The following is a 42,667-nucleotide window of genomic DNA, read 5'->3' as shown; positions in this document are numbered from 1 at the left end:
ACCGACTCCGACCTCGTTGCCGTCGGGGTCGCGGAACACCGCCTTCCCGGACGCCGTTGTCATAGGTCTCTTGTGAGTCCGGTTCGACGCCCCGTTCGGCCGTCGACGCCAGGAAGTCACCCAGATCGTCGACGAACAGCGTGACGTGCCCGTGCCCGGCATCGTCCGGCGCCACCACGACGTAGACGTGGCCGTGATCGGTCAGCGTCCACACCCGCTCGACAGCGTTGGGTTCGAACGACGCGACGTCACCGAGCAGCCGCTCGAACCACGCGACGGACTGCGGCAGATCTCGCACCGGTACCCCGGCGAACACGTCCATTTCTCATCGCCTCCTCACGAGTACGACCGGATCGTCGACGAAGAGTCATCGGGATGTCCGGCGACACCCTGACCCGGGATGGGCGAACCGGCGGTGCGCGGACGGTTTCCCTTCGTAACCTGGGAGGCGAAATGACACCCGACGCGGGGGCGGGTTGTCCAACCGGCACGCCTGTCCCCGCGGCGAGAACACCAACCCACCAGGAGGTGGCGAGATGGTCCGCGGACCCATCCGCATCGCGAACTTTTCCGGATATCTCGGCGATCGACGCTCCGGCATCGACGAGGCGATGGCCGGAGACCCGATCGACGTGCTGATCGGTGACTACCTCGCCGAGATCACCCTGGCGTCGCTCTCTGCGGCCTATCAGCGCGACCCCGGCCGCGGCTACGTCGAATACTTCGTCGACCAGATCCGGCCGCACCTGCCCGCGATCGCCGAACGCGGTATCAAGGTGGTCACCAACGCCGGCGGCTTTCATCCCGCGCAGCTTGCCGCGGTGCTGCGCACGGAGGCCGCCGCGGTCGGGGTCGAGTTGAGCGTCGCCCATATCGATGGCGACAACATCGTCGCCGACCTGCCGAGGCTGCGGGAGCAGGGGCACCGACTCGACAACCTCGACGGCGGGGCGCCGATGTCGGACTGGCGCGCGACCCCGTTCGCGGCCAACGCCTATCTCGGTGGTTGGGGCGTCGCCGCGGCGCTGGGCGGGGGCGCCGACATCGTGGTCTGCGGCCGGGTCACCGACGCGTCGCTGACCGCGGGACCGGCCGCCTGGTGGCACCAGTGGGCGCCCGACGACTGGGACGCGATCGCCGGCGGCGTGGTTGCCGGACACATCATCGAATGCGGGGCCCACGCGGTCGGCGGCAACTTCTCCGGATTCCTCGACATCCCACACATGACCGTGCCCGGCTTCCCCATCGCGGAGATCGCCGCCGACGGCACCTGTGTCATCACCAAACACACCCGCGACGGCGGCGCGGTCACCGTCGACACCGTCACCGCACAGCTCGTCTACGAGATTCAGGGCCCGCTCTACCTCAACCCCGACGTCAGCGTGCACCTCGACGACGTCCGCCTCGAGGACGTCGGGCCCGACCGGGTCCGGGTGGCCGGCACGACCGGATCCCCGCCGCCGCCGACGACCAAGGTCGCGCTGTTCGGCCCCGTCGGCTACACCCTGGTCAACACCGTCTACGTCACCGCCCCGCACGTGCCGGAGAAGGTTGCGCTGATCCGCGAACAACTCGAGCGGGAACTCCCCGACGAGGTCGAACTCGACCTGACCCCGCTCGGTGTCGCCGCCGAGGACCCGGAATCACAGTGGGCGGCCACGGTGCCGCTGCGCGTGATGGTGACCGCACCGACCGCCGCCGCGCTGGCCGAGGCCGATATCGGACGACGACTGGGCAGCCTGTACCTGCAGAGCATCCCCGGCTTCTTCCACGACGTCGCCGCCGGGCTCACCTCGAAACCGCGTCCACGCGTGGACTACTGGCCGGGCCTGCTGCCCATGACCGCCCTCGACCACCGCGCCGTCCTCGACGACGGGCGCACCGTCACGGTGCCCGCCCCGCAACACACCGAGATCCTCACCCAGCCGACCCACCCCGAACCCGAGGAGGCGCCGCTGTCCGACCGGGTCCGCCGGGTCCCGCTCGGCACCGTGACCCACGCCCGCAGCGGCGACAAGGGCGGCAACAGCAACGTCGGCATCTGGACCCCCGACCCGAAGGTGTGGCCGTGGCTGCGCCGGTTCCTGACCACCGACGAGATCCGCCGGCTGGTGCCCGACGCCAAGGACCTCGACATCGTCCGCCACGAGTTCCCCGAACTGCGCGCCGTGCACTTCGTGCTGCGCGGGCTGCTCGGCACCGGCGGATCGTCCAACACCCGGGTCGACCAGGTCGGCAAGGCGATCGGCGAGTACATCCGCGCCCGGCAGGTGCTGATCCCCGACGAGTTGCTCGCCGACGGCCCCGCGTTCGCCGACGACGGGGAGTTCGCCGAACTGAGCCGGGCCACGACGAGCCACATCCATCAAGCCACCGAGCACGACCACACCACGAGGGAGACCCGGTGACCACACTGACCGAGCGACTCACCGCCGCCATCACCACGCCGGCGACCGACGATGCCTTCGACCCGGCCGCCGAACTCGATGACGTCCTCGGCGGCATCGGGATGAGTGCCGCCGACACCGGCGGCACGATCTCCTTCCGTGGGGCCGATCCGGTGGTCAACAGCGCCCTTCGTCTCGGTGGTGCCTCGGCGATCGCGCTGGCCGCGAAATCGGCTGCGCTGGCGAAGCTCTGGCAGATGCGCGGTGGTTCCGGCCAGGATATCGACGTCGACCTGCGCAGTGCACCGCACCGCCTGTGCCCGTTCTACGACCGAAAGTGGGAGCTGCTCAACGGCTATCCCGCCGGCACGCCGTCGAATCCGTCCAACGCGTTGGGCTTTCGCTTCTATCAGACCGCCGACGATCGGTGGATGATGCCGCTCAACCCGTATCCGAAGATCAAGGTCGGCGCCCAGAAACTGCTCGGCGTCCCCGACGATGAGGATGCCGTGGCCGCAGCAGTGGCCACCTGGAAAGGTGTCGAACTCGAGGCCGCCGGCGCCGATGCCGGTGTGGTGATGCCGATGTTGCGGACCGTCTCCGAGGTGCTCACCGAACCGCACTACCGCGACGTGTTCGCCGACATGCCGCTGATCGAGATCACCAAGCTCTCCGACGGCGATCCCGTGCCGTTGCCGACCGATGGTGACCAACCCCTCGACGGTATCCGCGCACTCGGGATGGGGCATGTGATCGCCGGTGCCGGCGTCGGACGCGCGCTCGCCCTGCACGGCGCCGACGTCCTGAATATCTGGCGCCCCAACGAACTCGAACACGACGCGACGTACGTCAGCGGCAACGTCGGGGTGCGGTCGGCGACCATCAGCCCCTATCGCGCCGAGGGTGCCGAACGTATCCGGCAACTCCTCGCCGGCGCCGACGTGTTCTACGCCAACCGCCGTCCCGGCTACCTCGCCAAGATCGGGTTGTCGCCGCAGGAGGCGGCGCAGACCCGGCCGGGCATCGTCTACGCGACCGCCTCACTCAACGGCGAGACCGGGCCGTGGTCGCAGTGGGTCGGTTTCGACCAGACCGCCGGCAGCCTCGCCGGGATGATGCTGCTCGAGGGCGGCGGGGAGGTTCCCGCGTTGCCACCGATCATGGTGGTCAACGACTACATCGTCTCCTGGCTGATGACCGCGGGCATCGTCGAGGCGTTGGCACGTCGTGCCGTCGACGGCGGCAGCTATCGGGTGCATGTCTCGCTCACCCGCGCGGCGCTGTGGATCATCGGGATGGGCGTGTTCGACAAGGGCTATGCCGCCGAGGTCGCCGGACAGACGCACGGCGACCACCATTACCTGGACCCGGAGACCTTCACCGCCGACACCCCGCTCGGCACGTATCAGGGTGTGACCGACCAGATTCGGATGAGTGTCACGCCCGGCCGCTACCGCACCATCCTGGTCCCGAAGGGCTCATCCCGTCCGGAATGGCAGACCGACGTGTCTTGATGATGTTCGGATCACCCCGGGGGGAATTCCTACTTGAAGTCGGTACACGGCGTCCGCGACCACACGGTCACGGTGCGGGAAGGCTTGTCGCCCTTGACGTAGAGAGCCACCTCGAATCCGCGGTCGTCTTCGGCGGCACGGTCGTAGGTGCTGTTCGGTGCGGCCAGCTCCTTCTCGTGGTAGCCGCGCTCGGCCAGCGTGGCGAAGCGATCCGCCATGGCCTGCAGTTCGGCGTCGTCGGCGTCGGGGGAGGTCCGGATCTCGAGATGCCACGGAGGCCCCTGCGGCATCAACGTGTCGGGGTTGGTGGCACAGCCGGTGTAGCCGTTGCCGCCCGTGGGGCCCGGCGGGGGAGCGGGTGCCGGTTCGGCCTGCCAGTCCGGGAGGATGGTGGCGATGTTGTTGTTGAGGATGTTCCACGCTTCGGCGTGGCTCATGGTGAGCGCGGCGGGTTCGTCGGTGCTCGTCGAGCATCCCGTCGCCGCCAGCAGAACGCCGACCGCGGCCACGATGGGGACAATCCGACGCGCACGGCGGTGACGGTTCATGATCCCGATTCCTACCATGGCCATCGCAGCGGGATGTCCGGAAGGATGTCGTTCGGTGGGCCGACACCAACCTCTTGTATACATACTTGCATGCAAGAGATACCATCGTCCGCATGACGAAGCAGACGGCGAACGCGGCCGATGAGGCCTATCGCGCCACGCGGGCGCGGATCATCTCCGGCGAGCTGTCCGGTGGCGTCCTCCTCAGCGAGGTCGAGGTCGGCCAGGAGCTCGGCGTCAGCCGCACACCGGTGCACGAGGCGTTCCTGCGCCTCGCGTCCGAACAGCTGTTGACCCTCATCCCGCGCCGGGGTGCGGTCGTCAATCCCGTCGCCGTGTCGGAGTCGGCGGATGTCCTCGCGATGCGTCACGCCATCGAAACCGCGGCGGCGCGCCAGGTGTTCGCGGCCGCCGGGCCGGGCGCCGAGGTCCGTGCGCAGATCGAGGACAACCTGGCCCGGCAGGGTGAACTCGTCGCGCAGGCCGATGTTTCCGGCTTCGTCGACGCCGACGACGACTTCCACGCTCTCGTCGTCGCCGCGTCGAAGAACCCGATCGCCGTCCACTTCTATGAGATGCTCCGGGGTCGCCAGCAACGCCTGCGCAACGTCCTGCTCAGGATCGATCCGGCAACGCTGGGTGCGGCATACGGCGATCATCGACATCTCGCCGAATGCCTGTTCAGCGGAGACGAGGACGGCTACCAGCGCACGCTGGCCACGCACTTCGACCGCTATCAGGGGGCGATATGAGTCTGCGCGCGCAACCCACGACGACGCTGAACCGGCCGTCGTCCCCAACCACGCGCCCATGGCTGCTCGTCTTCGGGGCCCTGTTCGTCTGCGCCTGGTCGGGCAATCAGTTCAGTCCACTGTTGCTGATGTACCGCGACGTCGAGCACTACTCGTCGGCGACGGTCACCCTGTTTCTCGGTGTCTACGTGGCGGGGCTCGCGCCCGCGCTGATCATCGCCGGTGCGGTGTCGGATCACCTCGGCCGGAAACTGCCGATGATCGCGGCGGTCGCGTTCGGCGTACTGGGCAGCGTGCTGCTCGCGTTCGACCAGTTCGGTGAGGTGCCGATCATCATCGGGCGGCTGTTCGCCGGTATGTCGGTGGGAACCGCGATGTCGGTGGGCACCAGCTGGCTCAAGGAGTTGTCGTGGCCACCGCACGACCTGACCGCCGATGCGGGCGCGGGCGCCCGCCGCGCATCGTTGGCGTTCACCCTCGGCTCTGCACTCGGCGCGCTCGTCGCAGGCTGCATCGCCCAGTGGGGTCCGTCGCCCCAGATCCTGCCCTTCCTCATCCACATCGCGGTGACGGTTCCGTTCCTCTGGATCATCGCCAAGGCCCCGGAGACGGTCCAACCCGGGCCGCCCGCACCGATCACCACCCGGCTCCGGGTCACCTCGGCGCGACACCGCCGTTTCGTCCGCGTCGTCCTGATCTGCGGCCCATGGCTTTTCGTCGCCTGCGGCTTGTCTTACGGGTATCAGCCGGTGCTGCTCGCCGACTCCGCCGGCGGGCTCGGACTGGCGTACGCCACGCTGCTCAGCGTGATCGCCCTGGGTGCCGGTGCTGCGGTGCAGCCGTTGGCCCGCCGCATCGATTCACACTCGAGCGCCCGCGGACTCATCGTCGCCCTGATCACCCTGATCGCCGGCCTGATGGTCATGATCGCCTCGGTCGCCACAAAAGATCTGCTGATCGGTGTCGCGGCGAGCATCGTGCTGGGCTGCGGATTCGGCATCGGACTGGTCTCGGGTCTGATGGAGGTTCAGCGCATCGCCCCGGCGCACGAACTGGCCAAGCTGACGGGAGTGTTCTATGCGGTGGCCTACATCGGCTTCGCGGCGCCGACCCTCCTCGCGGCCTTGACCCCGCCGTTCACGACCGTGGAACTCCTGGTCATCCTGGCCGGGCTGCTGGCGGTGTCGGTGGCCGTGGTCATGAGCGGATCGCGCAAGCACCTGCCCGGCCGGTGATGCGCGCTCACGAGATCTTCTTGCGCAGCGCAAGACGCCAGATGATGTTGACGATGATCATCACCGCGACGTAGGCGAGCTGAAACGGCAGTCGCGTGACCCTGCCCCCGAATGTCGCGGTCAGAATCGCCAGCAATCCGAGCGCCAGCGCGACGTACAGCAACTGCAGCACCCACACAAGTACCGGCACACCGAGCAGTCTTCGCGCGAGCACCGGATACACCCACCGATGTTAGTCCGCCATAGCCATAGAGGACGGCGACGACGCCGGAGCGGCTAAGCGACCAGGGTGTCGGCAGCCGCCATCATGTGTGCGGTGACCGTGGCTGCGGCCCGGTCGGCGTCACCGGTGGCGATGGCATCGACGATGTCCAGGTGTCGGCGCGCATCCATGTTGCGGATGCCGCGGTCGACGCCGGCGAACATGATCGACATGCGGATGCTGCCTTCCAACGATGTCCAGGAGTGCACGAGGGTCTCGTTGCCGGTGAGCTGACACATCCTGCGGTGGAAGTTCAGGTCGGCCTCGATCCGGTCCTCGATGCTGGCCGTCTCGCGTCGCTCCATTTCTCGCACCGCGTCGCGAAGGACCTCGACCGCGTCCTCGCGGTCCTCGCGGTCCGAGAGTTCGCGGACGGCAAGCGATTCCAGTGCGGCCCGGACTGAGAAGATGTCCCGGATCTCCTTGGCGTCGAGGTGTCGGACCGTCATGCGGCCGCGGGCACCGGCGGAGATGAGCCCCTCCTGCTGCAGTTGCCGCATGGCCTCGCGCAGGGTGCCGCGGCTGATCTGCATGGCGTCTGACAGTTCGGTTTCCACGAGGTGGGTCCCGGGCCGGATCTGCCCGGAGGTGATGGCACGACGCAGGGAGCTGAGCGCCTGCTCGCGCAGACTGGTCTTCTCCAGCCGCAACAGCGACATCGGGTCGGCGGACATGGCGGGTCTCCTCGGACGATCAACTGTCAACAGGGGTGCTGTTGACAGTTGATCGTACGCGCCGGTTGCGGTGAAGCGCGGGTTGTCGGGCACGATCGTCATCCGAGCAGCTCGAGGACCCGGTCGCGGACCCGGTCGGTGGACAGGCCGTACCGGTCGTGCAGGGTCGGCAGCGCCCCGGCATCGAGGAAGGCGTCGGGCAACGCAATCGGAGTGATCTGCCTGCCGAGGCCGGCGCGCACCACGGCCGCGGCGGTGGCCTCGAACAGACCGCCGGTGACCGAGTGATTCTCCAAGGTCACCGCGAGCCGGTCGGTGTCGAGTTCGCGCAGCACCGTTTCCGCGTCGAACGGTTTGATGGTGGGTGAGTGCACCACGGCGACGCTGACGTTGTCGGCGGCCAGCGCCTCGGCGGCGAGCAATGCCCTCATTGTCATCAGGCCACTGGAGACGAACACGACGTCGGTGCCGTCGCGAAGCACCTTGGCCTTGCCCAGCTCGAAGGTGTAGTCGTACTCGTCGAGGACGGTCGGCACCTGCCCGCGCAGCAGCCGCAGGTAGGTCGGGCCCGGGTGATCGGCGAGCTGCGGCACCGCCGCCGCGATGTCCACCGAATCACACGGGTCGACGATGGTCAGATTCGGCATGCCGCGGAAGATGGCCATGTCCTCGGTGGCCTGGTGCGACGGTCCGTAACCGGTGGTGAGGCCGGGCAGGCCGCCGACGATGTTGACGTTCAGTTCGGGCTCGGCGATGTCGAGGCAGATGAAGTCGTAGGCGCGGCGCGCGGCGAACACCGAGTACGTCGACGCGAACGGGATGAGCCCGGTTTCGGCCATGCCGGCAGCGGCCCCGAACAGGAGCTGTTCGGCCATGCCGACCTGCACGAAACGCTCCGGGAATTCCTGGGCGAAGATGTGCATGTCGGTGTACTTGCCGAGGTCGGCGGTCAGGCCGACGATCTTCTCGTTCTCGCGGGCGGCGGCGACGAGCGCATGTCCGAACGGCGCGGGCGTGGTCTTCTGTCCAGGGTCGGCGAACGACGCGATCATCGCCGAGGTGCGCAGCTTCGGCTTGCCGGTCCCCGAAGCACCGGCCGGACGGGTGGTGGTGGCGGTCACTGGTCTTGTCCTTCGAGGTAGCCGACGGTCAGCTGGTCGCGGCAGATCTGCCATTCGTGGGCTTCGATACGCATGAAGTGCGCCTTCTCGCGTTGTTCGAGAAGGGGCACCCCACAGCCGACGGTGGTGTCGCACAGGATCACCGACGGTGCGGCGACGGCTTCGGCGGCCGCGGTCGCCGCGTCGAAGGCGGCGATGAGGGCATCGATGTCGTTGCCGTCGATCCGCTGGACGAACCATCCGCAGGCCGTCCACTTGTCGGCGACCGGCTCGGTGCGCAGCACGCCGGCGGTCGGGCCGTCGGCCTGCAGGGCGTTGATGTCGACGATGGCGATGAGGCGGCCGAGCTGGTGGTGGGACGCACCCATGGCCGCCTCCCAGGTGGAGCCCTCGTCGAGCTCGCCGTCGGAGAGGAAGTTGATGACCTTGGCATCGTTGCCTTGCATCCGCAGGCCCAGCGCCATCCCGACGGCGACGGTCAGCCCGTGTCCCAAGGAGCCGCCCGAGATCTCCATTCCCGGTGTGTACGTGGACATTCCGGACATGGGGAGCCGTGAGTCGTCGGACCCGTAGGTGTCGAGTTCCTCGATGGGGATCACGCCCGCCTCGGCGAGTGCCGAGTAGAAGCCGATCGCGTAGTGGCCCGCGGAGAGCAGGAACCGGTCGCGCTCCGTCCATTCAGGGTCGTCGCCGCGGTAGTTCATCACGTCGGTGTAGAGGGTGGCCAGGATGTCGGCGCAGCCGAGGGCCTGCCCGACGTATCCCTGGCCCTGGGCCTCGCCCATGTTCAGGACGTGGTGGCGCATCCGTTGCGCGGCGGCGGCGATGCGTTCACGCCGTCGGGCGGTCGGCGCCGTCGTCTGAGGAAGTGTGGAAGTCACGGTGAATCCTTGGAAGTGTCAGGTGTTTCCGGATGGTGCGGAAGTGGCCGGGGCGCGTCACGCGGCGAGCGTGACGCCCTCTCGGTGTGCGTGCTGCGACGCCTCCTCCGCGGCCCGGCGCTCACGCGGACCCCAGGTCTCGCGGGTGTAGATGGCGGCCCACAGGCCGATCGCGCCGTAAATGCTGAACAGCACCGCCGGACCCATCCAGCCGAACTCGACGAACAGCAGGGTGGTGATGAACGGGGTGAACCCGGAGACCATCGCCGAGATCTGGTAGGCCAGCGAGGCACCCGAGGCGCGGGTCTTGGCCTCGAACAGTTCCGGGAACCAGGCACCCTGTGCGCCGGCGAGCGAGTTCTGGCAGATCGCGTAGGAGATCACGATGGTGATGGCGATCAGGAAGAAGCTTCCGGTGTTGACCAGCAGGAACATCGGGATGCCGAAGAAGACGGCGAAGGCGGTCGAGTACAGGTAGACGGTGCGGCGGCCGATCTTGTCGGTCAGTCGTCCCCACGCCGGGGTGGCGACGATGCCGATGGCGGCGCCGATGCACAGGGCGGTCAGGGTCTGGCTCTTGGTGGCCAGGTGCTCGCTGTGCAGGTAGGAGATCATGTACGTGATGGACACCGCGTAGCCGGCGGTCTCGGCGATGCGCAAACCGATGCCGCGCAGGATGTTTCGCCAATCGGTCCGGAGCACCTCAACGATGGGCGACTTCACGATGTCGCCGGAGTCCTTGACGTCTTCGAAGACCGGTGACTCGGGCACCTTGGCCCGGATGATCAGACCGACGATGACCAGGAAGATGCTCGCCAGGAACGGTACGCGCCAGGCCCAGTCGTTGCCGAGGTGGACGCTACCGAGGAACACCAGGTTGGCCAACAGCAGTCCGACGGGGAAACCGGCCTGCACGATGCCGGTGTAGCGGCCCTTTTCTCGCCACGGCGCGTGTTCGTAGCTCATCAGGATTGCGCCACCCCATTCGGCGCCGAAGGCCAGTCCCTGGATGATGCGCACGGTCACGAGCAGGATCGGGGCGACGACGCCGACCGCCGCGTAGGTCGGGAGGAGGCCGATCGCGAAGGTGGCCAGACCCATGAGGATCAGCGACGCGACGAGCACCGGCTTGCGTCCGACTTTGTCGCCGAGATGACCGCCGATGATGCCGCCCAAGGGGCGGGCGGCGAAGCCGACGCCGAGCGTCGCGAACGCGGCCAGCGTGCCGGCGACCGGGGAGGCGCCGGGGAAGAAGGCGGTGCCGAAATAGAGCGCCGCCGCGGTGCCGAATCCGATGAAGTCGTAGGTCTCGATGACCGCGCCGACCGCGGATCCCACGGCCACACGCTTCGCGTCCGGCGTGCCGTTCACCGGCCCCCGCATGGTGAGAGTGTCCTCGCTCATGGCTGATGTCCTTTCAGTATTCGAGCGTAACCCCAGGTCGTCGGCCCGAGCCGGCGATTGGTGAAGCCAGTGTGACCCGACGCACAGCCATTGTCAACAGTCAACATAAATCACATGTCACCGGTTGACTGTTAACAGTCGGCAGAGGTATTGTGCTCGGCATCACAGTTCACGACGCGCAGAAGGACGGACCACGCGATGCTTTTCGACCACAGGCTGGGGTGCTCGACGATCAGCTTCCGACACCTCGAGCTCCCGGCGGCGCTCGCGACGATCGCCGATCTGGGATTCCGTGAGATCGACCTCGGCGCACTGCCCGGGGTCTGCGATCACGTGCCCTACGTGCTCGACGACGACGCGGTGCGGACGGTAGCCGACACGGTCGTCGCGTCCGGGCTGACCGTGCGCTCCATCAACGGAGACATCGGCGATCTCAACACGCCGCTCGACGCTGCGGGCCGCCGCGGGCGCGACGCACATCTCTCGTCGTTGATCGACCTCGCCGTCGCCACCAGGGCCGGCGCCGTCGTCCTCCCGTGCGGCGCCCAGAGCCACGACCCCGTTCGGTCCCTCGACGAGGACCTCGATCTCGTCGCCGACGAACTCGTCCGCGCCGCCGAGACCGCGAACACGCGCGGTGTCGACATCTGGGTCGAGTCCCTGCACTTCTTCCGGTTGTGCTGGAACGTCGATCGCGCCCAGCAACTCGCCGACCGACTGGCCGACACGTCGGTGGGCATCGTCATGGACTTCAGCCACATCGTCGCCTCCGGTGGCGATCCGGTCGACTTCATCGCCCGATTCCACCCGCGGGTCACGCACGTGCACATCCGGGATGCCGTCCCCGGCGACATCCACCGCAGCGTGGGCGCGGGCGCCGCGGATTTTGCCGCCGGGTTCACCGCCCTCGCCGCGGCCGGGTACTCCGGACACTTCGCGCTCGAACTCGAGACCCGCGACATCACCAACGACCAACGTGCCAGCGGAGCGGTCAACGCCGGCACCTTCGTCTCCCGACTTCTCTGACCGCGATCGACTCCGGCCCTGCCCGACCAGAAGACCCGCCCGACCAATAGACCTCAGTAATAACAAGGAGCACATCATGGCAACCATCCAGCGCACCGCGATCATCACCGGCGCCACTTCACCGCGCGGCATCGGGCGCGAGGTAGCCCGCCGCTACGCCGAAGAGGGGTGGGCGATCGTCATCCTCGACCTCGACGGGGAGCTCTCGGCCAAGGTCGCCGCCGAGATCGGCAACCAGTACACCGTCCCGTCCTTCGGCGCCGAGATCGACGTCACCGACGAGGCCTCGGTCGCCGCGGCACAGTCCGCGGTCGCCGCCGAGGTCGCGGGCGGTAACCTGCCGGTCGTCGGTGCGCTGGCCAACATCGCCGGCATCACCTCCCCGGTGCCGTTCCTCGAGACCACCCTCGAACTCTGGAACAAGGTGATGGCCGTCAACGCGACGGGCACCTACCTCGTCACCAAGGCATTCCTGCCCGACATGATCGAGGCCGGCTTCGGCCGCATCGTCAACATGTCGTCGGTGTCGGCGCAACGCGGCGGCGGTGTCTTCGGCAAGGTGCCCTACTCGTCGGCCAAGGCCGCGATCCTCGGGTTCACCAAGTCGCTGGCCCGCGAGCTCGGTACCACCGGGGTGACCGTGAACGCCGTGACCCCCGGCGCCGTCGACACCGACATCCGCGTCGGTTCGACCGACGAACAGGAGGCGGCCCTGGCCGCGTCGATTCCGGTCGGCCGCACCGCCACCACCACCGAGGTCGCCGCGGCGATCACCTTCCTGTCCAGCGAGGACGCCGCCTATCTCACCGGCACCACCCTCGACATCAACGGCGGCAGCCACATGCACTGACGGCAGTGATGTCGTCGCCAGCGGTAAGGACCAGAAATGACTCGACTCTTCAATGACCCGGCCTCGTTCACCGAAGACATGCTCGCCGGATTCCTCGACGCCAACTCGCGATACGTCGTCGGTGTACCCGGCGGTGTCGTCCGCGCCACCGAAACCCCGTCCGGAAAGGTCGCGGTGGTCGTCGGCGGCGGCTCCGGCCACTACCCGGCCTTCTGCGGCGTGGTGGGACCGGGATTCGCCGACGGGGCGGTGGTGGGCAACGTGTTCACCTCACCCTCGGCCCAGCAGGCAGCGTCGGTTGCCCGTGCCGCACACGGCGATTCCGGAGTGCTGCTGCTCACCGGAAACTATGCCGGCGATGTCATGAACTTCGGACTCGCGACCTCGACGCTTCGCGACGAGGGGATTGACGCCCGGTTCCTCACCGTCACCGACGACATCGCGAGCGCCCCGGTTCAGGAGGCCGAGAAGAGGCGCGGCATCGCCGGGGACTTCCCGGTGTTCCGTTGTGCCAGTGCGGCCGCCGAGGCCGGATACTCCATGGACGAGGTGGAACGGGTCGCACGGACGACCAACGCCGCCACCCGAACCCTCGGTGTCGCATTCGACGGATGCACGATGCCCGGCAGTGACGCGCCACTGTTCACCGTGCCTGACGCGACCATGGGCCTCGGCCTGGGCATCCACGGCGAACCCGGGGTCGCCAACCACGCCATGCCGCGCGCCGACGAACTGGCCGACCTGCTCGTCGACGGGGTCCTCGCCGACGCGGAAAAGCTTCCGCCGCCGATCGATTCCCGCCGGATCGCGGTCATCCTCAACGGGCTGGGCCGAACCAAATACGAAGAGCTGTTCGTGGTCTGGAAGACGGCGTCGGCGAGGCTGTCCGAAGCCGGATACTCCGTCATCGAACCCGAGATCGGTGAACTGGTCACCAGCCTGGACATGGCGGGGTGCTCGTTGACTCTGACGTGGCTCGACGACGAGCTCGAGACATTGTGGACCAGCCCCGCCGACACCCCGGCCTACAAGCGGGGCGCCATCGCCCCGGCCGTCGAGCAGGTCCGGCGCACGGCCGTCGCCTCGGGTTCGGCGGTCGAGGCGACCATCGAGTCCGATCACGACTCCCGAGTCGCCGCCGCCCAGGTGGTGCTCGGCTTCGAGGCGGTCCACGATGCCATCGTCGATGCCGAGGAGGAACTCGGGCGCATCGACGCGGTCGCCGGCGACGGTGACCACGGCCGCGGCATGGTCCGCGGAATCACCGCTGCGCTCGAAGCCGCCCGCGTCGCCGCTGAGGCGGGTTCCGGTGCGGGACAGGTCTTCCGGTCCGCCGGTGACTCCTGGGCAGCCGAGGCCGGCGGCACGTCGGGAGTCCTGTGGGGCGCCGCACTCAACGCCGTCGGACGCCGCCTCGGTGACGAGGGCACGCCGGACGCCGGCGCCATCGCCGACGCAGTTCGACTCGGCTATCAGGCCATGCTCCATCTCGGCGGAGCGCAACCCGGCGACAAGACGATGCTCGACGCGATCGGACCGTTTTCCGCTGCGCTGGACGCCGCAGTCTCGGGAGCACACGACTGGCGCACCGTATGGCGCGACGCCGCCGAGATCGCGACGAAGTCGGCGGCCGCCACCGCGAACCTCGTTCCCAAGGTCGGGCGGGCGCGTCCCCTCGCCGAGCGCAGCGTCGGCACCCCCGACGCCGGCGCCGTCTCTTTCGGCCTGTGCGTCACCACCGTCGCCGATCTTCTTCCCATCGCTACCCACTGAAGGAATTCCGTTGAGCACCAACACCGATAACCGACCCTTGACTATCGCCATCGGCAGCGACGATGCCGGCGTCGACTACAAGTCGATTCTCGGCGCCGACCTGGCCGCCGATCCGCGCGTCGCCTCCGTCATCGATGTCGGGGTACGTCCCGACGAGCACACCCACTATCCGCACGTCGCGGTGGCCGCCGCCCGGCTGGTCGCCGACGGCACCGCCGACCGCGCCCTGCTGATCTGCGGCACCGGACTGGGCGTCGCGATCAGCGCCAACAAGGTGCCCGGTGTCCGGGCCGTCACCGCGCACGACAGTTTCTCCGTCGAGCGGGCGATCCTGTCCAACGACGCACAGATCCTCTGCTTCGGACAGCGCGTCATCGGGATCGAACTCGCCCGCAAACTCGCCCGCGAATGGCTCGGGTACCAGTTCGACCCGGCATCGGCGTCGGCCGAGAAGGTGGCCGCGATCGGCGAGTACGAGCGGGTCCCCGCCGCGAGCTAGCCGCCCGCCCCCGCCCCGACGGTCCGTCCCCCCGATCTGTGTTCGCTCGCCGAATGCAGTCGGGGGACGATCGCAGGTCCGGGGGACGAACGGCTTCCGATCACCGGGGGAGGTTCCCCACACGGGCGCGTAGCCACTTGTCCACCGCCACCACCAGGCTGGCGACGAGGGCGATGCCGACGATGCGCAGCCAGACGCCGAGGTCGAGCGGCGCGGTTTGAAACACCGTGTTCATCACCGGCAGGTAGGTGATCGCGAGTTGGGCGACGATCTGCACCGATACCCCGACGATGAGCCAGCGATTGGTGAACAGTCCGATACGCCATGCCGATCGGGTCAGCGAGCGGCAGCTGAACAGGTAGAACGCCTCGACCGTCACGAAGAGATTCAGCGCCGCGGTCCGTGCCTCGGACTCCATCGCCCCACGGGACAGTTCCCACTCGAAGAGCACCCACGATCCCGCGACGAGCAGGATCGAGACCAGCAGGATCCGCTCAACCAGGGCGCGGGTGAGCAGCGGTTGACCGGGGTCACGCGGCGCGCGGGTCATGATGCCGGCCTCCTTGGGTTCGAAGGCCAGCATGAGTCCGAGTGCCACGGCCGTGGTCATGTTGATCCACAGAATCTGGGTGGGCAGGATCGGCAGCGCCGTCCCGAGGGCGATCGCCACCATGATCACCAGTCCCTCGGCGATGTTCGTGGGTAGCGTCCAGGTGATGAACTTCGTGAGGTTGTCGAAGACGCCGCGGCCCTCTTCCACCGCGGCTTCGATGGTGGCGAAGTCGTCGTCGGTGAGCACCATGTCGGCGGCGTCCTTGGCGACCTCGGTACCGCCTCGGCCCATCGCGACCCCGATGTTGGCCTGCCGCAGCGCGGGCGCGTCGTTGACACCGTCACCGGTCATCGCGACGATGTGACCCTTGTCCTGTAGTGCCTCGACGAGCCGCAACTTCTGTTCCGGCGACACCCTGGCGAAGACGTTCGCACGCTCGACGGCGTCGTCGTACTCGTCGGATGGGATCTCGGACAACTCCGTGCCGGTCAGGATCTCCCGGTCGACCGGTTGATCGGGGTCGAGCAGTCCGACGGCGCCGGCGATCGCACCTGCGGTGCGGGCATGGTCGCCGGTGATCATCTTCACCGCGATGCCGGCGGAATGGCAGGCGGCCACCGCCGGTACGGCCGCCGCGCGGGGCGGGTCGAGCATGGCCTGCAGACCCGTCAACGTGACAGTGCCCCGGAGAGCCTCCTCGGTGAGGTCGGCGCCGTCGGCCGGGCTGCGCACTCCTGTGGCCAGCACCCGCAGCCCCTTCGCGGCAAGCGCGTCGACTGCCTGCAGAACGGCCCGACGATCGATCGGTGACAGCGCGCCATCGGCCCCCATCTGGGTGTTGCTCAATTCGAGTATCCGCTCGACCGCACCCTTGACGAGCACGACATGGCCGTCGTTGCCGGAGCTGTGCAGGGTGGCCATGTACTGGCGTTCCGAACTGAACGGGAGCGTCGTGACCCGTGGCAGGGCCGCCCCCAAATGATCGGCTGTGAGACCGGTCTTGGCGGCGACGACGAGCATGGCGACCTCGGTTGGGTCACCGGCGATGTCCCAGCGCTCACCATCGCGCGTGAGCGCCGCGTCGTTGCATGCCGCACCCGCCAACAGTGACCAGCGCAGCGCGGCGTTCGCATCGATCGAGGCCTGCGCCCCGTCGCGGAGCTGCAACGCACCGGTGGGGGCGTAGCCAGAGCCGGAGGCCTCCACCGATCCGTCGGGTGTCCAGATCTCGCGCACAGTCATCTGGTTCTCGGTCAGCGTGCCCGTCTTGTCGGCGCAGATCACGGTGGTGCTGCCCAGGGTTTCGACCGCAGGCAGACGGCGCACAACGGCTCGGCGCTTGGCCATACGTGCCACGCCTATCGCCAGCGTGATCGTCACGGCGGCCGGGAGTCCCTCGGGGATCGCGCCGACCGCCAGTGCGATGGCCGCGGTGAACATCTCCACCGCATCCTGTTCGCGCAACAGCCCGATCACGAAGGTCGCGGCCGCCAGCCCGAGGATGCCCACGGTCAGGATCTTGCTGAACCAGGCAAGCTTCTCGGTCAGTGGCGTCGCCGTCACGTCGGCCGCACCGACCAGACGATGGATCTCACCGATCTCTGTTTCCGCTCCCGTGGCGACGACGATGCCCGCACCGGTCCCCGCCGTCACCAACGTCCCTGAGTAGGCCATGTTGCGCCGATCCGCCACCGGCGTTGTCTCGGGCAGGATCACCTCGTCCTTCGACACCGACAATGACTCGCCGGTCAATGCCGATTCGTCGATGCGCAGTTCGGTCTGTCGGAGCAGCCGGATATCGGCGGGGATCTTGTCCCCGGCCTCCACATGCACCAGATCGCCGGGCACCAACTCGTCGGAGGCGATCACCTGCTCCCGGCCGTCACGCACCACCGTGGCGTCGGTGTGCACCATCGTGCGCAGACTCTGCAGTTCCGCCTCCGCCCGGGACTCCTGGATCAACCCCACGATGGCGTTGACGATCACCACGCCGAAAATCACCGCAGAGTCCACGTATGCCTGCAGTGCCGCGGTGACGGCGCCGGCACCCAGCAGGACATAGATCAGAGGGTGGTGGAACTGGCGCAGGATCCTGAGCGCCAGACTCGACCCGCGCGGAGCGGGAAGTGTATTGGGCCCGAACCGGTCGAAGCGCTCGCGGGCCGCTTCATCGGTGAGCCCGCGATGGGCATCGGTCTGCAACAGCAGGACGACCTCGTGCCCGGAGAGCCGGTGGTGTGCGTTCGGTGTGACGGTTGCCGGCGTGGTCATCGCATCCACCTCCGCTGCTCTGCGGAGGTGGCAGCCACCGGTTCGATGACGTGCATCATTCTCACACCCTCGACTGTCCCAGACCGGAGTCGAGCGGGCAGGCCGAGCCTTTGGCGAGGGGTCGCGACTTGTGAGATTGGATAGTTTAGGCTTACCTAATTCACGTCCGATGTGCTCCGGAGGAGTGCCGATCATGGTTGTGACCGCCTGGCGCGGCAGAAAGGGAACCAGCACCGATGAGTGCACATGACGAGGTCCGTGCCCGGATCGCCGAGATCCTCGCCCTACCGTCCGCCGAGATCGACGATCACGACAATCTCATCGCGATGGGGCTGGACTCGATCCGGATGATGAAGATCGCCGGCGAATGGCGGCGGCGTGGACACCAACTGACCTTCGCCGACCTCGCGGCCGAACCCACCGTGGGCGCCTGGGTCGCGATGCTGGCCGCCACCGAGCCGGCCCCGATCAACAGCGCGCAGGATCTCCCGGCGCCCGCGGCAGACTCCGCTGACGCGCAGGGTGACTCGTTCGAACTCGCGCCGATGCAGCACGCCTATTGGGTGGGCCGCACCGACGCTGCCGATCTCGGTGGCGTCGCGGCCCACCTCTACGTGGAGTTCGACGGCGCCGGCCTGGATCCCGACCGCCTCCAGTCGGCCACCCACGCCCTGGTCGACCTGCACCCGATGCTGCGGGCCCAGTTCCTGCCCGACGGTACTCAGCGCGTGTTGGCGTCGCTGCCGCATGATCCGTTCCGCGTCAACGATCTCCGCGATCTACCTCCCGACGACGTCGAGGCGGAGCTTGCGGAGATCCGTGACCGCAAGAGCCACCAGATGCTCGATGTGGCCGCCGGGCAGGTTGTCGACCTCACGCTGACGCTGCTGCCCGACGACCGGCACCGGATGCACTTCGACATCGACATGCTCGCCGCCGATGCCATGAGCTACCGGGTATTGCTGGCCGATCTGGTCACCTTCTACCACGGCGGCACCCCGCCCACCCCGGGCTACACCTACCGTGACTATCTACAGCGGCGTCGGGAACACCCGAATCCAAACCGTGAGCGCGACCGGCGTTGGTGGACCGATCGCCTCGGCGAATTACCCACCGCGCCGGCACTTCCCACCGGTGGCGACACCGCGGTCATCGACCACCGGGTGGTCCGCCACCACCACTGGGTCGACGCGGCGACGAAGGGCGCGCTGTTGGCCGCCGCACACGAGCGCGGTGTCACACCCGCCGTCGCGCTGGCCGCGGTGTTCGCGGCGACGATCAGCGCCTGGTCGAGCGAGGACCGGTTTCTGCTCAATGTCCCGCTGTTCCAGCGTGAACCGGTCCATCCCGACATCGAGCGGGTGTCGGGCGACTTCAGCTCGTCGGTGCTGGTCGATGTGGACCTACGGCATGCACAGTCGGTGCTCGATCTGACCCGGTCGATACAGAAGACCATGCACGCCAACGGGTCCCATTCCAGCTACGGAGCTCTCGAGGTGCTGCGCGACCTCGGACGTGCCCGGGGTGAGCAGGTGCTGGCGCCGGTCGTGTACACCAGCGCCCTCGGGTTGGGGGAGCTGTTCGCCGACGATGTGCTCGAGCTGCTGGGCGAACCGGAATGGATTGTGTCGCAGGGGCCACAGGTGGTCCTCGATGCCCAGGTCACCGAGGTCCGAGGGGGACTGCTGCTCAACTGGGATGTCCGCGAGTCCGCGTTCCCACCCGGCGTGATCGAGGCGATGTTCGCCCAGTACACCGCCGCCGTCGACCGACTCGGCGACGGCGATGCGGGCTGGCTGGCGACGTCGGCGCCGCAACTGCCGGCCGGCCAGCGCACCACCCGACGACGCGTGAACGACACGGCCGCACCGACATCCGGACGCGTCCTGCACGAGGAGTTCTTCCGCACCGCCACCCACGACCCCGACCGGACCGCGCTGATCTGGCGGGATGCGACGATGACCTACGGACAACTCGCCGCCGAGGCCCTCGCGGTCGCCGGGGCGCTGCGGGCCGTCGGCGTGCTCCCGGGTGACGCCGTCGGCGTGCAGCTGCCGAAGGGTCACGAGCAGGTCATCGCCACCCTCGGTGTCTTCGCCGCCGGTGCGGTGTGGATTCCCATCGGACACGACCAGCCGGCCACCCGCAGAGCGTCGATCATCGACACCGGCGATATCCGAGTGATTCTCGGCGCCGGCAGCGCGCTGGAGAACATTCCGGGCGGGGTCGTCGCCCTGGATCTGCCCGGCGCCCGGGATCATCGGATACCGCTGACCGGCGCGCTGCTCCCCGACCCGGAGTCGGTGGCCTACGTGCTGTTCACCTCGGGCTCGACCGGCACCCCGAAGGGTGTCGAGGTACCCCATCGTGCGGCGATGAACACCATCGACGACATCAACGACCGCTTCGATGTCGGCGCCGACGATCGGTCGCTGACGGTCGCCGCGCTCGAGTTCGACATCTCCGTGTACGACATCTTCGGTATCTACAGCGCCGGCGGCGCCGTGATCACGGTCGACGCGCAGGCGGCGAAGGATCCGGCCGCCTGGCTCGATCAGCTCCGCCGCCACCGCGCTTCGATCCTCACCTGTGTGCCGAGCGCCTTCGACATGCTCCTGACCGTCGCCGAGTCCGATCCGGCGGGACTGGGGGATTCGTTGCGGACGGCCCTGCTCGGCGGCGACTGGGTCGGCGTCGACCTGCCGCGCCGGATGCACGCGATGGCTCCGCACGCCCGCTTCGCCGGACTCGGGGGAGCCACCGAGATCGCCATCCACGGCACCGTGTGCGAGATCCTCGATCCGCCCACGCACTGGACCGCCGTGCCGTTCGGCACCCCGCTGCGCAATGTCGAATGCCGCGTGGTGGATTCGCAGTTCCGCGACTGCCCGGACTGGGTCACAGGTGAACTCTGGGTGGGCGGTGCGGGGGTGGCCAAGGGCTACCGCAACGACCGCGAGCGTACTGCGCACCGATTCGTCGAACGGGAGGGCCAACGCTGGTATCGCACCGGCGATCTCGCGCGCTACTGGCCCGACGGCACCATCGAGTTCCTCGGCCGCGCCGACGATCAGGTCAAGATCCGCGGATTCCGGGTGGAACTCGGCGAGGTCGAGGGTGCGTTACGGTCGCTCGACGGCGTGCGCCAGGCGGTCGCCATGGTCGCCGGGGACGGCACGCCGCGTCTCGTCGCCGCGATCACCGCCGACGGCTCGCACCGGATCGACGCGGAGGCCGCGCTCGGCGAGCTCCTCCCGAGCTACATGATCCCGTCCCGGATCGAGATCCTCGAGTCCCTCCCGCTCACCCGGAACGGCAAACTGGACCGCCGGGCCGTCGGGTCGCTGCTCGCCGGCAGCGGCTCCGACGGTGAGATCCATGCTTCTGCAAATGATCTGGAATCTGCGCTGATCGACATCATCGCCGGGGTGCTGTCGATCTCGCCGGACCGCCTCGGCGTGACCGACGACTTCTTCTCCGTCGGCGGCGACTCGGTCCTGGCCACACAGGTGATCGCCCGAATCCGGGACTGGCTCGACGCCCCACATGTCGGCATCGTGGACATCTTCTCCGCCCGCACGGTGCGGGACCTCGCCCGCCGCATCGACGCATCGGACGACACGCCGGGCCGGCTCGAACAGGTCGCCGCGATCTACCTGGAGATCGCCGCCATGGACGACGACGAGCTGGCGCAGGCGAGCGAGGTGACCCGCTGATGCCCGGCCCGAACCCATCCACACCAACCACGCTGCTGGTGATCGGTGCAGGCCCCAAGGCGCTCGCCGTCGCCGCCAAGGCCAAGGTCATGCGGGATCTGGGCCTGCCCGCGCCGCATGTGCGTGTCGTCGAGGCGCATGACGTCGGCGCCAACTGGCAGTCCATCGGCGGCTGGACGGACGGCCGTCACCGGTTGGGGACCAGCCCGGAGAAGGACATCGGGTTCCCGTACCGTTCGGCCGTCGCCGGACACGGTCGCGCGGACCACGACGCCGAGATCAGCCGCCGCATGCTCGACTACAGCTGGATGTCGTTCCTCGTCGAACACCAGACCTACGCAGAATGGGTCGACCGGGGTCGACCGCATCCGGAGCACCACGTGTGGGCCCGCTATCTGCAGTGGGTCGCCGCGCGCGCCGAACTCGACCTCGTGATCGGATCGGTCCGCGCCATCTGCGCCGACGAGGACCGGTGGGCCCTCGAGGTCGCCACCCCCGACGGCGGAATCGAGGAGGTCGTCGGCGACGCGCTGATGATCACGGGGCCAGGCTCGAGCCAGACGGCGATGGTCGACGACGAGCGGGTGCTGTCGATCGCCTCGTTCTGGGACCTGGTGTCGCGGCGCGCATTACCGCCCGCGTCGCGGGCCGCGGTGATCGGCGGAGGCGAGACCGCGGGGTCGGCGCTGGACGAACTGGCCCGGCACGACGTGATGACCGTGTCGGTCATCTCGCCGGGTGCCACCATCTACACCCGCGGCGAGAGCTACTTCGAGAACGCCATGTTCAGCGATCCCACCGGCTGGCCGAACCTCACCCCCGAGGAGCGACGAGATGTCATCCGCCGCACCGACCGCGGCGTGTTCTCGGTACGCGTGCAGGAAAACCTTCTCGGAGACAACCGGATTCACCACCTGCAGGGCCGCGCCGTGTCCGCGCGCCGAGCCGGCGACCTGATCGCGGTGACCCTGCACAACCCCGGCCGGCCGCCGCAGACGCACAGCTTCGACCTCGTCGTCGACGCCACCGGCGGCCAACCGCTGTGGTTCCTGGACCTGTTCACCGACGATGCCGCCGACCTGCTGGAGCTGACCCTGGGCTGGCCTCCCACCCTCGAGCGCATCGAGACGTCGATCGGTCACGATCTCGCGGTCACCGGGCTGACGCCTAAGCTGTACCTGCCCAACCTCGCCGGATTCGCGCAGGGGCCGGGATTCCCGAACCTCAGCTCCCTGGGCGAACTGTCCAACCGCGTCCTGCGCATCGCGTCCCGACGGAACCGCGACGCCCGCCCCGCGCGGCTCGGCCAGGTGACGCGACCATGACGAGGCGCGACGGCGTGCGCTCCCGCCGGTCAGGTCGCCGGGAGGTCGGCCGGGGTGCGGCCCAGGGCGTACAGGGCGATACGTCGGTCGGGGCGCACATCGAACTCGCCGAGGTCGACCCACCCCTGCTTCGTCAGCGCGCGACGCATCCGCGTGTTGCCTGCATCGGGTTCGAGAAGGATTCGGCGACAACGCGAATCGGTGTCGAACACCGCCCGGGCGAGGTCGGCCATGAACGCCGACATGATCCCGCGGCCGGTCAGCGCCGGGTCGGCGGTGGCGATGTGCAGACCCATGTCGTGCGGGTCGGCCGCATACAGCCGGGCGATCTCGTCGCGGGTGGGCCGGTAGAGCTCGATGTAGGCGACCTCGGTGCCGTCGAGCGCGACGATCAGCGGACGGGAGTAGTCGCCGGCCCGCCGGTGGGCGGAGTCGGCGCGCCACCGCTGCACGCCCCATTCCTGCTCCCACGTCTCCACCAGATGCGGACGCGCAAACCATTCGACCAGCATGTCGGGGTCGGTACCGTCCGGGTCCACGGGCCGCAGCGTGAAACGCCCGGTCAGGTCGGGGACGACCGGTCCGCCCGCCGCGACCACGTCGGCGGGGACGTCGGTGATCTCCCGACCGATCGAATAGGTCGCCGACGATCCCACGGCGACATGATCCGGACCGCTCGCACCCGGGAGGCGATGAACAGACATCATGCGGATTAGGTTAGCCTATGCTCAATCGCCAGTGAGAGAGGAGCGCACATGACGACACCCCCGAACACTCGGCCCACGATCGGTGTGCTGCGCCAGTTCCACCAGCCCCTGCGGCCCGATCTGCCGTTCCTGCTCATCTTCGGACACGCGGGCAGCGGAGCGTCGGCGTACCGGGCCCTGTCCGAACGGTTCAGCCGCGAATTCACCGTGCTGATCATGCAATACCCGGGACGGCAGGACCGCATGCGCGAACCCGCGGCCACCGCGCTGGCCGATCTCGCCGCCGAGGCGCACGCCGAGTTCGTGCAGCGCCCCGACGCGACGCGCGCTCCCGTCACCGTTTTCGGCCACAGCATGGGCGGCATCGTCGGCTTCGAGTTCGTCCGCCTCACCGAGCGCGCCCGCTCTTCCGACGTCGCCCGTCTCGTGGTGTCCGCGACGGCCGCGCCGAGCCGGGTGGCAGACCTGCCGCGCCACCCCACCGACGACGAGGGCTTGATGGCCCACCTGTCGGTGCTGGAGGGGACCGGTGGTCCGGTGATGGCCAGCGAGGCGGTGATGCGGATGGCGCTGCCGGTGCTGCGGGCGGACTATCTGGCCTTCGACGCCTACACCGCGTCGTCGGCCGACCGGATCAGCACACCGATCCGCGTGCTCGGGGGTGCCGACGACCCGGCGATCAAAGCCCACGAACTGCACGCGTGGAACGCGCACGGCGACGACGTGGCGGTGAGCGTGTTCGACGGCGGCCACTTCTACCTGCACGACAACGCGCACGAGGTGCTCGAGGTGTTGACCGAACCCGATACCGCGGCGGCGCGCTGATGGCGGGTATCGCCGAATCGATCGTGATCGCCGGGATGGCCGTCGAGGCGCCCGGCGGGATCGAGACCCCCGACGCGTTTTTCGAAGCGCTGGCCGGCGGTGACGAACTCATCGAACCGTTCCCGCGCGACCGGGACTGGCCGGTCGACCAGGTGCTGTCGCTCGGCTGGCTCGACGGTTGGGGCGAGGTCCCCGACGCCGGTGGCTTCCTGCGCGGCGCAGCGGAATTCGACCCCTTGTTCTTCGGAGTCAGCCCGCGCGAGGCGATCGCGATGGACCCGCAGCAGCGGGTCGCCGTGCGGGTGGCGTGGCGCGCGCTGGAGAACACCGGCATCGACCCGAGCGCCCTGGGCGGCGATGAGGTCGGCGTGTACATGGGTGCCTCCATCACCGAATACGGCCCGCGGGCGGCGGCGGTCAACGACCACAGCGGCCACCGGATCGCCGGGACCGCCCTGGGCGCGGTGGCCGGGCGAATCTCCCATGCCCTGGGCACCGTCGGGCCGTCCATGACCGTCGACACCGCATGCGCCTCCTCGCTGACGGCGGTACACCTGGCCGCCAACGCCATTCGCGGTGGAGAATGCGACTGGGCGCTCGCCGGCGGGGTGTGCGTGATGGGTTCGCCCGGCGCGTTCTTCGAGTTCGCGAAGAACAACGGCCTCGCCGCCGACGGGCACTGCCGCTCCTACAGCGCCTCGGCCACCGGCACTCTGTGGGGTGAGGGCGCCGGGGTGGTCGTACTCGAAACCGAGAGCCGTGCAAGACGATTGGGGCACCGCATCCTCGGGACCGTGCTGGCGACCCGCGTCAACCACAACGGCCGCGGGGCGCCGATCGTGGTACCGAGCGCCGACGCGCAACAGCGGCTCATCGAACGCACCGTCGCCGCGGCCGGGATCTGCCCGGCCGATGTCGACGTCATCGAGGGCCACGGGACGGGAACCCCACTCGGCGACCCGATGGAACTGCAGGCGCTGCAGAACACCTACGGTGCGGCCCGGCCGGCCGACGACCCGGTGCTGCTCGGATCGGTGAAATCCAACGCCGGTCACGCCCAGGCCGCGTCCGGGATTCTGGGACTGATCAAGGTCCTGCTGTGCGGCCGCCACGGCGTCACCGTCCCGAGCCTGTTCGCCGACGACCCCACCGACAAACTGGATTGGGATCGGGGTGCGCTGCGGCTGTCCACCGAGCGGCGGGAATGGCAACCCCGGGGTGGCCGACGCCTCGCCGCGGTGTCGAGTTTCGGCGTCGGCGGCACCAACGCGCACACCATCATCGCAATGCCCTTGACCGACAGAGACAAAGCCCATGTCTGAGAACACATCATCCGCACACGCCGCCTCCTACCGTCTGCCCGACGGCCGCATCCCGGTTCTGCTCTCTTCGGATGCCGCAGAGCTGCTCACGGCGGAGGCCGCGGCCCTGCGTGACTACGCTCGCACCCACCCCGACGTCCCCGCCGAGGCGATCGCCACGCAGGTGCTGCGGACGCGGCCGGCGCGGCGGTATCGCGCTCTCGCCGCCGTCACCGACACCGCCGAACTCGTCGAGGCGCTCGACTCGCTGGCACACGATCGTCCGCATCCGGCAGTGATCCGGGGGACGGGCGCGGCGACCCGGCGCCGGGTCGCCTACACCTACCCCGGACAGGGCAGCCAGCGACCCGGGATGGGCCGGCAGTTCTACAACCGGTCCGAGGCTTTTCGTCGGGCCGTCGACGCCTGCCACGAGCAGTCCCTGCAGCTCTTCGGATCGTCGCCCCGCGACTACGTGCTCGGCGACCTCGCCGGCGACGACGCTGCGGTCTCAGACGTCCGGGTGGTCCAGCCGGGCCTGTTCATGCAGATGGTCGGGCTCACCGCGATGTGGGATGCCGCCGGTGCGGTGCCCGCGATGACGCTGGGGCACAGCCAGGGTGAGATCGCGGCGGCCTACCGCAGTGGGGTGATGACGCTGTCGGATGCGTTGGCCATCGTCACCGTTCGCGCCCGCCTGGTCCACGAACTGTCCCCGCGCGGGCACACCATGGCGGTGGTGGGCATCGACGTCGACGAATGCGAGGCGCTGTTGGCCCGCCATTCGGGTTGGGCGCAACTCTCGGTGGTGAACTCGGCGCACATCCTGTGCGTCTCGGGCCGCCGCGAGTCCGTCCTCGAGATCGTGGACATGCTCACCGCGCAAGGGAAGTTCGCCAAGGAGATCCGGGTCGAATACCCGGCGCACACCAGCGTGGTCAGCGACTACCAGCCGGCCTTCATCGAGGCCCTCGGTACCTACCTCGAACACGGGCGCATGCTGCCCGGCGATCTACCGTGTATCGGCGCCACCCTCGGCGAGGCGGTCGACGAGTCGATGACGCTGGGCGACTACTGGTTCTGGAACCTGCGCAACCGGGTCCGGTTCGACAAGGCGGTCGCGGAATCCGTCACCGGGCACGGTGCCGACTTCTTCATCGAACTGTCCGAACATCCCACTCTGATCCTCGCCGTGGCCGAGACGTTGTCCGGCCTCGACGAGGCGAGCCCGGCCGACCGGCCGGTCATCGGCTCCTCGCGCCGCGACGCCGTAGGTCTCGAAGAGTTCACCCGCAGCCTCGCGACGCTCGCGGTCGCCGACACCGGGTTCCGCTGGGACGCACTCGCTACCGACGACGACGGGCCGCGGTGGTTGCCGCTGGAGGGATTCCCCAACACCGTCATGCGCCGCATGCATCTGTGGGCAGACCGCGACGCGGGGATGACCGACGAGGTCAACTCGCCCGAGTGGGCGACCGCGCGATCGGGTGGCGACGTCCAACGACTGGTCAGCCGATGGCAGCCACTCAAGCGACGAAAACTACTGGCACCGAGGACAATCGCCGTTCTCGACCCCACCGGTCAGTGTGCCGGACCGGGTGCCGAGATCTGCGCGGCCGCCGGCGGGCAGGGGGCGGTGGCGCGAATCGTCGACGACCCCGGCGCATCCGCGGACGTCATCGACACGGCCGTCCTGCTGGTGGGCCCGACCGGCACCAAACCCGACGAAGCGGCCGAACTGCTCGCACAGGTGCTCGCCGACGCCGGGTGGCGCGCCGGCCTCGAGACGCTGCCGGAACAGTTCTGGTGGGTGACGATCGGTGGGGAACAGGTCACCGACGACGATCCGGTACCCGATCCGCTGCACGGTCCGATCACGGCCGCGTTGCGCTGCGCGGCGGCCGAATACCCGACCGTCCGGTTCCGCCACCTCGATCTCGACCCGACATCCGATGTGCCGGTGGGAGATCGGGTGATCTCGGCCGTCCACGTCGCGGACGAACCCGAGTTGGCCCAGCGCGACGGCACCCTTTACGTCAAACGCCTGGAGTCGGCCGAGCCCGCGGACCACGTGAGTTCCCCCGACACCCGGCACATCCTGATCACCGGCGGCACCGGCAGACTCGGGATGGAGTTCTGCCGCCACTACGCGGCGGCGGCCGGCCGCGCGGGTCGGATCACCCTGATCAGTCGGTCGGGTGACACGCCCGAGACCGCGCGACGACTCGACGCGCTGCGTGCCCAGACCGGCACCGTTATCGACGTCATCGCCTGCGACATCACCGACGAATCAGCGGTGCAACAGATGGCATCCGCGCTGCCGGAACCGGTGACGATGATGATCCACACCGCGATGACCTACGTCGAGACCCCCGTCGACACGATCGACCGCACCCAGATCGCCGAGACCTGGGACGCCAAGGTAACCGGCCCGCGGCGCGTGCTCGCACACGTACCGGCCGCCGACGACCTCCACGTACTGCTCTGCTCGTCGCTGGCGGCGTCCCTGGGCGGCCGGGGCCAGGCCCTCTACGCGATGGCCAACCGTATGGTCGACATCACCGCCGCCGACCTGCGGGCCGACGGGTTCGCGGCGACCGCGATCCAATGGGGACTCTGGCAGGTGCAGGGACCCCTCGACGAAGGCGGTGTCGCACGGGTACGTGGCGCGGGAGTGATCCCGATGGTGCCGGCCGCCGCGCTGCGCGTCGGATTCGCCGACCTTGCCACCGACAGCGTCGTACTCTCGGCGGACTGGGCCGAATTACGTGATCTGCTCACTGTGTTCGGCTATCAGGCGGTGCTGCCGGATATCCCAGGCCCCGCAGCTTCGCCGCGCCGCGAGACCCCACCGGCCGAGCCGCCCGCCGGCCTCGAAACGGTGGATGAGCGCGACACGGTGCAATCGGTGTCGGATGACGCGAGGCCGGCTGCGGCAGCGTCGATCGGCGACGTCCTGCGGGCCGAACTCGCCACGGCCATGGGACTGACCGGAACCGGCGATGAACTCGATCCCGAGACACCGCTGGTCGCACTCGGGCTCGATTCGCTCCAGGCGCTGGACCTGCGCCGACGCGTCAAAAATGCTCTCGGACAGGATGTGCCGGTCGAGGCGATCCTCGGTGGCGCCTCGCTGCGCGAGATCGTCGACCTCATGCGCTGACAGCATCCGACCCCGACCCAGCGAGGTCGAGGCAATCACACTTACTGAAAGGAATGTTCTGATGTCACCCACCACCGGGTCGCCCGGCCCACCGTCGCCGATCTCGGCCGGCTACGACGACACAGAAACCGGGCCGATCGACTCGCCGACGTCTGTCGGCGACGATGCGGCACCAGAAGAGGACCGGATCGTCGCCGAGCCGTCATCCGCGCCCGAGCGTGGCGGCGTGCACTGGCCGACAGTCATGATGGCGGGGGGCGTTGCGGCGATCATCTCGTCGGTGATCGTGACGATCGGCGTTGTGGGTCTGCTGTTGTCGGATCTCGGCGACCGCAACGCGGCCGCGAGCGCACAGCCGACCGTGGTCAACCTCGGGTCCGCACAGGCTGCGGCACCACCGATGGCCGAGCCTGCCGGCGCGGCGGCGCAGTCCACCACGGCGGCAAAACCGTCAGCGGCCCCGCCGGCAACCGCCGCGCCCACGGACGGTAGCAGCGCGGATCTACCCGCCGGCGGCGGCGCCACGGGCGGCGGGATGCTGCCGGGTGCACCGGCCGCCCAGGGCGTGCCGGAGGCACCGGGCACCACCCAGCAGCAGACAACGGTCCAGCAGCAGAGCGCCACTCAGCAACGTCCTACCCCGACCGCAGCGCAGTTGCAGAACGATCTCGACACGCTCGCCGGCGGTGCTTCGACCGCCCAGAAGGCCCAACGCCTCGAGGGTGGCGCCAAGGCGGTCCGGCAGGCGCAACCGATCATGACCGTGCTGGCCCGCTTCAAACCGCTGGGCTTCACCTATCGGGTCACCGGCCCGGTCACCGTCACCGGTAACACCCTCAAGGCGACACTGGAATTGCGTTCGCCTGGTTGGAATCCCGCACAGATGCCGCTCTACTGGGTGTGGCAGGGCGGCCAGTGGAAGCTCTCCAACCGTTCCATCTGCGACATCGGCGCCTACGCCCAGATTCCCTGCTCACTCTAGAGAACCCGGTGGGATTGGTTAGGCTTACCTAATGTAGACTGTCGGTCATGTCTGACGGACACCTTCTTCGTAGAAAAGAACTGCTGCGCAAGCGACTCGAGGCCGACGGCCTCGCGAGCAGCACGGGAGACGTTCTCGTCACGACCGAGCGCCGTCCGGAGGGCTCGACGAGCCCGCTGTCGACGGCGCAGCGGCGACTCTGGTTCTCCTCGCACCGCGACCGGTCCGACACCAGCCTCAATGTCGGAGTCGCGCTGCGCCTCGACGGTCCGCTCGACCGGGACCGGCTCCGGCGAGCCTTCGACGAGATCGTCGCCCGCCACGAGATCTTGCGAACCACCTACGAACTGGGCCCCGACGGAGAACCTCTGGCACGGCATCACACCGCGGCCGTTGCGCCCTGGAACACCGCCGACATCAGCTCGCTGATCGGCCGAACACAGGATCGCCGCCTGCGGGTGCTGTCCCGCCGCGAGTTCGGCACACCGTTCGACCTCACCGCCGAGTACCCGCTGCGACTGCTTCTCGTCCGTCTTGCCGACCACGCGCACGTCCTGCTGCTGACCGTGCACCACATCGCCTGGGACGACGACTCGTGGCCGGTGCTGTTCTCAGAACTCAACGCCCGCTACAACGCGCTCGACGGCGCGCCGCCGTTACCCGACCTCGCCCGCCAGTACGCCGATCTGGCCGACTCGGATGCCGCGACCGCCGCCGCAGATCTCGAGTTCTGGCGCGAGCAACTGACCCCGCTACCCGAACCACTGGATCTCGCACCGGTCCGGGAAGTGACAGGTCCGGGCAGCGCACGCCTGACCCGACCGATCCCGAACGAATTATCCCGGCAGATCGAGACTTTCGCCCGCACCGTGTCGGTCACCCCCTTCACCGTCCATGTGGCGGCCACCGGCGCTCTCCTGCACCGGCTGACCGGTGCCGACGACGTCGTGCTCGCCGTGCCCGTCACCCATCGGCCCGCCGCGGGTGCCGGCCTCATCGGCTACTTCGGCAACTCCCTCCTGCTGCGCACGCGGCCGCGGTCCACCGACTCCTTCGCGGCGCTCACCCCAACCACGAGTCGGAACCTGGTGGCGGCCTTCGCGCATCAGAGCACGCCGATCGACGCGGTCGTCGGCGCGGTGAACCCCGAACGCATCGGCGGTGATGGCCTCACCCGGCTCGTCGCCGTCAGCGTCAGCGCGCGCGGCGCCACCGAAGGACTGGCCCTGACCGGGATCACCGCCACCCACCTCGACGAGCTGAGCATCCCCAACGGACAACTCCCGCTCGAGTTCGGAGTGGTCGGCGGCGACCGACCGGTCCTCGAACTCGAATACGACACAAGGCTTTTCACCGACGCGATCGCCTCTGGACTCGTCGACACGTACCTACACCTGCTGCGCACCGCGATCGCGGAGCCGGCCCGGCCGATCCGCGACCTGGAACTGCTCGATCACGCCGCGCGCGCCCGCGTTCTCGCGGCGTCGGCCGGACCCACGTCCCCCCGAGCCGAGGTCACCCTCGTCGACCTGTTCGCCGGAACCGTGGCCGCCCGACCCGACCACGAGGCGCTCGTCGCCGACGACGCGACACTCACCTACACCGAACTCGACACCCGATCGAACCGGCTGGCGCACTGGCTGATCCGATCCGGTGTCGGACCCGAGGACATCGTGGGCCTGCGGATGGGCGGCTCACTCGGCTTCGTCGTCGCCGCGCTCGCCGTGCTGAAGAGCGGCGCCGCCTATCTCCCCATCGATCCCACCTACCCGGACGAGCGCACTGAGTTCCTGATCTCCGACGCCGCAACGCGACTCGTCCTCGACGCCGGCGACCTTCCTCGCGCGGAGGCCGAGGCCGAGGCAGTCGGCCCCGACGCCGACCGGGCCCCGACCGACGACGACCGCCGGTCGCCGCTGCGTCCGGGGAACCTCGCCTACGTCATCTACACCTCCGGTTCCACCGGCACCCCCAAGGGCGTGCCGGTGGCCCACGACGCGATCGCGGATCATCTCGTCGGTTTCGGTGCCGGCGAGGTGCTCTCCCCGGCGGATCGTCTGGTGCAGACCTCGTCGGTCAGCTTCGACGCCTCCATGTTCGAGATCTTCTGCACCCTGGCCGTCGGTGCCACCCTGGTCATCCCGGAACCCGACGCGGTGCGCGACATCGGCTACATGGCCGATCTGCTGGTGCGGCAACGGGTCACCGTGATGCACATGGTGCCCACCCTGCTGTCCACGCTGTTGATGGTGCCCGAGGTCAAACAGTGGACCATGCTGCGCACCGTGCCGGTGGGTGGCGAGGCGCTCGCCGGTGAGGTCGCCGACGCCTTCACCACCACCTTCGACGCCGCGCTGTCGAACAACTACGGTCCCACCGAGGCGGTCGTCGCCGCCACCCACTATCCGGTCGACCGGCCGCAGGGCAACGCCATCGTGCCCATCGGGACACCGAACACCAACGTCACCAGCTATCTGCTCGACGCCGGACTGCACCTCGTCCCCGACGGCGTCGTCGGCGAAATCTATCTCGGTGGAACACAGCTCGCGCGCGGCTATCTCGGGCGGTCCACGCTCACCGCCGCCCGGTTCGTCGCCGACCCGTTCACCGACGGCGGCCGACTCTACCGCACCGGCGACCTGGCACGCCGTAACGCCGACGGAGACCTCGAGTTCGTCGGCCGCGCCGACGAGCAGGTGAAGGTCCGCGGCTACCGGATCGAACTCGGCGAGGTGGAGGCCGGATTGACCGGTCACCCTGACGTCGCCCACGCCCTGGTCCTCGTCGACACCGCCGACACCGGAGCACGACTCGTCGCCTACGTGATCGCCGAACCAAACGCCGCACACGACCTCGACATCGACGACGTGACCGCCCACGCCCGCGCGGTACTGCCCGACCACATGGTGCCCTCGGCGATCGCCGTCATCGACGAGGTGCCGCTGACCGTGCATAGCAAACTGGACCGCGACGCACTGCCGATCCCGACGACCGCACCCCGGTCGGATCGGGCCCCGCAGACGCCGACCGAGAAACGGATCGCGGCGGTGTACGCCGAGATCTTCGGCACCGCCGACATCACCGCCGGTTCCTCCTTCTTCGACCTCGGCGGGCATTCCCTGCTCGCGGCCCGACTGGTCACCATCCTGAGCACCGAGTTCGGTATCGATGTGGATGTCCGACTGCCGCTGGACAATCCGACGGTGACCGGGCTCGCCGCCGCCGTGAACACCGCGGTGCGCGACGAATACGGCATCGACCTCGACGAACTGGGCGACCTCGACGACACCGCCGACCTCGGTGACGACACGGTCACCGCCGACCCGGCCGCGATCGGCCTCGGCGGTCGGCCGGCGCTGGCCCATGGAGCGCAACCCGATCCGATCCCGTTGTCCTACGCGCAGTTGGCGATGTGGTTCGCGCATCGCTTCGAGGGGCCGGCCGCCGCCGGCAACATTCCTCTCGCGCTGCGGATCGACGGGCCGCTGGACACCGGGGCACTGCACACCGCCCTGGCCGACGTACTCGCACGCCACGATGCGCTGCGGACCACCTTCGTCGACCGCGCCGGGCTGCCGACCGCCCGAATCGCCGACAACGTCGAGATCGACGTGCCCATGGTGGAGGTGGCGACCTCCGAGGACCGCGACCGGGCGCTGGCCGCCGCCCGCGCCCGCGTCTTCGACCTGTCGGTCGCACCCCTGGTCGCAGCCACGCTGGTGCGCCAAGGCGACATCTCACACGTGCTGTCGCTCGTGGTGCACCACCTGGTGATCGACCATGGGTCCGTCGACGTGATTGTTCGCGATCTGATCACCGCCTACCGCGCACGCGCCGCCGGGGCGGTACCACAATTCACGCCACTCACCCTGACCTACACCGACTTCGCCGTCTGGCAGCATCGGGTGTTCCCCGCCGGTGCGGACGCCGCGGACTCCGAAGGCCCCGCGGAGTTCGGTCGCGCCGAGATCGACCACTGGCGCCGAGCGCTCGCCGGGCAACCCGACGAGATCACCGTGGCCACCGACCATCCACGACCACAGGCTCTGTCCACGAGGTCGGTACTCGCCGATTTCGTCGTCTCCCCGACGACCCGCCGGCGCGTGCGCCGTGTGGCCGACGACTGCGGCGCCACCGAGTTCATGACACTCACCGCGATGCTCACCGGGTTGCTGACACGTCTCGGCGGCGGCGACGACATTGCGATCGGCACCCCGGTCGCGGGCCGCATCGATCCGGGCACCGACGCACTGGTCGGGCTGTACGCCAACATGGTGGCGCTGCGTACCCGCACCGACGGCGATCCGACACTGCGGCAACTCATCGGTCGGGAACGCGACACCGTCCTGGACGCCTTCGCTCACCAGGACGTCCCGATCGAGCGTCTCGTCGAGGCCCTCAACCCGCGCCGTACCCGGTCCCGCAACCCGTTGTTCCAGAGCATGATCCACTTCCGGGACCGCGATCAGAACAGCGAGGGACGCCTCCTCGACGAGGCGGGTCGCACCACGGTGGCGCTGCTGCCGGTAGAGCAGGACACCTCCTTCCTCGACCTCAACGTGAACCTCGCCGTCACCGAGGACGGTGGCATCGACGGCCGGTTCGTCGCGGCCGCCGACCTCTACGAACCCGACACCGTGGCGGCGATGGCCGCGGGCTTCGTCGCGATGCTCGACACCCTCGCCGACGCTGCGGACACCGCGCTGTCGGCGGTGGTCGTTCCGCCGCTGCCCGGGCTGATCACCCCGGACCGGCACGGCGAGGACCCGGCCCGGCTGGTGGAGCTCATCGTCACCGAACGACCGCGGCGCGTGCAAGCGGGCCCGCGGACTCTCGCGGCCCTGCAGCACACCGGGATCACGGATCTCGGCTCCGTCCGCGAATGGGTGGTCACCGGGGCGGGAGCGCCTGCGGCGCTGGCGGAGTCGCTGGCCGCACTCGCCCCCGGATCCCGGTTCACCGACCCGTACACCGACACCGCCCCCGCTCCGACCGTGATCGCGACGGCCGCCACCGCCGGCGGCGGCGCACAGAGCCCGACCGAGGAGCGCCTCGTGGCGATCCTGTCGGAGCTACTCGGCGTGGACGGCCTCGGCCGCGACGACAACTTCTTCGCGGTCGGCGGGGACAGCGTGATCTCCATCCAGTGGGCCGCACGGGCCGCCGCCGAAGGGATCGCCCTGACACCCCAACAGATCTTCGACCATTACACGATCGCCGAACTCGCCGCGGCGGTCGACGCGGCCGGGTCGGAGGCTCTCAATGGCGGAGACGGGGGGTCCGACACCGCCGTCGACGCCGCCCCGATGACCGCGTCCGGCCTCAGCGACGACATGCTCGCCTCACTCGGGGCGGCCTGGAGGTCACAGCAATGAGCACCGCACCCGAGATCGAGGACATCCTCGCGCTGAGCCCCCTGCAGGAGGGGCTGTTCACGCTGTCGGAGATGACCGGCGACGGATTCGACGTCTACTCCATGCAGTTCACCGTCGAGATCACCGGACTGCTGGAGGTCGGCCGACTCAAACGCAGCGTGGACACGATTCTGCGCCGCCACCCCAATCTGCGGGTGTCACTGTGGGACAGAGACATTCCGCGTCCTGTGCAGATCGTGCCCGCTGTCGTCGAGACGCCCTGGGAGGAACTGACCGCCACCGCGAGGCAGTTTGACGCGATCGCGACCGCCGAACGCGCGACCCGGTTCGACCTGCGGCGCGGGCCGGCGCTGCGGATCAAACTCATCGATCTGCCCGAAGGCCGGCGCCGGTTGCTCGTCACCGCCCACCACATCCTCATGGACGGCTGGGCGATAGCCCTGTTCTTCCGTGAGCTGCTGTCCATCTACTCCGCCGACGGGTCCGACGCCGGGTTGCCGCCGGTGCGGCCCTACCGCAACTACATCGCGTGGCTCGCCGCCCAGGACGCCGATCGCGCCCGCACTGCCTGGATCGACTACCTCCACGGTGTGGAACCGCTGATGCTCGGCGCACCCGGCTTCGCCGCCACCGAACCCGCCCGCACCCGACACCGCTTGCCGCAGGAATACACCCAGAAGCTGGTGGCGTGGGCGCGCTCGAGGGGATTAACCCTCAACACCGCCGTGCAGTACGCGTGGGCCACCGTCCTGGGCCGCCTCACCGACCGCGACGACGTTGTGTTCGGCACCACCATCTCCGGGCGCCCGCAGACACTGCCCGGTGCCGAGCAGATGGTGGGCCTGTTCATCAACACCGTCCCGTCCCGGGTACGACCGACCGGCGGCGACCCGGGCGCACGGGGCACCGTTGCCGAGAACTGCGTTGCGCTGCAACGCGAATCCATCGCGATGCGCGACCACGGGTATGTCGGACTCGCCGAGATCCAGCGCGCCGCCGGGCATGCCGCGCTCTTTGACACCCTGTTCGTGTTCGAGAACGCGCCGATCGGTGCGGCGACCGAGCCCTTCACCGCCGCCGACGGCACCCGATTCCTGCCGCTGGCGATGGAGAGCCTCGCACACTATCCGCTCACCGTCGTCGCCTACCTCCTCGACGGCGAACTCGTCGTCATCACCGAGGCCGTCGACGACGCGCTCGGCGCGATCTCGCCGGCCGACGTCGCCGAACGCGTGCTGTGGGTCCTCGAACAGATGCCGGACCGCGCCGACGAGCACCCCGACCGGCTCGACGTCCTGTTGCCGCACGAACGCGATCGCGTCGACGCCGACCGCTCGGGACACCCGGGAGCCACCGATCGGGCCGACAGCGTCGATCGACCGGCCACCGCCACGGCCGCGTTTGTCGACCAGGTGACGCGCACACCCGACGCACCCGCGCTCATCACCTCGTCGACCACCTACACCTATCGTGAACTCTGCTCGGCGGCAGCACGTCTCGCATCCGAACTCGCCGCCCAGGGTGTCGGTGCCGAATCCGTGGTCGGCATCGCCGTGCCCCGATCGGCCGAGTCGGTCGTCGCCATCCTCGCCACCTTCCTGGCCGGCGGTGCCTACGTGCCCATCGATGTGGCGCTGCCGGATCAGCGGGTGGCCGGCCTCGTCGGACAGTCCGACGCGGTCCTCCTCGTCACCGACATCGCCCATGCCGAGCGGTTTGCTCCGATGGCCCCTCTGATCGTGCTCGACGACCCGGACACCGCCGACCGCATCGCGCGGCGCCCCGCGACGGCCAACCCGGTGGCGAGTCACCCCGACACCGCCGCCTACGTGATCTTCACCTCCGGCTCCACCGGAGAACCCAAGGGGGTCATCGGCACTCACGCCGCGCTGGTCAGCTACTGCCGTGATCATCGTGATCGGATGCTGGCACCGGCGCGTGCCCGTCTCGGGCGTCCACTACGGGTCGCGCACGCTTGGACGTTCAGTTTCGACGCGTCGTGGCAGCCGCTCGCGGCGCTCCTCGACGGCCACGCGCTGCACCTGTTCACCGACGACGAGATGCGGGACGCCGGACGGCTCGTCGCCGCACTGGGTGAGCACCGGATCGACATGATCGACACCACGCCCTCGATGTTCGGTCAGCTGGCCGCGGCGGGTCGCGTCGCCGACGGTTCGGCCGAGGCCGCCGGGGGACAGGGTCACCTGACGGTGCTTGCCCTCGGCGGTGAGGCGATCGGCCCGGAACTGTGGAATCGGTTGGCCGCGTCGCCGTCCACGACCGTGCACAACTGTTACGGGCCCACCGAGACGACCGTCGAGGCCGTCGTCGCGTGTATGGGCGACTCGCCGGACCCCACGATCGGCACGGCTACCGACCGGATGACCGCCCACGTGCTCGACTCGCGCCTCCGCCCGGTCCCCACCGGGGCGGTGGGGGAGCTCTATCTGTCCGGCACCCAGGTGACCCGTGGCTATCGGGCGCGTCCCGCGATGACGGCCGCCCGTTTCGTCGCCGACCCGGCCCGGCCGGGTGCCCGCATGTACCGCACCGGTGATCTGGTGCGGTACAACCGTCGCGGCGATCTGGAGTTCGTCGGCCGCAGCGACGACCAGGTCAAGATCCGCGGCTACCGCATCGAGATCGGTGAGATCGAAGTGGCGCTGCGGGCACTGTCCGGCGTGGACGCCGCCGCGGTCACGGTCGTCGAGCGATCCGCGGGCCCGGCGCTCGTCGGATTCGCCGCGGGTGCCGGTCTCGAGGCCCGCGCGCTCCGTGGCCGCCTCGCCGACACTCTGCCATCGCATATGGTGCCGGCGCGCATCGTCTGCCTACCGATTCTGCCGGTGAACACCAACGGCAAACTCGACACCCGTATCCTGGCCGATTCCGCCTCCGCAGCACTGCAATCCCGGCCGGGCCGCGACGACGCGGATCTGACCGACACGGCCCGCACCGTGCAGAAGGTGCTCGGCGAGGTGCTCGGCACCGCCCCCGGCGCCGACGAGGACTTCTTCGATCTGGGTCTCGACAGCATCATCGCGATGGCCGCCGTCCACCGGCTACGCGACCTGGACCTGACCGTCACCCCGCGGATGGTGCTGTCCCACACCACCGTCCGCGACCTCGGCGATGCCATCGACCGAGCCGCCGACGAGGCCGTCGACGCGGTGACGGCGGGCGTCGGGCTCGTCGAGGCGCTGCCGGTGGTCGAGCAGATGTACGAGTACGGCAACTACCGCCGGTTCACCCAGACCGTGCTGTTCACCCTGCCGCGAGGGTTGTCCGACCCCGACCTCGTCGCCGTGCTGCAGGCCCTCGTCGACGGCCACGACATGCTGCGCGCGCACCTGACCCCGGACGGGTTGCTCACCCGCGCCGCCGGTGTCGTGGACGCGGCGACGGTCCTCACCGCGGTCGATGCAGGCGACCTTGGGCCCGCGATCACCGCTGCGGCCCGCCGTGCCAACGACGCGGTCGACCCGGCCGACGGCCGGATGCTGGCGGCAGTCCGATTGCGCCGCAGCAGCTCCGCCGACATCCTACTGCTGGCCGCGCACCATCTCGCCGTCGACGCGGTCAGCTGGCAGATCATCTTCGCCGACCTGGCGGAGCTGGGTGCTGCGATCGCCGCCGGGCAGCCGCTGTCGCCGCCGGTGGAGGCGAGTGACTACCGGGCGTGGTGTCGGTTCGTGGCGTCGCGGCACGGCGATCCCGACGTGACGGCGCAGCGGGAGCATTGGCTGCGGCAGGTCGGCGCACCGGACCCGGCACTCGGTGCGCGGCACCCGGACCCGCGCCGCGACACCTGGTCGTCGCTTCGGCCCATGGTGTCGCTGACCGATCAGACCACCACCGCGACGATCCTCGCCGGCCTCGACCGCCGTATCGGTATGCGCGAGTTCCTGATCAGCGCACTGACCCTGACGTTGGCGAGCTGGCGACGCGAGCGCGGCGAGGACCCCGCCTGCGGTGCCTACCTCGCGCTGGAAGGCCATGGGCGCGAGGATGCGCTGGCCGGCCCGACGATGGACACCACCCGCACGCTCGGCTGGTTCACGTCGGTGTTCCCGGCACGGCTCGGCGTGGGCCATGACCTCGACGCGCAGCGCGTCGTCGCCGACCCCGACGCCGGACGGGCCCTGCTCGACGACGTCGTCGACCAGCTTGCCGCGATCCCCGCCGCCGGCCTCGACTTCGGCGTCCTCAAATACACCGCCGGCGATCCGGATCTGCGGGACGCGGCGGATCCTCAGGTCGAGTTCAACTATCTCGGACGTTACGACCTGCACACCGAACACGACGTGTCGTCGGGGTCGGCGCCGTGGGCTCCGATCACCGACCTCGACGTCAACCGTAACCTGCCCTCGGATCCGGAACCCGATCTGCCGCTACGCTATGCGCTCGACGTCGTCGCGGTGGTCCGCGGCACACCGGAGGGTTCGCAGCTGGTCGCCAACTGGCGCTACAACGACGCGGTGCTCACCGAGACGCAGACCGCGCGACTGACCGAGTTGTGGCAACGCTCGGTCGCCGCGCTCGCCGCGGCGCTAGCCGGGTCGGCGACCTGACACCCGCCCCGCGCAAGGCGCGGGGCGCTCAGGCGCGGGGTGTGCCGACGACGAAGGTGCCGACGTTGCACTCGACGAGCTCGTCGGCGCCCGTCGCCTCGGCGAAGGCCGCGGTGTCGCCGTAACCCTGTGCGACACCACCGAGTCCCATCGCGGTGGAGGTGAGATAGAGCGACTGGGTGAGCACACCGACATGCTTGAGGATCACCGCATACGGCATCTGCTCGTAGGCCCACATCATCCGGCCCGCCCTCGCCGCGATCGCGAACATCACCTGTGGGCGCTGCCCATCGGCCAGCGTCAACGATGCGGGCGCGATCAGCCGCTCGACGGCCGGATTGTCGTATGCTGCCACCGGCCGCAGCACGTGCTCGAAGGAGTCGTAGTGATACATCCCCGCCGGCACACCCGCGACAGTGCGCACCACCGGATAGATCTCGAGCTCGTAGAGCGAACCGCCCGACGGATACGGTCGTGACGGCAGTTGCTCGGGCACAGGACGATTCGCGTCCACGGTGCGGACACTGCGCGTGCGCGCACATCGATACAGCAGTTCACCGAGCTGTGCGAGGGTGACCGGACGTGTGTCGTCGAAGTCCCGCACCGACGTGCGGTACTCGACGACCGCGGTGAACGGCCGGTCGTCGCGACGCAGCGCGTCCAGGTCCGGCGTGGGCAACGAGATGGCCGCGCCGGGATAGGGTTCGCGTCGGGCGGGCGTCGGTTCGAACGCGCCGTCGGCCCAGCGCGACGGTCCGAACCCGGCGAACGCCGCCGCCCGGTTGCCGACGGTGCTGCGCCGATGAAACCACAGCTCGTGCGGACTCCAACTGCGCGTGGCGAACTCGCGCGTCTCCACGCCGGGTGCGACGGCATGACCGGCCCACGCGAGATCTGCCCGCATGCGGACTGCGACCGCGGGCGGCAGCGCCGCAATCGGGTCGGTGTCGAGGCCGCTGAGCACGCCGAGCGCCGCCGCGTCGCGCACCACGATGTCACACCACGACCGCGGGTTCTCCGAGATCACGTCGACGTCGACGCGACGGACCACTGTGAACCGCGAGGACTCCAGACGCAGGTCCGACGGTGCCGGCCGCGGACCGGGCGGTCGCCGGAACGGCCTCAGCGAGTACAGATTCCGTCCGTCGACAGACACGGTGAGCTCGACGACCCCGGTCGCGACAAGCCGGTCGAGGAACTCGGCGGTGGCGGCGTCGGCCTGGTCCGAGATGTCGAGGGGTCCGGCGTTGAGCCGACGCAGCAGCGCCACCTGCGCCGGCGACAAGCCGACCAGCCGCTGTTTCGCCGGCAGCAGCACGGCGACACCGCCGCCGCCGAGCAGACACCGTGCGCCGGGGGTCAGCGAGTAGGCGGTACGTGTCACCGTGGTGTGGGTGCTCGTCATCGTGGTGTTCTCACTGCGCCGCGTTCTCGAGCGCCGGATAGATCTTGTCCAGCAAGTAGGGGATCGACAACGGTGTCGGCTCGTTCAGGCCGCCGATCTCGGCCACCGACATCTGGCTCACCGCATCGCCGCGCACGGAACTCAGTGCCTGGTAACCGGGCAGCGCCGCCAGGGTGGACATCAACTGCTCGGTGTTGGCGGTGACCACGAGCATGTCGGAGTTCAGCAGGGGCACATTCTCCGTCGAGATCGGGAAACGCGGCTGACCGTTCTTCTCGTACTCGGAGACCAGCGTCGGCGCGATACTCATCCCGAGGGAGGTGAACAGGTTGGTGGCGCCGTCCTCCGGGTCGCCGAGGACCTGGATCTGATCGCCCGAGTACATGTAGGCCATCGTGTAGGTCTTGCCCTCGAGACCGGGCAGATTCTGTTGGGCGGCATCGATCTTCGCATTGACCGCGTCGGTGATCTCGGTGGCCTTCTCCGGCTGCCGCAGCACCGTCCCGAGGAAGCTGACCATGTCCTCCCACGGGTCGATCTGCTTGCCGGTGATACCCGGAATGGTCGGCGCCAATTTCGACACGTTCGCATACAGGTCCGGTTGACCCTCGGCCATGTACCCGGTGGCGAGGATCAGGTCGGGTTCGGCCTTGGCGATCTGTGCGACGGTGTCGTCGGTGCTCAGGGCCGTCGAATCGGCGAGCTGGTCCCGAGCCCAAGGAGCAGGGTCACCGGTCAGCACGGCGATGTTGTCCAGATAGGCCACCGGCGTGACCCCGAACGCCAACGCCACGTCGATCCACTGCGCGCCGAGCGCAACGATGCGTTTCGGTACCCCGGTGATCGTCACCGACCCCTTGGACGTGTTGACCTGGATCGGTGCCCCTCCGGCCTCGGTGGATTCGTCGGGTGCGCTGCACGCGGTCAGGGCGGTAAGCAGGACCGCGAACACCGCGATGAGCAGACTGAGACGTCGGCGCGTAGTCATGAGAGGAGCTTAGCCTAAGCTAACTCCGGGACCTCGCGTGCTCACCCGAATTGCGTGTTCTCGCCGGGTCGGGCGCATCGTCGGCGCGTACTCAGCCGAACTCAGCGGCCTCTCAGTGGCGGCGAGCAAGCCTGTGGTCAGATCGTCGATCCGGCGATCCGGTCAGAAAGGAAACAGCATGCCTCAGCACTCGCCCCGTCGGATACGTCGCATCCGAAACAGCATCCTCGCAGCGGGTTTCGCCGCAGCGGTGGCCATCGGATTCGGAGCCGGCGTCGCCAACGCGGTGCCCGGATTCGACTCGGGCACCGGTTCGTCGATGCAGTCGTCCGGACCGGGCAACGCGGCCCCTCCGACCGGCTTTCTGGGGGCCGATCAGGTCACACCGAGCTCGACTGATCAGACCCAGAGCCAGGAGGCGCTCGCCCCGGAGTCCTCGGTGGTGGGCCCGTCGGGGGAATCGTCCGATCACCACAATCGCGATGGCGACGGCAGCGACTACAACGAGCCCAACGAACACAACGATCTGAACGAGACCGGCGAGCACGCGGAAGTTGGC

General features: G+C 69.0%; 28 protein-coding genes. 17 read left to right on the top strand and 11 right to left on the bottom strand.

Annotated features, from left to right (window positions below; all coding sequences use genetic code 11):
- On the bottom strand, positions 1-322 hold a 322-nt coding region (locus GORHZ_RS11345; protein WP_006333068.1), incomplete at its 3' end, for a hypothetical protein.
- Positions 323-536: 214 nt separating this feature from the next.
- Between GORHZ_RS11345 and GORHZ_RS11340 the strand changes: the two genes are divergently transcribed.
- Both GORHZ_RS11340 and GORHZ_RS11335 read left to right on the top strand, forming a co-directional pair.
- On the top strand, positions 537-2,408 hold the full coding sequence (locus GORHZ_RS11340; protein ID WP_006333067.1) for an acyclic terpene utilization AtuA family protein: 1,872 nt from the start codon (positions 537-539) through the stop codon (positions 2,406-2,408).
- Entirely contained in the window at positions 2,405-3,901 is a 1,497-nt protein-coding gene (locus GORHZ_RS11335; RefSeq protein WP_006333060.1) for a CoA transferase, read from the top strand. Before GORHZ_RS11340 ends, GORHZ_RS11335 begins: the two co-directional genes overlap by 4 nt.
- Before the next feature lie 29 nt (positions 3,902-3,930).
- On the opposite strand, the gene GORHZ_RS11330 is transcribed toward GORHZ_RS11335, so the two are convergent.
- Positions 3,931-4,449, bottom strand: a complete 519-nt coding sequence (locus tag GORHZ_RS11330) for a hypothetical protein (RefSeq protein ID WP_006333058.1) — start codon at positions 4,447-4,449, stop codon at positions 3,931-3,933.
- A 113-nt stretch (positions 4,450-4,562) separates the two neighbouring features.
- On the opposite strand from GORHZ_RS11330, the gene GORHZ_RS11325 reads away from it, so the two are divergent.
- A complete protein-coding gene (locus GORHZ_RS11325) occupies positions 4,563-5,201 on the top strand; it encodes a GntR family transcriptional regulator (RefSeq protein WP_006333056.1) in 639 nt (212 codons plus the stop codon).
- Positions 5,198-6,436 (top strand): MFS transporter, encoded by a 1,239-nt coding sequence (locus tag GORHZ_RS11320; RefSeq protein WP_006333054.1) that lies wholly within the window; start codon positions 5,198-5,200, stop codon positions 6,434-6,436. Before GORHZ_RS11325 ends, GORHZ_RS11320 begins: the two co-directional genes overlap by 4 nt.
- Positions 6,437-6,443: 7 nt before the next feature.
- Here GORHZ_RS11320 and GORHZ_RS11315 read toward each other — a convergent pair whose 3' ends face one another.
- The 5 genes from GORHZ_RS11315 to GORHZ_RS11295 all read right to left on the bottom strand — a co-directional run bounded on the left by GORHZ_RS11315 (position 6,444) and on the right by GORHZ_RS11295 (position 10,778).
- Complete coding sequence (locus GORHZ_RS11315; protein ID WP_006333052.1) at positions 6,444-6,659, bottom strand: hypothetical protein; 216 nt, start codon at positions 6,657-6,659, stop codon at positions 6,444-6,446.
- A 53-nt stretch (positions 6,660-6,712) separates the two neighbouring features.
- Positions 6,713-7,372, bottom strand: coding sequence for a GntR family transcriptional regulator (locus GORHZ_RS11310; protein WP_006333050.1), 660 nt, complete (start codon positions 7,370-7,372; stop codon positions 6,713-6,715).
- A 98-nt stretch (positions 7,373-7,470) separates the two neighbouring features.
- Positions 7,471-8,424 (bottom strand): transketolase family protein, encoded by a 954-nt coding sequence (locus GORHZ_RS11305; protein ID WP_217998320.1) that lies wholly within the window; start codon positions 8,422-8,424, stop codon positions 7,471-7,473.
- A 65-nt stretch (positions 8,425-8,489) separates the two neighbouring features.
- Positions 8,490-9,299: a transketolase gene (locus GORHZ_RS11300; protein ID WP_083877267.1), complete on the bottom strand. Its 810-nt coding sequence runs from the start codon at positions 9,297-9,299 to the stop codon at positions 8,490-8,492.
- Between the two features lie 132 nt (positions 9,300-9,431).
- Positions 9,432-10,778, bottom strand: coding sequence for an MFS transporter (locus GORHZ_RS11295; protein WP_006333044.1), 1,347 nt, complete (start codon positions 10,776-10,778; stop codon positions 9,432-9,434).
- Between the two features lie 198 nt (positions 10,779-10,976).
- On the opposite strand from GORHZ_RS11295, the gene GORHZ_RS11290 reads away from it, so the two are divergent.
- From GORHZ_RS11290 to GORHZ_RS11275, 4 genes are all read left to right on the top strand, one after another.
- A complete protein-coding gene (locus GORHZ_RS11290) occupies positions 10,977-11,804 on the top strand; it encodes a sugar phosphate isomerase/epimerase family protein (RefSeq protein WP_006333043.1) in 828 nt (275 codons plus the stop codon).
- Positions 11,805-11,880: 76 nt separating this feature from the next.
- On the top strand, positions 11,881-12,654 hold the full coding sequence (locus GORHZ_RS11285; protein ID WP_006333042.1) for an SDR family NAD(P)-dependent oxidoreductase: 774 nt from the start codon (positions 11,881-11,883) through the stop codon (positions 12,652-12,654).
- Positions 12,655-12,690: 36 nt separating this feature from the next.
- The gene (locus tag GORHZ_RS11280) at positions 12,691-14,427 is read left to right on the top strand and encodes a dihydroxyacetone kinase family protein (protein ID WP_006333041.1); all 1,737 of its coding nucleotides are present in this window, start codon (positions 12,691-12,693) and stop codon (positions 14,425-14,427) included.
- A 10-nt stretch (positions 14,428-14,437) separates the two neighbouring features.
- Positions 14,438-14,926: a ribose-5-phosphate isomerase gene (locus tag GORHZ_RS11275; protein WP_006333040.1), complete on the top strand. Its 489-nt coding sequence runs from the start codon at positions 14,438-14,440 to the stop codon at positions 14,924-14,926.
- A 100-nt stretch (positions 14,927-15,026) separates the two neighbouring features.
- Here the strand turns inward: GORHZ_RS11275 and GORHZ_RS11270 are convergent, their stop codons facing one another.
- Entirely contained in the window at positions 15,027-17,750 is a 2,724-nt protein-coding gene (locus GORHZ_RS11270; protein ID WP_006333039.1) for a cation-transporting P-type ATPase, read from the bottom strand.
- Positions 17,751-17,986: 236 nt separating this feature from the next.
- Between GORHZ_RS11270 and GORHZ_RS11265 the strand changes: the two genes are divergently transcribed.
- Both GORHZ_RS11265 and GORHZ_RS11260 read left to right on the top strand, forming a co-directional pair.
- Positions 17,987-21,466 carry a non-ribosomal peptide synthetase gene (locus GORHZ_RS11265; protein WP_006333038.1) on the top strand — a complete coding sequence of 1,160 codons (3,480 nt, stop codon included), beginning with the start codon at positions 17,987-17,989 and terminating at the stop codon, positions 21,464-21,466.
- Complete coding sequence (locus GORHZ_RS11260) at positions 21,466-22,791, top strand: SidA/IucD/PvdA family monooxygenase (protein WP_006333037.1); 1,326 nt, start codon at positions 21,466-21,468, stop codon at positions 22,789-22,791. Before GORHZ_RS11265 ends, GORHZ_RS11260 begins: the two co-directional genes overlap by 1 nt.
- Before the next feature lie 29 nt (positions 22,792-22,820).
- Here GORHZ_RS11260 and GORHZ_RS11255 read toward each other — a convergent pair whose 3' ends face one another.
- Positions 22,821-23,447, bottom strand: coding sequence for a GNAT family N-acetyltransferase (locus tag GORHZ_RS11255; protein ID WP_006333036.1), 627 nt, complete (start codon positions 23,445-23,447; stop codon positions 22,821-22,823).
- Positions 23,448-23,546: 99 nt separating this feature from the next.
- Between GORHZ_RS11255 and GORHZ_RS11250 the strand changes: the two genes are divergently transcribed.
- The 6 genes from GORHZ_RS11250 (at position 23,547) to GORHZ_RS11225 (ending at position 39,715) form a co-directional block, all read left to right on the top strand.
- Positions 23,547-24,323 carry a thioesterase II family protein gene (locus tag GORHZ_RS11250; protein ID WP_006333035.1) on the top strand — a complete coding sequence of 259 codons (777 nt, stop codon included), beginning with the start codon at positions 23,547-23,549 and terminating at the stop codon, positions 24,321-24,323.
- A complete protein-coding gene (locus GORHZ_RS11245; RefSeq protein ID WP_373279595.1) occupies positions 24,320-25,645 on the top strand; it encodes a beta-ketoacyl [acyl carrier protein] synthase domain-containing protein in 1,326 nt (441 codons plus the stop codon). The genes GORHZ_RS11250 and GORHZ_RS11245 overlap by 4 nt, the downstream gene beginning before the upstream one ends.
- Positions 25,638-28,787 (top strand): nocobactin polyketide synthase NbtC, encoded by a 3,150-nt coding sequence (gene nbtC, locus GORHZ_RS11240; RefSeq protein ID WP_006333033.1) that lies wholly within the window; start codon positions 25,638-25,640, stop codon positions 28,785-28,787. The genes GORHZ_RS11245 and nbtC overlap by 8 nt, the downstream gene beginning before the upstream one ends.
- 61 nt (positions 28,788-28,848) lie before the next feature.
- Positions 28,849-29,769, top strand: a complete 921-nt coding sequence (locus tag GORHZ_RS11235) for an MTB12 C-terminal domain-containing protein (protein ID WP_006333032.1) — start codon at positions 28,849-28,851, stop codon at positions 29,767-29,769.
- A 47-nt stretch (positions 29,770-29,816) separates the two neighbouring features.
- Positions 29,817-35,144, top strand: coding sequence for a non-ribosomal peptide synthetase (locus GORHZ_RS11230; protein WP_006333031.1), 5,328 nt, complete (start codon positions 29,817-29,819; stop codon positions 35,142-35,144).
- Entirely contained in the window at positions 35,141-39,715 is a 4,575-nt protein-coding gene (locus tag GORHZ_RS11225) for a non-ribosomal peptide synthetase (RefSeq protein WP_006333030.1), read from the top strand. The genes GORHZ_RS11230 and GORHZ_RS11225 overlap by 4 nt, the downstream gene beginning before the upstream one ends.
- Positions 39,716-39,743: 28 nt before the next feature.
- Here the strand turns inward: GORHZ_RS11225 and GORHZ_RS11220 are convergent, their stop codons facing one another.
- Positions 39,744-41,120: a SagB family peptide dehydrogenase gene (locus tag GORHZ_RS11220; RefSeq protein WP_006333029.1), complete on the bottom strand. Its 1,377-nt coding sequence runs from the start codon at positions 41,118-41,120 to the stop codon at positions 39,744-39,746.
- A gap of 10 nt (positions 41,121-41,130) precedes the next feature.
- Positions 41,131-42,108, bottom strand: a complete 978-nt coding sequence (locus GORHZ_RS11215; RefSeq protein WP_006333028.1) for an ABC transporter substrate-binding protein — start codon at positions 42,106-42,108, stop codon at positions 41,131-41,133.
- A gap of 178 nt (positions 42,109-42,286) precedes the next feature.
- Between GORHZ_RS11215 and GORHZ_RS11210 the strand changes: the two genes are divergently transcribed.
- A partial coding sequence (locus GORHZ_RS11210) for a hypothetical protein (protein WP_040531403.1) occupies positions 42,287-42,667 on the top strand: 381 nt, incomplete at its 3' end.

Source organism: Gordonia rhizosphera NBRC 16068 (genome assembly GCF_000298195.1).
GTDB lineage: Bacteria > Actinomycetota > Actinomycetes > Mycobacteriales > Mycobacteriaceae > Gordonia > Gordonia rhizosphera.
The sequence above is the reverse complement of the archived record's forward strand: the minus strand, read 5'-3'. Positions and strand labels throughout refer to the sequence as shown.

What these genes read in the sequence shown, in the direction of transcription:
- GORHZ_RS11260 (WP_006333037.1), top strand. Translation starts at nt 21,466, where the DNA reads ATGCCCGGCCCGAACCCATCCACACCAACCACGCTGCTGGTGATCGGT.
- GORHZ_RS11295 (WP_006333044.1), bottom strand. Translation starts at nt 10,778, where the DNA reads ATGAGCGAGGACACTCTCACCATGCGGGGGCCGGTGAACGGCACGCCG.
- GORHZ_RS11290 (WP_006333043.1), top strand. Translation starts at nt 10,977, where the DNA reads ATGCTTTTCGACCACAGGCTGGGGTGCTCGACGATCAGCTTCCGACAC.
- GORHZ_RS11310 (WP_006333050.1), bottom strand. Translation starts at nt 7,372, where the DNA reads ATGTCCGCCGACCCGATGTCGCTGTTGCGGCTGGAGAAGACCAGTCTG.
- GORHZ_RS11265 (WP_006333038.1), top strand. Translation starts at nt 17,987, where the DNA reads ATGAGTGCACATGACGAGGTCCGTGCCCGGATCGCCGAGATCCTCGCC.
- GORHZ_RS11270 (WP_006333039.1), bottom strand. Translation starts at nt 17,750, where the DNA reads ATGACCACGCCGGCAACCGTCACACCGAACGCACACCACCGGCTCTCC.
- GORHZ_RS11300 (WP_083877267.1), bottom strand. Translation starts at nt 9,299, where the DNA reads ATGCGCCACCACGTCCTGAACATGGGCGAGGCCCAGGGCCAGGGATAC.
- nbtC (WP_006333033.1), top strand. Translation starts at nt 25,638, where the DNA reads ATGTCTGAGAACACATCATCCGCACACGCCGCCTCCTACCGTCTGCCC.
- GORHZ_RS11250 (WP_006333035.1), top strand. Translation starts at nt 23,547, where the DNA reads ATGACGACACCCCCGAACACTCGGCCCACGATCGGTGTGCTGCGCCAG.
- GORHZ_RS11230 (WP_006333031.1), top strand. Translation starts at nt 29,817, where the DNA reads ATGTCTGACGGACACCTTCTTCGTAGAAAAGAACTGCTGCGCAAGCGA.
- GORHZ_RS11340 (WP_006333067.1), top strand. Translation starts at nt 537, where the DNA reads ATGGTCCGCGGACCCATCCGCATCGCGAACTTTTCCGGATATCTCGGC.
- GORHZ_RS11285 (WP_006333042.1), top strand. Translation starts at nt 11,881, where the DNA reads ATGGCAACCATCCAGCGCACCGCGATCATCACCGGCGCCACTTCACCG.
- GORHZ_RS11225 (WP_006333030.1), top strand. Translation starts at nt 35,141, where the DNA reads ATGAGCACCGCACCCGAGATCGAGGACATCCTCGCGCTGAGCCCCCTG.
- GORHZ_RS11215 (WP_006333028.1), bottom strand. Translation starts at nt 42,108, where the DNA reads ATGACTACGCGCCGACGTCTCAGTCTGCTCATCGCGGTGTTCGCGGTC.
- GORHZ_RS11330 (WP_006333058.1), bottom strand. Translation starts at nt 4,449, where the DNA reads ATGAACCGTCACCGCCGTGCGCGTCGGATTGTCCCCATCGTGGCCGCG.
- GORHZ_RS11320 (WP_006333054.1), top strand. Translation starts at nt 5,198, where the DNA reads ATGAGTCTGCGCGCGCAACCCACGACGACGCTGAACCGGCCGTCGTCC.
- GORHZ_RS11235 (WP_006333032.1), top strand. Translation starts at nt 28,849, where the DNA reads ATGTCACCCACCACCGGGTCGCCCGGCCCACCGTCGCCGATCTCGGCC.
- GORHZ_RS11305 (WP_217998320.1), bottom strand. Translation starts at nt 8,424, where the DNA reads ATGATCGCGTCGTTCGCCGACCCTGGACAGAAGACCACGCCCGCGCCG.
- GORHZ_RS11220 (WP_006333029.1), bottom strand. Translation starts at nt 41,120, where the DNA reads ATGACGAGCACCCACACCACGGTGACACGTACCGCCTACTCGCTGACC.
- GORHZ_RS11325 (WP_006333056.1), top strand. Translation starts at nt 4,563, where the DNA reads ATGACGAAGCAGACGGCGAACGCGGCCGATGAGGCCTATCGCGCCACG.
- GORHZ_RS11280 (WP_006333041.1), top strand. Translation starts at nt 12,691, where the DNA reads ATGACTCGACTCTTCAATGACCCGGCCTCGTTCACCGAAGACATGCTC.